Source organism: Paenibacillus sp. MAH-35, from assembly GCF_058135425.1.
Genome location: NZ_JBYUPU010000013.1, coordinates 81,367 through 139,037, shown reverse-complemented (window position 1 = coordinate 139,037; position 57,671 = coordinate 81,367). Strand labels below are relative to the sequence as shown.

Genomic DNA, 57,671 nt, shown 5'->3' with positions numbered 1-57,671 from the left:
CGTCAAAGGCTCGTATGGACGCCTAAGCTCATCAAGGGGGGGCGTGGCATGGTGGAGCGTGGCATGGCGGAGCGTGTCTCGTTATGTTTGAATATTCGTCACAGGAAGGGGAGGGCGTTAGGAGGAAAAGGCTACCTGTTGTCGAATCTTGGAAGTAACCGAGAGGCAAGTTGAAAAGAAATTGCCGATCCTTGATAATTCCGATTAACAATATAGGAATTATGTGATATTATGTGAGTAATGGATGGACACCCCGAACGAGGAGCTGAGAGAAATGGCAGTAGAAACATTTAAAGCGACCGCGCATCTGCAAGAAGGAGTAGTCGTAAAGGTACGCTCGAGAAATTTTGAATTGACGATTGACGAGCCGAAAAGCTTGGGTGGCACGGATACCGGCATGAATCCGGTGGAAGCGGTGCTTGGCGCACTGGGCGCATGCCAATCGATCGTGGCCCGCGTATACGCCAGAAAGTTTGATGTGAAGCTCGACGATTTCTGGGTGGAGCTGGAAGGCGATCTCGATTTGGACGGCTTTTTCAATAAATCCGATGTCCGCAAAGGATATTCGGATATCCGCTACACGTTCCACATCAAGACCGACGCCCCTCGCGAGCGAGTGGAGCAATTCGTTGAATTTTTGGAGAAGACATGCCCGGTTGGAGACACCATTGCCAACCCGGTTAATTTGAAATTAAGCGGCATCGTAATTGAAAATTGAGACGTACATACAGCCGGCCGATTTCCTGAGGGGGCCGGTCGTCCGTTGCAGGTTTCCTCGCATGCGCCTATTTGGCGCATTTTTTTCGAGTTACGGCATGGACTCCTTATGTAAACTTTTGTAAAAAATAAATTCGGCTGCACTTGTCACAAATCGGAATGCTCACTCGTCATGTGGATGAAACTAATATGACGGAGGGATTTGCGATGAATCAACGTATGAACATTCAACAACTGGAACCTAAAGGTTATGAGGCGATGAGCGGGCTGGAGCGTTATATCCGGTCGGGCTCGATTCCGGTGTCGCTGCTCGAACTGATCAAAATCCGCTCTTCGCAAATAAACGGCTGCGCGTTTTGCATCGATATGCACACGAAGGATGCCCGCAAATACGGCGAGACCGAACAGCGGATCTACGCCTTGAACGGTTGGCGGGAAACTCCGTTTTTCACCGCGGAGGAACGTGCGGCGCTAGCTTTGACCGAATCAGTCACATTGCTGGCCGATACCCATGTGCCGGATGACGTGTACGAGGAAGCGGCCCGGCATTTCGAGCCGAATCTGCTGGCGCAGATTATTATGGCGATTGTGACGATTAACGCCTGGAACCGGATCGCGGTCACGACCCGGATGATTCCTGGAACGTACAACCCGTAACGGCAGAGCACACAGCAAGAAGAGACTGGCCCGAAGTCATTTTGCGATTATTGAGCTCATTTAAACTGATTTTCCTCGAGAAAAAGACCTCAGCTTCCACCGTTACAGTGGATGTTGAGGTCCTTTCTATGGGGTTCGGGACGTTCCCGGTCGGTCATGTGAACATGTTGGGGACCGCCCGTTTTCCCCGCTTACGCAGGATTCGTTAAGCTTTTGTTTACTCCACAATATCCCCGATAAACGCTTCCTTCACCCGGTTCCAGAACGGAAAAGGGCGGTACCGCACGAAGCTGACCTTCCGGTCCGCAACCATGCAGCGGATCGAGACCAGGTCGGTTAGTTGCATGTTCAAATGGTCCAGCGAAAACAATATTTTTTGACCCGGTTTCGGATAAATGTCGCAATGATGATGCTTCGGCAAAACGATCGACGAGCCGAGCGAGCGATACACGCGGTTGTTCAGCGAAGCCATCTCGGCAATCTGCACCGCCTCCAGGGACGGATGCAGGATAGCTCCGTTCAAGCTCCGGTTGTAACCAGTACTTCCCGTGGGGGTGGAGATACAGATGCCGTCGCCGCGGAACATCTCGAACCGCTCGTCGTTAATGCGAAGCTCGGCGACAAGCGTTCCTTCTACACCTTTGAGCGTACATTCGTTAAGCGCCAAGTACGTCTCTGTTCCTTGTCCGGTCGTGATCTGGATTTCCACGATCGGGTATTTGACGGTACGGATCGGTTCAGAGGAATCAGCGGCCATATGCTGGATAAGCGTTTCAAATTCTTTAGGCTTCCAATCGGCGTAAAAACCGAGATGCCCGGTATGAATTCCGACGAAGGAGGTTTGATCCAGCCGGTCTGCGTATAAGTGAAACGCGTGCAGCATCGTACCGTCGCCGCCGATGGACACGACGATGTCCGGGCAGTCGGGATCGAGCGTCAGACCGGACGCTGCGGCCAGCTCGTGAAACCGGTCTTTGGTTCGGACGGACGTTTCGTCGCCGCGATTCACTACGTTGTACTTCACTCGTCATCCTCCTCAGAGCTTTGCCGAAGGCAAAGCTGGCATCGTAAGCAACTACAGAGCTTTGCCGAAGGCAAAGCTGGCATCGTAAGCAACTACAGAGCTTTGCCGAAGGCAAAGCTGGCATCGTAAGCAACTACAGAGCTTTGCCGAAGGCAAAGCCGGCACGTAAGCATGTCTTCTTCATCATAATCAATATCGGCATACAAAACAATGCCGGAAACAGAAGGCGCACAGCGGATCTAATGTCTTCCGCGAATGAGCGGACGAAAACAACGGTAGAGGAGGAACAAAATCCCGATGACACCCATGCACCCTGCAAACAGCAAGCCCGATATGGAATACAGAAAAGGTATAGCCGGGTAAAACCCGTCAGCGGGCGAGAATGCCGGAACGGCCGCTGCAAAGGCGGACCCGGCCGAGGACAGCGGTCTCCACAGGACGAATACGAGCGCGGCCGCCATCAGGCCGTGCAGCAGCCGGGCGATAACAAACGGGCCGTAGCGCAGGTCGGTCCGGCTCAGCAGACTGACGACTTGAGCGTGCACGGACAGTCCGCTCCAGGACAAGATAAAAGCGGCAATTGCCACTTTGCTCATAAGCGTGAGATGAACTCCGGCGCCGGCGGCGGATTTGGCGCCCAGCGTTACTTCGAACAAGCCGTTTACGATCGCCTGGGACAGCTCCGGAGGGAAGGCAACAAGCTGCAGAACGGCATCGATTCCAAGGTACAAGCCGTTCATAATATGCGACTTCGTTAACACTTCCAGAACGACGCAAAAAAATACGACGAGCCCGCCTACGACGAGAATCAGCTTCAGCGACGATTGCAGCGCATCCCGCAGCATCTCGCCGAAGGACCGTCCGTCACGCAGCCGCGCCTGATGCATCGCCTGCATGGCGCGCCATAACAAAAAGCGGCCGGACCCGATCTCAACGGCGGCCGTCTGCGTTTTGCCGCCGTGAAACCGCATCAGCAGGCCGAGTGCGATGCCCGAGCCGTAATGGGCGACCGCAAGGATAACCGCTAGTCCGACGTCGTGAAAAAAACCGACCGATACGGCTCCGATCAGAAAGATCGGATCGGAAGTCGTCGTAAAGGCGACGAGCCTTTCTCCCTCGTCCCGGTTAACAAACCGCTGCTCCCACAGCTGGGCCGTCAATTTAGCCCCGACCGGATAACCCGAAGCGAACCCCATCGCCATAACGAAGCCGCCGATACCCGGGACGCGGAACAGAGGGCGCATCATCGGATCGAGCAGCGCTCCGAAAAAATGCACGAGTCCGAAGCCGAGCATCAGCTCCGCAATAACGAAAAACGGCAGCAGAGCCGGAAACAAAATATCCCACCAGATCGACAACCCGCGAAGCGCGGCAGTTAGCGACGGACCCGGATACAAGGTCATCAGTAACGCTACCGTGCCTAAACAAGCCGCCATCCCCGCCGTCTTCCAGACTCGAGCCGATACCATATCCGCACACATCCCTTGCCATTCGCTGGTTTTAGATAAAAGGCGGCCAGGGACGAGAAGGGAAGAAGCATCCTGTCTTCACCGTCGTCTTACGCCGCGCTTCTACATACTTATGTTTCGAATCTTGAGGACATGCAGGGACAAATCGAGTTGAAAACGGATTCATTTTTTTAGGAAAGGGCTGATATTTCGGACCGGATATGGTAAACTAAAAAAAAATAAAGACGGAGTGATGCGATATGATGAGTGTTGTCACCGGATTAATTGTATGCGCCTTCGTTTTTGTCATCAAGGAGACGCTCATGAGCTCGGCCGAGGAAGACATTGACAATTAACGATCCGGTCTTAAGCCGGTTAAAACGCATGGCGCCGCTTAAAAATAAGTTGGCGCCATTTTGTTTGCTTGGTGTATAATTTAGAGGATAAACATAGGACAGGTGACGCATATGAATCCGCAGAATAGTGGGAGAAAATCCTTATACGAAGCGATTGGCGGAGCGGATACAGTCCGTCGGCTGGTCGAAGCGTTTTATCCGAAAGTACAAGCTCATCCCGATATCGGACCGCTTTTTCCGGAAGACATCACACCGGTCATGGAGAAGCAATATATGTTTTTGACGCAGTTTTTTGGCGGCCCCCAATTGTTTTCCGATGAGTACGGTCATCCGATGATGAGAGCCAGACATATGCACTTCGCCATTACGCCCGAGCGGGCCGACGCATGGCTGGGCTGCATGAAGCAGGCGCTTGCCGAGGTCGGCCTCGAGCCGGAGCTGCAGGAATTCGTTCTCGAACGGCTGAAGGCGCCGGCCTACCATTTCGTCAATTCATAAGCTGTGTAACAATCGTGTCGGTATCGGCCGAGAAAGGATGTCGGTTCAGTGTCGGAACTGGAGCCCCTGTTTTCCATAAATGTAACGTGCATGTGCTGCGAGCAGCCGTTCAATACGTCGAGAGTGCGTCCCAGTTTCAAGAAGGCGACCGTGACCGATAGCGACTTCTGCATTCACTACAAGGCGGTCAATCCGGATTATTATGTCGTCCGCGTATGCCCCTACTGCGGATTTTCTTTTTCGGAAAGTTTCTCGGAGAGTATGACCGCGAAGCACAAAAGCGACTATTACGAGAAGCTCGGACGCAACTGGAACGCGCTGGATCTGACCGGCGAACGCGACTGGAACGAAGCGCTGCAATCCTACAAGCTGGCACTCTTATGCGCGCAGATCAAAGGAGAGAAAGACCGGGTCATCGCCGGCCTGCTTCATCATATTGCGTGGATGTATCGCTATAAGGCGAATAAGGAGCAGGAAAGCCGCTTTTTGCAGTTTGCTCTGGATGCGTATGTGAGGGTGTACGAGGTCGAAGGCACGGATGTCAATAACGCGCGCCTGATGTATCTGATCGGGGAAATCAACCGGAGGCTCGGCAACTATCATAAGGCCGTCTTATGGTTCGGGCGAGTGATCAACGATAAAAGTATTATGGATGCGGCTATGATCCGCGCTTCCCGGGAGCAATGGGTGCAGACGCGGGAAGATATGCTGGCGGCCCAGATGGAGCTGCCGGAGGAAATGAAGCAGGGCAGCAGTTAAGCGGTCGCATTTTTACCGGGTAGCCGTCGGGCGGAATGTCTGAATGTGTACAAAGAAACCTCCTTTGCCGATCTAGTGGCGGGAGGTTTTCCTGTTTCTTGGAAAGTAAATATCTGGACGGCAGCATGCAAAATACCCTGCCGGTTCCGTTCTTTTCCGGACAGGGTTTATCAGTAGCGGACGGTAGCCTCGCGTCCTTCGTATAACGAGTAGCGGTTTTTTCCCTTTTTTTTGGATTCGTACAAAGCTTGGTCGGCTTCGGCGATCAGTTGGTACAGGTCGTCGCCCGCGCGGTCCGCTACGGCGATTCCGATCGAGATGGAGATCGCTTTGCCGGGCTGCACTTCCCGGCCGACGAATGGATACTCGGCTGTCGTGTGACACAGCTTGTGCGCCAAGTAACTGAGCAAGCCTCTGTCGATCGAATCGCACATGACGATGAATTCTTCCCCGCCGTACCGGGCGATGTAATCTTTCTCCCCGATCGCCGCCCTCAGCAGTTGTCCCGCTTCGCGGAGCAGCTTGTCTCCTTGCAAATGTCCGAGTGAGTCGTTGAAATTTTTGAAATTATCGATGTCGATCATCAAAATGCCGAGTCGTCTTTTGCGCAGCGTCCGGTCGGCGATCTCCAGAAAGCTTCGTAAGTTCGGCAAGCCGGTCAACCGGTCCTGGTTCGCTTCGAGCTCGAGCTGCCTTTGGATGAGCCAGCTTTTGTTCTCCTCGTTGTGCATGGCGATCAGTACGATCAGGCAAGCCAGCGTAACTGCGAACATGTACCCGTTCATCCATAAATAATCGGGGCGGAGCCCGGTCAGGACCAAATAACCTCCGACCGCTTTGACGGCAAACAGCAGCACCGCTAATTTGACCGCGACGGATAGCCGGATCCGCTCGAAACCTGCCCGGTACTCCTTCTGGTGCAGGAAGGAGCTGATGAGCGCCGGCAACAGCAGTCCGTGCAGAAGCTCGTACAGCACGTACGGCTCGTTTAAATACAACGTGAAGATCGCCGGGGGAATGACGGAAAGCAGCGCAAGCGGCAAGCCTAACCGCAAGCCTGCCATCATGATCGGAATATACCGGAGATCCTGGATGATCAGATCAGTCGGGATCGGAAGCAGCATCATGAGGATCGAGGAACACCCGGTGAACAGGGGAACGAGAATCATTTCGTTCATGCCGCCCAATACGCGGGTACGCAGCTTCAGCGCGACGTAGCTTAAAGCAATCAAGGTACAGGAGTTCGTTACCGGTATGAGGTATTCGTTCATGCTAATCGCTCCTGATGGGCTGCATACATGTACGGAAAAACGATAACGGCCCGATCGCCTTCAGGCCGGCAATTAGCGCCGCCGGATCGGACGGCTGGCCAGCAAGTAATCGCGATCGGCGTTTACGGCGGTTATCTGCTCCCGGCAGCAGGGAAAGACGATCAGCCGCTTGCGTCCTTCGCGGATCGTCTCCAGATGCTCCGCCTTAAGCGGGAGAAGCACGTTGCGCTCGCCGCAGTACGGGCATTCGATCAAGTAAACGTCCTGCTGAATCGTTTCGTAAGGCAGCGTATTCTCAAATGGAATCATTGGTCTTTATCGGATGTCCCGGACGCAGATTCGTCCGGGCTGCCGGTTTCACTGCGCGACAGCTCCGCGAGCTTTTGGATTAAGATGTGCTGGGGCATATGCATAAGCCTCTCTAGCGGCACGTTCAAAGCTTTCGCAAGCTTAACGGCGGTATCGGGCGATATTTGCAGCGGTCTCAAAGGTCATTCCTCCAGAGGTCTTTTGGCTTTTTTTTGCTGTGCTGTACCCATTATACATCAGATCGGGGCAGTTCTCGACTAGTTTTGCGTTTCATTATTTCAAGGAAGTATGGTTTAATGTTGTCATATCCGATGAAGAAAGGTGAGATCGCGATGGCACAACCGTACAGCTTGGTATGGGACTTGGATGTCTTTTTTCCGGGAGGAAGCGGCTCTCCCGAATTCGCGTCGTTCCTTGAGCGGATGGAGCGGAATGTAGAGGAGTTCCGTACGAAGGTACTTGCCGTATCCGGCCGTGAAGAAGCCCCTGATGCGGACACGCTGGCGGCTCTGGTCGAGCAGTTGCAGCAGGTGACGCTTATGCTCCGCGAAGCCGATTCGTTCGTCAGCTGTCTCGCCGCGGAGAACCAGTCCGACAAAAAAGCGGTGCAGTTGAACGGACGCATCACCTCGATCGGCGCTGCATATACTTCGGTGCTGACTCGGTTCGACGAGCTGCTTCAGCGCGTTCCGGACGAGAGCTGGGCCCGGCTGCTGCAATCGGAAACGTTCGCTGCGATCGCGTTCCCGCTGGACGAACGCCGCCAGAGCGCCAAGGAGAAGCTGCCGCCCGAGCAGGAGTCGCTGATCGCGGACTTGGCCGTGGATGGGTACCATGGATGGGGAGAGGCGTACAACACGGTCGTCAGCCATCTCAAAATCCCGTTCGAGGAAAAGGGAGAGACCGTTTATTTGTCCGCCGGCCAGGCGGCCAATAAGCTAAGCAGCGGCGACCGCGGAGTTCGTACCCGGATGTTCTCGCTGTGGGAGAACGCGTGGGGCGAATCGGCCGATTTCTCGGCGGACGCGCTGAACCGGCTTGCCGGCTTCCGCATCCAGACTTACAAGCACCGGGGATGGGAATCGATTCTGAAAGAACCGCTGGATATTAACCGGATGTCCGCGAAGACGCTTCAGGTCATGTGGGACGTGATCGACCGGAACAAATCCGTGTTCGTCGGCTATTTGAACCGCAAGGCAAAGCTGCTCGGCCTGGAAACGTTGTCCTGGCACGATGTAGACGCACCTGTCGGAGAAGCGGCCAATGAGATTACGTTCGAACAGGCGGCGAATCTGATCATCGAGCAGTTCCGTAAATTCAGCCCGAAGATGGCCGATTTTGCCGTGCAGGCGTTCGAGGAACGGTGGATTGAAGCGGAGGACCGGCCGGGGAAACGTCCGGGCGGATTTTGTACCGCATTTCCGATCAAGGGCCAGACCCGAATCTTCATGACGTATGCGAACAACGCTTCCAACATGTCGACGCTCGCTCACGAGCTCGGACACGCGTACCATCAGCACGTGATGAACGACATGCCGGCGCTTGCCCAGGAGTATGCGATGAACGTAGCGGAGACGGCATCCACATTTGCCGAAATGATCGTATCCGACGCCGCTGTCAAGCAGGCTTCGAGTGACGAGGAGCGGCTCGCTTTGCTGGAAGATAAGATTCAGCGCTCGGTGGCGTTTTTTATGAATATCCACGCCCGCTTTTTATTCGAGACGGAGTTTTATGAGGAACGTCAAAAAGGGCTGGTCAGCGTCGAGAAGTTGAACGAGATGATGGAAAGCGCGCAGCGCCGCGCCTACAAGGATGCGTTAGGGGAATACCACCCGCACTTCTGGGCGTCGAAGCTTCACTTCTACATAACGAGCGTCCCGTTCTACAATTTCCCCTATACGTTCGGCTACTTGTTCAGCTCCGGACTGTATGCAGCCGCTCAGCGCGAGGGTGCAGCGTTCGAGGACAAATACATCGCGCTGCTTCGCGATACTGGCAGCATGACTGTGGAGGAGCTTGCCTCCAAACATCTGGGCGTCGATCTGACGCAGCCGGACTTCTGGCAAAGCGCGGTTGATTTGGCGGTCGCTGATGTAGAACAGTTCCTGCGCATGACGGAGTAGCTCTTTGTCGTACGGAGCTCAGGATGAGGCGGAGCGGTACGAAGTAGATTCGAGCGGAAGAGAGTAGAGCAAGGCGGGGCAAGCCAGGGCAAGACAGAACAAGGCAGGCAAGACAGGGCAGGGCAAGGCAAGGCAGGCAAGACAGGCAAGCCAGGGCAAGACAGGCAAGCCAGGGCAAGCCAGGGCAAGCCAGGTAAGCCAGGGCAAGCCAGGCAAGCCAGGGCAAGACAGAACAAGGCAGGCAAGCCAGGGCAAGGCAGGCAAGACAGGCAAGCCAGGAGAAGGCAGTCAAGGCAGGGGTAAGACAAGCAGCAGTCGGACATAACCAGCAGGGCGGAGCCGTGGGAACGCAGACGGACCGCCCTGTGTTTTTAGATTGCGAAACTTGAATAGCGTTTTTGATCACAGATTGGGCATACTCAACGGTCGCCATCGAGTAGCGGAAGTGTGACTTCCGTTATTTCCACAAAGTACGTCATTCTCATGCTATAGCGGAAGGATCGTTTCCGTTATTTCGGTTTTCTGGGGTGAAATAGACGGTTTTGCTGAAAATAACGGAACTAAATGTTCCGCTATGCGCCGTTTTCCTGCATCGTCCTTCAGATAACGGAAATAAAACTTCCGGTAAGTAGAAGCTTTATAAGTGGCAGAAGTCTCCCGCGCTCGGTTCTAAGTGGGGTTCGAAAATTTGCAAGATTTGGAGACAGCCCCTTCTTTCCGGCCTGACATTTAAATTTTGAATATTTGAATCGTGCGCTGGAGCTGTCCGGCCGTCTGCATCAGTCGTTCGGATTGGGTGACCAGCGCGTCGACGACCGAGATCTGGTCGTTCATCGAGGCGGATACTTGTTCCGTGCCTGCTGCGGATTGCTCGGTGATTGCAGCGATGTTCTCCATCGTAGCCGACACGAGGCTGGCGCTTTCGAGCATCCGGTCGCTTTCCCGGGCGAACTGGGCGATCGTCTCCGCTATGTATTCAATGCTGACTACGATTTGCGCAAATATGGCTTCCGTCTCGTGGATCAAGGTCGTCTGCATCTGCACGATCTCCTGGTTGTCGGCCATCTGGCGGAGAGCGAGCTCGATGCCGTCGTCGATGCTGCGGACGAGTCCGAACACCTCCTTCGTCGAGGAGGTCGCTTCCTCCGCGAGCTGGCGCACCTCCTGGGCAACGACGGCAAAACCTTTGCCGTGCTCGCCGGCTCTGGCCGCTTCGATCGAAGCGTTCAGCGAGAGAAGGTTCGTCTGTTCGGCGATTTCCGAGATCGTTTTGGTAATCCGGGAGATGCCTTTCGCCTGCTCGGCGAGACGGTCCATCGTCTCGGATACGGTTGCCGTCGCCTCGACGTTGCGCTTCATCCCTTCGCCCTGGCTGACGACTGCCCGCTGGCCTTGCTCCACTAGACGAATCATCGCTTCGGACTTGTCGTTCATTTCTTTGGTAGAGCCGGTGTAAACGGTTACTTTAACTTCGATATCTTTGATTGCGGAAGAGATGTACGTAATCTCCTCGGAAATTTTGCTGGAGCCGGACGCAAGTTCGTTGGCCGATTGCGTGACCTGGGTCATAACATCCTTCAGTTGCCTGTTCTTATCGCTTCCTTCGCGGCTCGTATCGACTACAGAACGGGTGATGGTCGTCGTTTCGTTGAGGATGCCCCGCAGCTTGTCGATCATCTGGTTGAAGGTTTTGCCGAGCTCGCCGAGCGCGTCGTTGGAATCGACTTGAACTTTCATGGAAAAGTCGCCCTTGGCGATGTTGAGGGCTACCCGGGAGATGCTTTCGATCGGTCCTGTAAGCGCTCTCTCCAGAAAGCTGATGAAAGGAATGCTGGCGCCGATCAGTACGAGCAGGATCAGCAGCGAACTGACCAGCGAAACGTCCGACATCGAGGCGAACACGAGTGTCAGAAGCGAGAAAACCGCGACGATCGTATAGCAGCCGAGCTGCAGCTTCCTTTTGAATGATAAATTGTGGAAAACGTTCACGATGATTCGACCCCATTTCCCATATATTAGTACGGATGACTCTGATTATAGCATGACGGGTGTTTATCGGTCTATTGTCTTATTTCGAATGGGTAAAAGTACTCTACCCGGCGGAGCGGAGCGTACTATAATAATCATAAGGACCCCCGAATTTTAGCGAAATGCTGCGAAAGTTATACGTACCACGCGGGGAAATGAGGGAGACGCGAATGCCGCTCGACAACTGCAAAAGCTGCGGGAAGCTGTATATCCGACAACAACGGACCTATTGCGAGGCTTGCCAGCTTCAACATAACGAATACTATTTTACGATGCGCGACTATTTGAAATCGAATCCGCGAAGCACCGTCCTGGAAGTGCACGAGAAGACCGGAATCCCGATCTCCAAAGTGCTGGAGATGCACAAGGAAGCCTACACCCCGTTCGGCCGCTGAGTCCGGAACGCCATATATACACAGGAAGACCCGTCCTTTGCTGGAGCGGGTTTTTTGCGCGTTTCATCCGAGTATCCCGGTTCTTCGCCGCATCTTTGTGGTGGCGAAGCTACCGCGATTGCTTCTTTCGGAAAGGAGAGAGGATGGGCAATGATCGCGCCGGTAGGTACCTTTATGGGTAAGAGTGATTTGTACCCCTTATTTGTTTGAAAATCCGATCTGATGCTTGCAGCTTCTAATATCCTCAAGCCACGATATTCCACCGAACCGGCAGGAATAAGAGGTACAGACCGCTCTTCATCTCCAGCTTCAAGACGGAAGTGCTCTAATAAGGGGCCCAAACCGCTCTTAACTTCAAACGGGCAGGAGAGAGACGGAAGGGAGGAGCGAAGAAAGGCATGAAGAGAGGCATGAAGAGAGGCACGAAAAGAGGACTGACCTGACCCGGGAAGGTCAACGATCGGATCGCTATGTCTTCCACTAACCCATTTCTTACTGCAAGTTCCGATCGTTTGTTATAAGATTTTGTTACAAATTTCGCATCGTTAGGACCAATATACTAAATATCGTGGTTTATTTTGTAAATTGTTGTTGAAAAAGGAGAAGAAGGTGATTATAATGAGACGTAAGACCCACATAAATTACACCAAATGTCATATTATTGAAAGAAAGGAGGGAATTTATGATTTCGAATCAGCTGTCACTGTCCCGGCAGCTGGACATGGTGTTTAAAGAACTGCAGCCAGAGCTTTCCCAACTATGCTCCGGGACCATTTTCGTACAAATTCGCAATAACATTATCGGAAAATTTGGGATTCGTCATCTGCCTTTCGAAGGAGCGGACGGAAAGGTTGAACCGCAATCGTCCGGTCTGTCCGATATTCAGCAGCGTTCGCTGCAGAAAATGTCGATGGAGGCACTGAAGTACAAAACAAGCTGGACGCACGGTGAGATCAATTTCGACTTCACCGTCCGCCAGAACAAGCTTTGCGCAAGCGTACAATTCGAATCGAACTACAATATGTCGAATTTGCTGTACCGCCAGACGAACTAATTTCCGTTATTCCGATTAATCATATCTCAGAGTAAGAGTAAGCTGTGGAACTGTTCCAAAAGGGCGTCGGCGTGTTAGCCGGTCCCGCAGTTATGTGCAAAAGACGCTTCCCGAACCACTGTAGAGGTGGAGACGGAAGCGTCTTTTTGTGGTACATTTCTGGCCGCGCCGGGTGGAACACCAAAAAAATATGGGGCAGCCCCTTTTGGCGTCGTACCGCCCGATCCGCCAAGCAGCCCAACACGCTGTCGGCAAGACACCCGTGTTAACCCCGCCGTGAGAAAGTTGTCCGTGGCCTCTCCCCAATCCGCAGTAATACCGATTTAACCGCAGCCAGTCTTTACCGCGGCCCGGTAACCTCTTCGCGAATGCGGCGGCACAGCTCGTCCTCGCCGATCAGCCCGGACCAATACTTTTTGAGCAGCTGGCGCAGGGCGGTAAAGGCGGTGTAAGACAAATTCAGTCCGCTGTGGAGCCGGTACGATGCCATAATCTCGCGGAACAGAAAATATCGCGAGGGCCGATTCATCCCTTCGCCGGATTGCAGCGGAGCTTCGGCCGCCTCTTTCCTCACGGGCAAGCTGAGCGTCCCGGCCCGGATGAGGCGCTGGGCCCGCGGCGAGGCGAAATAATCGGCGAGCTGTCGAGCCGCTTCGACATGTCTGGAATGCTTGGATACGGCAACGCCGATGACGTTGACGAGCGAGCGCTGCTCGTACGAGTAGGGCAGCGGCGAGATATCGTAGTCGAGATTCGTATTTTTGAACTCGTTAATCGTCATATAGTTCGTCATGATCATCGATACTTTTCCTTGCTGAAACAGCTCATTGACGTCGTCGCTGTTCTCGGACAGATAACTCGGGAAAATCGAGCGGTCGGAGATGATCGTTTTGCACAAACGAATGCATTCCAGCATCGCCGTTCCTTCCAGGTCGTCCGAAGCTTCGCCGTTTTCCCCTTGCCCGAACTTCATGCCGCTTTGCAGCAAAAAGGCCGGCCATCGGTTGTCCGACAGCAAATAAAAGTACAGCCCGTGGCGAACTCCGGGCACGGTCAGCTCCGCCGCGCGCCGGATCGCTTCCGCCCACGTCCAGCCGCCGTCCGGTTCGGAAACTTGCGATTCCCGGAAATGAGCCCGGTTGTAAGCAAGGATGATCGGCGAAAAAATGATGGGACGCACGTAAAGTTCTCCGTTATAAGTGAACGCTTCCTGCGCAAACGGATACAACAACTCGTCGGCGGGCAGCTGTTCCAGCAGTTGCTCCTGGAGCCAGTTCCGGTCGATCATATTTTGAAAATCGAGATTATTGATCGTAAATACATCGAACATTCCGTTATCGACATATTCCTTCAACGTGTCCATATAGTCGGGGCTGGACTTGATAGGCAACGTCTTGACGCTGACAGACGGGTGGAGCGAGCGGAAATCGTCCAGCAAAGCGGCCAGTCCGATATCCCGTTCGATGGAACTGTGATAGCCGAGGGTCAGTGTGGCGGCGCCGGCAGGGACCTTCTCCGTAACTTTGCTCCCGATCCGGTCGAGCTTGACGATAAGGCCTTCCTCCACAAGGATGTCAAGCCCTTTGCGGACCGATTTGTTGCTTAACCCGTACTTCTCGGTCAACGCTTTTTCCGAAGGGAGGTAGTCTCCGGGGCCGTACGCGCCTCTTCCTATCTCCGAACGCAGGCTGTCGATCATGGATTTCAGACGGGTGCCGAACGTTTTGCGGCTTGGCTTGTCGGAATCGTTCATCAGCTCAAAACCTTTCCGTAGACAATTTCAAGTCCATCATACCGGAAGTAAAACAAAAAGTACAGCAGACTGATGTATATGGGGTAGAAATGAAGGGAATTTGGCACTGGAAAATAACAATTGACACATTCAAAGCTCGTAGTTATGATAAAAGCGAAAAATATACATCAAGTTGTACATCAGTTTTAACAAAATACAGTCGGTTCCGAAATAAGATGTACATCAGTTTGAGGTATATCACGGGCGAATCGGCAATCGAGGGGAGAAAAAACGGATGAAAACGGTTAAAGTCGGTATCATCGGCTGCGGAAATCTTGGGAAAACTCACGCCAAATGCATTGCGGAACTGGAGGGAATGGAGCTGACGGGGTACTGCGACGTCTATGAGGACAGCGCCAAGGCGATGCTGGAGCAATTCGGGGGCAAATTCGCTACGAGTGACACGGAGACATTTTTTAACGATCCGGAGCTGGATGCCGTCTACGTTACGACCCAGCACGATACCCATGCCGAATACTGCATCCGTGCGCTGAATGCCGGCAAGCACGTGCTTGTAGAGAAGCCGCTGGCGATGACGATGGAAGATTGCCTGCGGATCGGCGAAGCGGTGACGCGCAGCGGCAAGACGCTGTTTACGGCGTTTAAGATGAGATATTATGAGTTGCTCTGGAAAGCGAAAGAGCTGATCCCGCAGCCGGTCATGGTGACGATGCAAATGATGGACAACCGCTGGGGAGACGGGATCTGGGCGAATGATCCGGTGAAGGGCGGCGGCAACGTGCTCAGCCAAGGCTGCCACTCCGCCGATATCCTGCGCTTCGTCGCGGGCGGCGAGCCGGTTGAGGTGTATGCCGCTGGAGCGAACTATTATCAGAAGAGCGGCGTCGTCGATAACATGACGGCTGTCTTCCGCTTCGACAACGGCGCTGCCGGTTGTTTGGTGCAGGGGGACAGCGCCTGCCCGCCGCTGACGAGCAAGTTTTTTATGCAGCTGTTCGCCGAAGGCAAATCGATTACGATCAGCGATCGCCTGACTACGCTTACGTATACGGAAGCCGGCAAGGAAACGCAGGTGTTCCAGGGGACGGAGTCCGGATTTATGGAGGAGAACAAAGCGTTTCTCCGCTGTCTGCAGGACGGAACGCCGGCGCCGATCGACCACGTGGACGGTTTGTACGCCACGCTGATGATTCTTCAGGCGTTCGAGTCGCTGGGCAGCGGCAAGCCGGAGCCGATCAAGGAGGTTGTCGAGCGGGCGATTTCGAAGGATGGCGGGAAGGTGCTGCCGGCATGAAAATCGTTCAGACGAAGTATGCGGTTCAGAAAGAGCCGCTGCTGTCACCGTTCGGTTTTAAAGGAGCGTATTTGTCGGAGCTGTGGCAGTCGGTAACACGGCTTGAGGGCGACAACGGCGAAGCGGGGATTGGCGCGGGCGTCCAAAGCGTGCTCTGGTCGGATGCCCGGGTATTCGTCCAGTACGGGGAAGCGGCGGGGAATCAGATGATGGCGGACATGACCCGCCACGCTCTCTCCAAGCTGGCCGGGGTGTCCTACGACACTCCGTTCGAACTGCTGGACCAATTGCTCCCGGACGTGTACGAATACGGGAGAAGCTCGATCGGATTGAGCGATCTGAGAAGCACATTCGCCTTGAACGCGCTGGTTACGGTCGATCAGGCCGCCTGGGGGTTGTACAGCAGAGGGAAGAGCAGCCGTTTCGGGGAACTGGTGCCGGAAGAATACCGCTCTGCCCTCGCCGAGCCGCAGGACAATCTCGCAAGCATACCGCTCATCCCATACGGGATGTCGGACAGCGGGATTAAGCAGGTGCTGGACGAAGGATACTTTCTGCTCAAAATCAAGGTCGGTGCCGATCCGGATCAGGACGGCTGCCAGGATAAGATGCTCGAGTGGGACTGCAACAGGCTGACGGCGATTCATGAGTTGGCCTCGGCCTACGGAACCGAGTATACCCGCAATGGCAAAATCGCTTATTATTTGGACGCCAACGGCCGGTACGACGGCAAAGAGCGGCTGAAGAGGCTGCTTGATCACGCTTCGCGAATCGGTGCGCTGGAGCAGATCGTTCTCTTCGAAGAGCCGTTCGCGGAGGAGAACAAGGAAGACGTCTCCGATCTGCCGGTCCGGCTGGCGGCGGACGAAAGCGTTCATGACGAGCACGACGCGCTGGAGCGGATCGGACTCGGATACGGGGCGCTGGCTTTGAAGCCGGTCGCCAAAACGATGAGCATGAGCCTCAAGGTGGCGAAGCTGGCGCGGGAGCGCAATGTGCCGTGCTTTTGCGCGGATTTGACCGCGAACCCGTTCCTGGCCGATTGGAACAAAAACTTGGCGACCCGGCTCGCTCCGCTGCCTGAGCTGAAGGTCGGCGTCATCGAGACCAACGGTCACCAAAATTACCGTGACTGGGAACGGATGTTAAGCTGGCATCCGCGTGCGGGGGCCGGGTGGATCGAGGCGCAGAGAGGCATGTACCGGCTCGGTCCGGACTTCTACGAGACGGCGGGTGGAGCGCTCGATATCGGGGCGCATTATGAAGCGTTATTTCAAGGAGGAGCAGAGCAATGACTGTACTGAAAATCGGACTCGTCGATCTGGATACGTCCCATCCGGGCAGCTTTGTCCCGATTCTGCGCAAGCTCGGACACGAAGTTGCGGCCGTATATGACGGAGGCATCATCAACCCGGAAGGGTATGCGGCCAAGTTCGCTCAGGATCACGGGATCGCCACAGTGTGCGAATCGGTAGCCGATATGGTCGACCGGGTGGACATAGCGCTGATTCACAGCTGCGACTGGGATATTCATATCGAACGCGCGCGGCCGTTCGTGGAAGCGGGCAAAGCGGTGTTCCTCGATAAGCCGATCGCCGGCAATGTACGCGACCTGAACCAGATCGTCCAGTGGGTTAAGGGCGGCGCACGCATCACCGGCGGCTCTTCGCTGCGGAGCTGCAATGAGGTGCGGGAGTGGCGCGAGCAAGGCGTCCCTAGGGAAGAGTGGGTATACGCGCTCGCCGGCTGTGCCGTCGACGAATTCAACTACGGCATCCATGCGTATTCGATGCTGCACGGGCTCATGGGACCGGGCGTGCGCCAAGTCCGGTATATCGGCGGTTCGGCTGAAAGCCAGCGCCAATACGAGCTGATGTGGGAAGACGGCCGCCGGGGAGTCGTCAGCGTAGGAAAAACTTCGGGTTACTTGCCGTTTTATGCGAATGTCGTCACCCAGAAACGGGTGGATTACATTAAGGTGAACAACGGCAATCTGTACCAGTCTTTATTAGAAACGGTTCTGCCCTTTTTGGCGGGTTCCGCTCCGGCCGACATCGCCATCGAACAGCTGGTGGAAGTGGAGCTGGCCGCGATCGCAGCCAAGCTGTCGTTCGAGCAGGGCGGCGCTGCGGTCGCGCTGAGCGAAATTCCGGAGAGCTACGCGGGATATGACGGGGCAGTTTTTGCAAAATCGTACAAGGAATTAAAGTACCCTTCAGCGAAGTAATGGTCGTTGCAGATCTGGAAATTGAAGGGGATGGAAGACCGATGGAGTTAATCACGCTGTATCACGACGATCCGATCGTGGTCAAACGGGCTACGGACATTGTGAAACCCAAAGGAGCGGTAAAGGACACGGCGCTGTTTTACGTGCACGGCGGCGGCTGGAGTGCGGGAGCCCGGGATGCGTTTCACCCGCATCTGGAGCACTTCTCCAAGCTCGGCTACTGGTGCGCGAGCGCAGGCTACCGGCTCGCTCCGGGCGCCAAATGGCACGAGCAGCTGGCGGACATTATGGACGGCTACGACCGGTTCATCCGTTATCTGGAGCAGTCTGGCGCGGACATCCGGAAGATCGTCGTGCTGGGCAGTTCCGCAGGCGCTCATCTGGCATCGCTGCTCGCTCAGATGGAGCCGGAAGAGGCGGTAAGTGCAGGAGCGTCGCTTCGCCTGCAGGGGCCTTGGCGGAAGCCGGATGCGTGCGTATCGATCAACGGTCCCGGGACGCTGGAGTTATGGCCGGATATGAACGAGGAGATCAAGACGAGCATCGAGAAAGTGATCGGCGCTTCCTATGGCGATGCGACCGACAAGTTCGCCCTCGCTTCGCCGGACCGGTACGTGAAGACGGGCGGGCCGGACTTCCTGTTCCTAGTCGTCGAGCACGAGAAATATTTCCCTCACGAGTATGTGTACCGGATGAGCAAGCGGATTCAGGAGCTCGGCGGATCGTCCGAGGTCGTTTATTTTGCAGACGCCCAGCACGGTTTCTTCTATGGAGTATCGAGCGCGATGCAGAAAAAAGCGATGGCGGTTTTGGAGCCTTTCGTAGCCGGGCTGTAAGGCGGACCCGGATTTTCGGATCGGAGAGGAGTCGTTCGCATGTTGCTGCGGCCGTATGAATTGCTTATGCCGCCGGTTATTCCGGCTGTCGTCGGTCATGAAGTGAACGTGTATTTCGATAATTTGATTTGCGGGGAAGCGACCCGGTACGATTTTGACGTGAATGCCCCGATCGGCCGCCACCGGAATGAAGGGTGGACGTGCGTGCCGGAGCAGCCGGGAGATTATTCGCTTACAGTGGAAGTGTACTCGGAGGAAGGCGAGAGGCTTGATAGGGGAAGCACGATCGTCCGGGTGAAAGCGGCCGATGCGGGAGCCGGGAGCCATCGGCGTATTATGTTTATCGGTGACAGCACGACGGGGGCTGGTCAATATACGGCGGAGCTGCTGCGTTTATTCTCGGGAGACCCGGCTGATCTGACGCTGGTCGGCACCCGGGGTACGGCGCCTAATGTCCATGAGGGCCGGGGCGGCTGGAAGGTGAAGGATTATTGGGAGCATCCGGAGAGCCCGTTCCTCTTTGACGGGGGGACCTTCGACTTCACCCGGTATATGGAGACGAACGGCCGGCCGGGTCTGGACGACGTCTGCATCCATTTGGGGATCAACGATGTGTTTCACTTTCAGGAAGAAGGGCCGATGGAGCCGTTTCTGCTGAAGAACATGACGCTGCTGGAAGCGATCATCGCGGATATAGGGAAGTATGATCCGGGCATCCGCATCGGCATGATGCTCGTCATCCCGCCGTCGCGCACGCAGGACAGTTTCGGCAGAAGCTACGGCGCGATTCATAGCCGCCGGAAGTATAAACGCAAATGGTTCCAGTGGAACCGGGAGCTGCTGGCACGTTTCTCCGGCCGCGACGGGATCGAACTCATCCCAATGCATGTAAACCTGGACGGCGTCCGCAATATGCCGACCGAAGCGGTCCGGGGCAATGCGCGCAATCCCCGCAGCGAGATCATTCAATCCAACGGCGTTCATCCGGCGGTTGAAGGGTATCAGCAGATGGCGGATATGCTGTATGCTTGGTTGAAGGCTTAAGCTTGCGCGTGCAAGCTTAAGCGCCTGCTGCAAATCCGAAATAGAGCTGTTCCAGCGACCGCCCCGGCGGCGGGGAGCGGCTTTATTTCAATTGCCGGTGCACAGCCGAATTTTGCTCAAAAGTACAAATTTCCTGTCCATTCGGCTAAAGCTTTTTGGTATCGGCTGTGTATATGATAGGGCTGAAATCTAATGTTTATTGAAATGGGGAGTGAACGCTGTGCTGCTGTGCGGAGTGAGTGAAGCAGACATTACACCGGCGCTTGGAAGTACGATTCCCGGCTATTTTGCCGACCGGAAGTCGACGGGGATTCTGGACAGGCTGTACGCGAAGGCGATCGTCGCCGAAGCGGATGGAAGCGCTGTCGCATTTGTGGGGCTGGACACCATTTTGGTGCCGACGGGGGTAGTCAGACGAATTCGGGAGAGAGTTGCCCAATTTACGGCTATACCGCCTGATCGCGTAATGGTTTCGGCGACGCATACACATACCGGACCGGCTGTCGTGTCGACAACGTTTCTGGAGGCGGATGAATCTTACCTGGAATGGCTGGCGGACAAAGCGGCCGATACGGTCATACTCGCGTATAACAGCCGGCGTGAAGCGCGAATCGGCTTCGGGTCGGGGCATGAGGCGGATATCGCCTTCCATCGGCGGTTCTTTATGAAGGACGGCACGCTCAGGACCAATCCGGGCTTGCGCAATCCGGAAGTGGACCGCCCCGCAGGACCGATCGATCCCGAGGTCGGTGTCATCCGGATCGACGACGCGCAAGGACGGGCGATGGCGGTCATTACCAATTATGCCGTCCATACCGACACGGTCGGGGGGACCGATTATTGCGCCGACTTCCCGGGCGAGCTCTCGGTTATGCTGAAGAAAGCGCTGGGCGAGCAGACGGTCAGCCTGTTTATGATGGGAACGAGCGGTAATATTAATCATTACAACGTGATGAACGGCCGGATTGAGGATTATGCCAAGCCGTCGCGGCATTATATCAAGATGGGGCGCATTTTGGCGGGCGAAGTGCTGAAGGTCCGGGAGAAAATCGGTACCTCCGGCGAAATCAAAATCGACGAACGGCATTCGGCCGTTACGCTGCAATACCGTCAACCGACGGAAGAGCAGATTCGAGCTGCGCATGAGGCGCTCGACCGGCTGCCCGAAGGACATGTGGAGCGGAATTTCGCCAAGGAGCTGCTGGAGGCGGCCAGACGCGGGGAAGGTTCCACGGAAGCGGAAATACAGGCGATTACGATCGGCGAGCTGGCGATCGTCGGCCTGCCTGCGGAAATTTTCGTCGAGTTCGGGCTGGAGATCAAGGCTCGCTCTCCATACGGGCAGACGCTCATTAACGAGCTGTGCAACGGGTTTGCCGGAACGTATGTGTGCACGCCAGAGTCTTACCGGCTCGGAGGGTATGAACCGCGGATCACCTCGATGAACCGGCTGCAGGAGGAGACCGGGGATCTGTTCGTTCAAAGGGCGCTTGAGCATCTGGAGGAGCTGAGATCGGCCACTTAGTGCGGCGGCCGAGCGAAGCGGGAAGAGAGCAGAATAGGCCAACCGAGGATACAAATAATCGGGTAGAGCAGGCAGAGTCTTCCGTGCGAGGACGTGCCTGTTCTTTTTTGCATAAACTCGAACTCGCGGCCTAATGGGGTGTCTATCGTGATATAATGGAACAAAACGCCGGCTGACTCGGACTCGACCGGAACCCGGAAATAAATAAAACCCGGCATCAGCTGGTTGTCCAGCGAATAACCGGGTGTTCGGTACGAATGCGATTAACGGGAGAACCCGCCGCTCAATTGCTGCTCAGCGATTTGAACCAGACGACGAGTGATATTGCCTCCGATTGCTCCTGCATCACGGGTAGCCATGTACCCCATGTATCCGTCTTGCGGGATTTGAATGCCGAGTTCTTGAGCCACTTCGTATTTCATTTGGTCCAGAGCCGCATTCGCTTGAGGGACTACCAGCGAGTTGCTGGAACGGTTTTGTCCTTGTGCCATCTATATCACCTCCGTTGATAGCTAGTACAATTTCAGAGCTGTCCGATTAGGATGAAAATGCGCCGCCAGGCGGCCAATTCCTGTTTTCAAGCCATATCTTCGCTCTAAATTTGTACTAGTAGTATGAGCAGAAAAATAAGGAATACTCATGCCTGTTACTGGAAAATCGGACCAATTCATCCGCGTTCTACAAATCCGCGATGCCGGACAAGGAAAAGGATTCCGAGAAAAATGGCGAAAAGGGGGAATAGCCGTGTTCGAACTGAAGGTGGGCCGGATGTCGTTCGATAAAGGGCTGCAAATTATTCAAGCGGACGTGAGGCTGTCGATCGACGGGGAACTGCTGATTGAGGAGCCGCTTTGTCTGGATGTAGGACTTCCCGCGCTTCTGTTAAGCGGCTTTGAGAGTACGGAACCGAACCGTTTCGCTTCGGCGCAGGAGTGGAAACGGATGCCGTTTTTCGTATGCGGCTGCGGCGACCCTGAATGCAGAGCGCATTCGTTCCGGGTGAACCATCTCGGCAATGGGATGGCGGAGTGGACGCTGCTTGAAGAATCGCAGGACGGAACTTGCCGCGAGCAGGAATCGTTCGTCGTAGCGGCGGCGCAGTGCCGCGAGCAATTGCTCGAGCTGGGGGAGCGGTTCCTTGCGTATACGAGCGAGCTGGATTACCGGCCGTATTTCCCCGATACGCTGCCGGTCGTACGCGAACTGGTGGAACGTTTGAAAAGCACGGAGGATTATAGGGAGATGAAAGCCTAGGCAGAACATCCGCCACAATGAAGAAGAAGAACGCCCGGTCCTTTGACCTGCGGCGCTCTTGGAAGGGTTGACGGCATTTGCCGGATATTCAATTCCGGGCCTGCAAGCTTGCGCGGGCTTATCCGGATTACTTAACCAGCAGCGACTGAATGATCTCGTCCTTCTGCATCAGCGAATCGAGCTGCAGGCAGTTGTTCTCCGGCGATTCGATCGTCCAGCCGGCCACCTTCGTGCCGCATACGACCGCGTCTTTCAGAGCCAGCCCGCGCATTAGTCCCATCGCCGTTCCGGAGAAGAAGGCGTCACCCGCGCCGCTCGTATCCTGCACGTTCACCGGAAACGCAGACTGCTTCCCGAACTCGCCGCTTTCGGCAACCGCATACAGCGAGCCTTCCGCACCGAGCGTGACGACGAGCGAAGCGAGACCGCTTTGCCGCATATAGCCGAGCATCGCATCGCGCTGACCGCTTTCGTCGAGCTCATGAACCGGGGTTCCGAGCAGACGCTCCGCCTCCACATGGTTGCAGATAAAGCAGGCGAGCCCGCTCATCAGCTCGGGATGGCTCATCACAACGTCGAGGTTGCCGGGAATGCCGTACACGGGCTTCCCATGCTCCTTGGCGAGCTTGAGGACGGTTCTGGAAATGTTCGCGTTCAAATCCAGTTCGAGCATAATATGCGAGGACGCGCGCACGATCTCGTCTCCGCGCTGCGATATCATCTGTTCCATCGCCGACAAATCGGGCATTTGCGAGATGGAGCCGGCGAGATCTCCCGCCTGATCCAGAACGGCGAGCCACATGCCCATGCCTTCGCGTTCCGCTTCCGCTACATATTGCGTGTCCGTATTCGTGCGACGAAGGCGCAGCAGCACCTCCTGGCCGAGACCGGCCGCGTCGACCGACGATACGAAACGGGTCGGTACGCCCATTCTCGCCAAGTTCTCGGCTACGTTTCTTCCGACGCCGCCGTGTACGAATTGAATCGAGCCGAGGTTTCTTCCAGTCGGAATGTACGAATCCCGGGCAAATCCTTTGCAATCGATAAAGACGGTGCCAATCACCGCTGCTGACAAGCTCATCTCCTGATCTCTCTCCTTAACCTCGTTCTATTTCCAATACGACTACAAGTTCCAGCGTCTGTCCCGGCTCAACAGCGCGCATGCCCGTAAGCTCCGGACCGGCTTCCAGATTCGGCGAATCCGGCGTCCAGGTAAGCGGCTCCAGGCAAATGATCTCTTTGGTTTCGCCCATCGTATAGACGACCCATTGGGTGAACGGTTCGTTGCCGCTATAACGGATCGTATAGCCGGGCTTCGACAATACGGCGGCCGAAGGCTTGTCGCCGATCCGGAACGCCATGTCCATATCCTGCCCCTGCAAATTCATCCCGTCGTTCAGCGTTTCGTACCGGCCGAGCGGCAGGCGGTTCCCTGTGGCGAGCAGCTTCTCGTTCAGCTCCCAGATGTCCGTCACCGGCATTTTCAGCGTCCAGGCCTCAGGCTGACCGTCAAGCAAAAACCACGTATGCAGTCCAAAGCCGAATGGAGCGGGCTCCGTGCTGTCGTTGCGGAACGAGAACGTTTGCGTAAGGGTCGAACCGTTAATCTCCGTCCGCAGGTTCACCGTCATATCGTGAGGATACTGCGAAGCCAGCTCGGGGAAATCGGACGTCCGGAATTCGGTTGTGACCGAAGCGGCATCCCCCTCGGCGTGCGTGTCCACGACCCGCCAAGGCCGGTGCCGCGCCATGCCGTGGATATGGTGACCGTCCGGCGTATTTACTTCCAGCTCGTACGTTTTGCCGTTAAACGGAAACGTCGCGTTGCGTACCCGGCTCGGCGGAAACAGGACCGGGATGCCGTAGTGAACCGATTTCTCGCGGAGGCGGGCTGCGCTTTCCGGTACGCGCACGATGTCGCGTTCTGCAATGCGGTCCCACAGCCGGTAAGCGTTGCTGCCGATTTCGGGGATGATCGATAACGAAAAATTACTGTTTTCCAGTACATATACCTCTGTCTGGTCCCACTGCTTTTGCTCGACTGTAGCCATTGTTCAATGCTCCTTTGCGGATCGGAATTCACGCTTTCCATTGTAGCAAACGGAACCTGCGCTGTCATTCGTCATTTCCCCGGGCCGGCTGATGCGCAAAAGAAAAACTACGACCAGAAGTCGTAGTTGCGGGGGCCAGCGTGTGGCTAAGGTGTGGCTATCAGTGGCTATCACTGGATGCATGTCCCCGGGCGTGTCACGTTCCCGGAAAAAGCGAACCTGCGTGCTGCGGGGGGCGGGGAGCCATACTGCCTGCGGCTACGCACCGAAGTCGTAGTTGGGGTAGACGTACTGCTCCTTGGGCGCCTCGATTTTCGACAGCTGGGCCGCTTGGATCACCATCAGCTCGGAGCCGCCGAACGTGGTTTTGCCGATCGTGCCGGTCAGCTCGACCCATTGGTCGGCCGCATACAGGTTCGCTTTGTCGGACTCGACCAGGACGCCGAACGGTGCGGCATCCGCCGAGCAGCACTGGATGGAGAACCGCGCGATGACGAATTGCCGTTCATTCATCGTCTCGTCCCGGTAGACGAACCCGCTCAGCTTCACCTTTTTGTCGGTAAATTGGTCGGCGTACAGGTCCAGTGTCGTCAGCGTCTCGATGTACAGCTCCTCGGGCACGGTGATCAGGCCGGACGGGTACAGCTTGCGCGCATGTTTCGCGAACGCTTCCGTAAACATGTCGAACGGAAACAGCTTCTCGAGCTCAGCGTCCGTAAGGGACGGTTTCGAGCCGGCTTGGGTACGGTTGTCGGATAAGGCGGCCTCCTCCGCGGGAGCGGGCTTTGGCGGCGGAACGGACTCGGTCTTGGACGGCTCGACCACCGGCGAAGCTATGGTAGATGTGGGGCCGGGCTGCGCCCCAGACGGCGGAGAAGCGGTTTTGATGCTCGCCGCGCTGTTCAGATTCATCCCTTTTTTGGCTGCCAGGGAGCTTCCCATCGTCGTGTCCGGCATCAGAAAGCCGAGCAGCAAGGGGAAGGCGAACATCCCGTACACGACAGCGGATTTCCAGGGAGAACCGGGGTTGTGATCGTGTCCGCAGCTGCAGCTGGCGCGCCGTTTCCAATAGGCGGACAAGGCGGTGTACAACTGATGCGCGCCGACGGCGTACAGCCCCAGGGCGGACAGCTTCACGTACAGTACCATGCGCGGAGAGATGTAGTACAAGATCCGATCGGTTTTGACCAAATAAGCGATATAAGCGGCAAAGCCGAACAGCAGCAGCGCTTTAATCGTCGGATGAACCCAGGCGCGGGTGTTGCTCATAAGTCATAATCAGCTCCAATCGGCAAAATGACGGTACGTCCTTAAACGTAAGATAAGGCCCTTACAAGACGAGCAGCTCCAGCGCGCGTGCGCCGATCAGGACGACGACAGCTACTAACGCGGTCAGCATCAGGATAAACCGGATGCGGAAGACGGACATCAGCATCAGCGTATTTTTCAAATCGATCATCGGTCCGAACACGAGGAACGTCAGCAGCGAGCCGGACGTGAAGGTCGTGGCGAACGAGGAGGCGACGAAGGCGTCGGAGGTCGAGCACAACGACAGCACGTAGGCGAAGCCCATCATAAACAGGTGGGAGCTCCAATCGCCCTGTCCGACGGCCACCAGGCTCTCCCTAGCGACGACGGCCTGGATAATGCCGGTCAGCATCGCTCCGAATATTAAATATTTGCCCATCTCGAAAAACTCGTCGGAGGCGTGGCTGAGCGTCGACAGCAGCCGGTTCGTTTTGCGCGGAGCTCCAGCATGGCTGTGGTCATGATGGTGGTGATCGTGATGATCGTGATGATCGTGATGTTCATGCTGGTGACCATGGTGATGTTGATGATGAGGGCCGTCTGGATGTTCATGACGCGGCGTCCGGATCAGAGGGAGAAGACGACCGGAGTTTCCACTTCCCGGTTGCAAGGTAGCGGAAGGTGCCGCATGAAGCCCGGGTTCCCCGCGAAGCGGATTCCGCTTGACGAACGCATAGATGTACAGGCCGATCGCGGCCGCTACGACAAAGGCGAGCCCCATTCGGGAATAGGCCATCTCGGGCCTGGAGCGGAAAGCCATGTAGGTGGAAGCGTACACGACCGGATTCAGGACCGGTCCGGCCAAGATGAACGTAACGGCTATGTAGACGGGCATTCCTTTGCGCATCAGCCTGCGCACGATCGGGATCATGCCGCATTCGCAAAGCGGAAAGATCAGGCCGAGCGTGCAGGCGAAGACGACGCCAAGCACCGGATTGCGCGGGGTCCAGCGCCGGATCGTCTGTTCGGAGACGAACACCTGGAGAAGCGCCGAGAACAAGACGCCCAGCAGGACGAACGGGATCGCTTCCAGAAGGATGCTGATAAAAATCGTTTTGAAGTTGGCCCACGGAAAAGCGGTAAGGACCGACAAATCGGGCAGCGGTTTGCGGGTTACGATCAGCGTTAACAGGACGAGGCAAGCCAGTCCGGCCAGGAGCGGTCCTCTGCGCAGCAGCGTTTGCAATGGGAATTCCTCCTCAGAGTTTTACGAAGTAAAACTTAACTTCGAAAGCATGGGCTGAGTTTTGCGAAGCAAAACTGCTTCGAAAGCATAGGCAGAGTTTTACGAAGTAAAACTTAACTTCGAAAGCGTGGGCTGGGTTTTGCGAAGTAAAACTTGCTTCGAAAGCATGTGCATGAGTTTTACGAAATCAAAAATTGCTTTCGAAAGGCAGCTTTGCGTGCAAGGGATTCGCCTGCAAAGCGTGCTTCCATTTCGTCTTATTGACTGCGGCAGAAACAGTATAAACGTATGCGGACGAGCGGCCGGTTAGGACATGTTTTTTCCAGTATAGCATGATTTATTCGTAAATGTTACTGTTTAAATAAATGAAATCGGGTAAACCGCTAAGCGGAAAAACTTTTCGTTTCCTAATGAGGGAGGCGAGACGGGTCAGCTTGGTCCGAATAGCAAAGAACCCCGAAACCGCAAAAGCGGTCAGGAGGTTCAAGGCACTTGCGGCTATGGGTACAAGGGCGTGAGTTGTACTGGCGGTTAACCGGCTGGACCTAGTGCCAGACCTCGAAATTAGACCAACAGATAAATCTGCCAGCGTATGGGCAGCGGAGATCGGTGTCCGGATCCGGCGGCGAATGAATTTACGCCTACACGCTGAAAAAGGATAGCAAGGGGTTGTGCAGGGTGAAGCGATTAGCGGAAGAAAAACTTCCGCTAATGCCCTGAAACCGTCCAGAAAGGTGGATAGCGGAACGATTACTTCCGTTATTTATGAAAATTTGCTTGAAATACAGAGGAAACCTCTGTTTAGAGGAAATAAAACTTCCGCTAACGACCATAAAAGAGTTTGATCGACGAATTAGCGGAAGTAAAGTTTCCTCTATCTTCATTTGCAGGGAGAGCAAAACAAGGTTGAACCGTATTCTATGCCAAACGACCATTGCTCGCCTGTTATATGAGGCTGTCGATTCAATGTGGACAACCAAGTGCCGACTAGCACATCCAACCGCCCCGTCTGCGCAAACTCGCCGCTTCGGTACAATCTGCTCGTACAAGTGTTGGGATTTTTACGTAGCGTTGCACTAGATGCAGCGGCACGCAGTTCTGGCACGTTGCAGAGCTTGCCCGGCAACTGCGATGGGCGCAGCTCCCTGCGCGCATGACGGTGGTCAACTGCGATCGCCTGCCGGCCCGTCTGCGGTCTGAACAGCTGAAGCCGGGTTTACTTGCGGTCCTTGTAAATTTCCCGCATCACATGTCCCAGCTCGGGAACGACGATTCGGGTCATCGCGAGCCGTACCGCGCCGGAAGAGCCCGGCATCGAGAAGACGGCAGTGTTGCCGCAAACGCCGGCCACGGCCCGGCTTAAAATCGCGGCAGGTCCGATATCCTCCGCATAGCTCAAATACCGGAATATTTCGCCGAAGCCCGGCATCTCCTTATCCAGCGTATCCCGGACCGCCTCGTAGGTCGTGTCCCGCATTGCGATTCCGGTGCCGCCGTTAAGTAGAACCGCCTCGACGTTAACGTCTTCCGCAGCTTGGCGCACAAGCTCGCGGATCGGTTCGTATTCGTCCTTAACGATCCGATAGCCGACGACCTCGTATCCTCCTTCTTCCAGCAGCGAACGCATCAGTTGTCCGCTTGTGTCCGTGTCCGCGGTGCGCGTATCCGATACGGTGACGATCAAACAGCGGACGATGGACGGCGCTTCCTTGCGGTGCTCTTCGACAGAGCGGGTTTCGTTGTGCATGGCAACATGCCTGCCTTTCTTTTCAATCATGCTTCGACTATACGTTTTTTTGAGCTGCCGGACAAGGGGAAAGAAGGCGAGCGGGCGCAGCGTTCCGGGCTTTTCCGTAATTGACTGGGAGTGGCTTTGCTGGTATTATAGATGTTATGCTGTCATAGTTGAAAATTAGCGGACCTTTCCGCATGATTTGCGGGCTATTTGGCGTTCGATAGAAAAGGAGGTGCGTAAGATGCGCGTTATCGTTACTTTGGCGTGCACCGAATCCGGTGATCGCAATTACACGACTTCGAAGAACAAGAAGACTCATCCGCAACGGATCGAGATGAAAAAATATTGCCCTCGCCTGAAGAAGTACACTCTTCACCGCGAAACCCGCTAATCCGCAGGCAATAAGCAAGAAGCAAGCGATGACAGGAGCAAGTAGGATGACGATTTCCCGCTGCAGAGAGCCGGTTGGTGCTGCAAAACCGGTGCGGAGCGTCGTCCGAATGGGTCCTGGAGCATGAAGCCGAAACAGACGCTGCCTTTAAGGCGGCGCTTGGAGTAGGCGGAACGGCAGTTCCCCGTTACCGGAACGTCTAAGGTTTTACGTATGAAGGCGACTTGTGCCCGGACGTAAAACGAATTAGGGTGGTACCACGACCTCTCGTCCCTTGCGGCGGGGGTTTTTTGTTTTTTCAGACGAAAAGGAGGAGCTCGAAATGAAACGCGTATTGTCCGGCATTCAGCCGAGCGGTAATTTGACGCTTGGCAATTATATTGGCGCGATGAAAAACTTTGTAAAGCTGCAGCATGATCATCAATGTTATTTTATGGTCGTAGATCTGCATGCGATCACGGTTCCTCAGGAACCGGCCGCTCTGCACGAGCAAACCGAAACGGTAGCGGCTCTGTTCCTGGCAGCAGGGATCGATCCCGCGAAGGCGAGCGTGTTCTTGCAATCCCATGTCTCCGCCCATGCCGAGCTTGGCTGGCTGATGACGACGCTTGTGTATATGGGCGAGCTTGAGCGGATGACCCAGTTCAAGGACAAGTCGGAAGGCAAAGAATCGGTAGGGGCCGGCCTGTTCACCTATCCTGCGCTGATGGCCGCCGACATCTTGCTGTACAACGCGGATCTCGTACCGGTAGGAGACGACCAGAAGCAGCATCTCGAGATTACGCGGGACCTGGCCCACCGGTTCAACAACCGTTTCGGCGAGCAGTTCATCGTACCGGAGCCGTACATTCCGCAGGTGGGCGCCCGCATCATGTCGCTGGACGATGCGTCCAAGAAGATGAGCAAGAGCAACCCGAATCCGGGAAGCTCAATCGCCCTGCTCGACGAACCGGACGTGATCCGCAAAAAAATCAGCCGGGCCGTAACCGACTCCGGGCGGGAAATCAAGTACAATCCGGCGAATAAGCCGGAAGTGAGCAACTTGATGAGCATCTATTCGCATTGTGCCGATCTGAGTATCGCCGAGATTGAAGCGAAATACGACGGACTCGGATACGGACCGTTCAAAAAAGATTTGGCCGAGGCGGTCGTAGGCGCACTCGAGCCGCTGCAGCAGCGTTATCGCGACATCCGCAGCTCCGGCGAGCTGCGAACGATTTTGCGTCAAGGCGCCGAGCAGGCATCGGTTATCGCGAACGAGACGTTAAGAGGCGTTAAAGAGAAGATGGGCTTCGTGAAGCCGTAAACGGTAAGCGATGCTGGATTCAACTAAATAGGTTCTGGGCGGCTAAACGAAACCTTTTCCATAACGAATGTCCTTGCATAAACGGTAGTTTTGCTTGGGGACGGAAAAGGTTGAGCTTGGCCCGACATGTATACTGGACTTAAAAAAAACCGTAGCCGATCTTTCATCGGTTACGGTTTTTTAGGTTCCGCGCTTGAATCCGCCCGGGCTTCGTTTTTGCGGCGAAGTTTGGCTTTGAGGACGAAGCCCCAGCCGATAAAGGCGACGGAGACAACAGCCAGGAGCAGCGCGCCGAGCAGGCTGCGATAGCTGAGAGCGGCGCCTATGCCGACCAGCAGGAGCGTACCGACAAAAGCGAACAGCAAAGCGAGTGTGCGACTCATGCTTTCACCCCGTTTCTTCTTTAAGAGGTTGTTCAAAAAGTCCACTTTTGATCACGAAGTAGATACAGGAAGCCTACTCGACATCGAATATGGAATTCAACCGGAACTTCCGGTGCTCACGTAGCTTTCACTACGCTCCGCTCCTCATTTCCTAGCTTCATCCCATCTTCTCGGTGCTGAAAACCGGACTTTTTGAACTCGAACTTTAAGTGTACAGCCTTTGCGCTCCAACGAAAAGGAGTATGGATTACAGCGGCAAAGGATTAAAGTAAAGGGACGCTTTACCGGCGGCCCGGGCGGAAGCTTATAAGCTTTCGAACTGCGAAACCGTACAGCGGTACATATAAACCTACGAATCCGAAGCCGGACAAGCGATCGGATTACGGGGGGATTCCGCACCGGAAAAACTTCGAAAGTTTTTTATAAACCTCGCGCATATATTTCGTTCTACGTAACATAATAAGTTTGCAAGCTTGCAAACCACCTTTACAAACATGAACGCAGATTGAAAGGAGCGCATCATTATTATGGCAAAAGGTCAATCTCGCAGCAGCAACTCTCTGGTAGTCCCTCAAGCAAACGCAGCTCTGGACCAAATGAAGTATGAAGTGGCTCAAGAGCTCGGCATTCAAATTCCGCAAGACGGTTACATGGGTTACATGGCTACTCGCGACGCAGGTGCGATCGGAGGACATATTACCCGCCGTCTGGTGCAAATCGCCGAGCAACAACTGTCCGGCGGCGCACGCTAATCGCCGGATCAGCCTCGCATAAGCGTTGAACAAGCTCAAGGGACCGGGTCCCTTGAGCTTTCCTATTTTAGGGAATTGATGCCGGACACGACGTCGCACGCGTGTATGCCCGAAAATATCGCCAATCAAGAAAAAGAAGCGCTGCGCGCGCTTTTTTTCCTGAAACGATACAACTTCGCAGTTCTTCTGGAGCCCGGGCCGGAACTTCTTTTTCCAGCATAGGATAGGGGGCCGACATGCCCGATATTCCGGGCCGGTGTGTGCTTAAGGGTTATACGTGCTGATCTTCAGCTTCTTCTCGACACGTCCTTCGCTGCGCCACCCTACATACGAGTCGATCGCGCGAAGCTCTTTATCCATTAATACGACGGCTACGAACGGGTACTGCTTGCGGTGACGGTAGCGGACGTCGGTCCAGCGGACCTCATAACCCCAGGAATGTTCCTTCACTTCGGCGCATGCCGTAGAGGTGAAGTACAGAAACGCGGCTACGTCCGGATGGCTCTTGGTTGCGTCGATCGCTGCATGATCGTGACAGCGGACTTTGTCGACCCAGCGAAGCTTGTTGTTGCGGAATTCGCCGATCGTGTAATGATTCGGCTCCGTCTCTTTCACCACGTTCCATGCGTACAGATGGATCGTCGGTATTAAAATGTACCGGTGCGTCGGAGCGTACTGAGGGTCCTGCAGCTTAAGCCGCCTGGCCACGCCGAAATGTACGATCGTCCTCCATACATAATACAGAGCCAGCAGTCCGTAAAGTACCGTAAAAATTTGAGCGGGCGGGGCCATATGAACCGACCACATAAATATCGCGATCAAATGGGACGAGAAGATGACCGGATCGAAAATGTGAATAATGTTCCATGAAATCCACTTTTCCGTAATGGGCCGGAATGCTTGTGTACCGTAAGTGTTGAACAAATCGCTGAACACATGAAACGCTACGGCGATAAACACCCAAAGAGCGAGGTGCGGTACGGAAACGCCCCTAAACAAGACGGCTAGCATAAGCGTAATCAAGGCGGTCCAGATGGCGACGGCGGGCAGACTGTGTGATTTTCCGCGATGGTTGCGAATGTACGACGCGTTGCTGCGGAAGCGCAGCAGCCCGTCCAGGTCGGGTGCCTGAGAGCCAAGCACGGTTCCGATCAATACGGCGGTAGCCAAAGCGGAGTCAGATGCGACTGCGGGATCCACATAGGCCAATCCGGCCAAACCGAGTCCGACTACCAGATGCGTTCCAGTATCCAAAAGATGTCTCCTCCTCATCGGTCTTCCTTGTTATCATAACACGACTGGCGTTAAAATAAAAAATATAAAACGAATTGGGCGGGATTTTATGGATATTATTTTTATTGAATATAAAGTGTTCCCGGATAAGCGGGACGCATACATGAGCTGGATCAAGTCGGCTGCAGACGGAGACGTCCGGTTCGAGCTTTATGAAGGGTCGGATCAGCCCGGACTGTTCGTCGAGCAGTGGCGCGGTTTCGATGAGGACGGGTACCGGTCGTTCAAGATCAGGCGGCTGGAGACGGGCGATCCGTCATGGTCCGGTTTGGCCGACTTCGTGCCCGGAGGTTTGGCCAAGGTGCATATTTGGCATTTTCGACGGACGATCTGATATAGAGGCAACCAAGTTGAAACGGACGTTTGCGGGAGGTTTGGATGTCCGCTCGTATTGTATGGCGGGTGCCGGGAAGGCGACACGGCGAATGGACCGGCAGGCTCGAACGCCTCAGTTTGTATTCCCCCTCCCAATGCCCTCTCTCGAAATGCCCCTCGAAATGTCCCCGCCAAAGCTGCTGCCCAAAGCTCCCGCCCAAAGCTCCCCGCCACAAGCAGCCCGCCCAAAGCTCACCGTCAAAAGCTCTTCACCAAAGTACTCGTCAAAAGCAGCCGCCAATAGCACCCCGCCCAAAGCACCCTGCCAAAGCACCCGCCATAGCTCTCATCAAGAGCCCCACCAAGAGCCCCACCAAAAGCCCCACCAAAAGCTCTCCCTAAATCCCTTCTCCAAATGTCCCCACCCAATGCCACTTTTGGTTCTTCTCCACGGTCACTTCCCCATCGGCACAAGATAGCGCCCCGTTAAGAGCGATTTATCCCCCTTATTTAGTCGCAAAACGGGTTTAAAGCAAATATAAGAGCGGTTTGTAGCTCCTAATTTCCCCCAAACGCCGGATTATAAGCATAGAAGCTGAAATAAGGGGTGCAAACAAACCGCTCTTATCTACCCGCTATTGGGGTAACGTCAGCAAATAAGAGTTGCAAACCGCTCTTATCCGCTCGGTATTGGGCGGTTTCGGCGAACAAGAGGTAGCAAATCGCTCTTGTCTACCCGCTATTTAGGTCACGTCGGCAATATGAGTTGCAACTCCCCACTTTTATCTACTCACTATTTGGGCAGCATCGGTCCAGATGAATCACAAATTTGCAAACTAGTCCTATTTTGCCCGGCTGCTAAGAGTTGATAACCCATAAAATGGGGAAATTATCGGTCGTATCCCCTCATAAATAAATGTGCCCGCCCCGTTTAACGATGATTGGCCCTGCAAGTAGCCAAACCCGCCCTTCTTACTTCATCCTAGCGAAGGTTGCTTCAATATGAGGGCCAAATTCAAATCTGCTCTTATCACGAAAGTTCGCTTCGCACAATCCGGTTTGACGTGAGCGCTCCATACTTGATTTGCCCGTTATCTTCGTTATGATCGGATAGTCCATTATTTAAAGCATGGATATCCATGGTCTCCTTCTTGAAGATTTTGTTAAGCTTACTATAAAGATCCGCATGAACCGCTGGAGTAGAGGAAAAACAAGGGGGACCAAGGATGGGCAGGAAGCATATTATTTGGAAGCACATCAGCGAGCACCGTTTTCCGTATGTATTCGGCTTTGCATTATTGTCCATTTCTTGCGCGATGCAGCTCGTCATCCCGATGCTGCTGGGTACGTTCACAGACCAGCTGGAGCGGTCGGAACTAACCTACGAGCATGCGCTGACGATCGCCATGTGGATGGCGCTGGCGGGTCTGGGAGTTGCTATTCTCCGCTCTTCCTCGCGTATTTATTTGTTCCGGCTGTCGCGCCTGCTGGATATGCGCATCCGCAACGACTTATTCAAGCATTGGGAGACGCTGTCTACCCAATATTTCAAAAACCGCCGGGTCGGAGACCTGATGTCGCACGCGATCAGCGACGTCAGCGTCATCCGCGAGGTCACCCAATCCGGCGTCTTTCAGACGATGGAGGCGGGCGTCCTGATCTCCATCACGGTCGTTACGATGGCCACGTCGATCGATCCGCTGCTGACGCTGTTCACGTTGCTGCCTCTGCCGCTGCTGAGCGTCCTCGCTTACCGCTTCAGACAGCGGATTCAGAAGGAATCGGCTAACGTTCAGGAAGCTATCGGCGATCTGACGAGCCGGGTGCAGGAGTTCGTAGCCGGCATCCGCGTGGTGAAGGCGTTCGTCCAGGAGCGGGAGCAGAACCGGTTGTTCCGCAAAGACAATGAGAACGCCGTCACCATGAACCGCAAGCTGGTCCGCTCGAATTCGATGTTCGGCGCGCTCAGCGCGGCCGTAGTCGGAATCAGCTTCCTCGTATCCGTTGTACTGGGCGGCATCATGGTGCTGCGCGGCCGGATTACGCTGGGGGATTTTGTTGCGTTTAACTCGTATTTGTCCCTGCTGATGGGACCGATCGAGAATTTGGGCAAAGTCGTCAATACGATGCAGCGGGGCAAAGCGTCTGAGAACCGGCTGCTTGCGATTCTGAACACCCGGCCGGACGTAGCGGACGATTCCGCTGCCGATCGTTCGATCACCGCGATCGCAGGCGATATCGAAATCCGCAACTTGTCGTTCCGGTACCCGGAAGCCCATGAAGCTACGCTGCGCGACATCTCGCTCAACGTGCCGAAAGGAAGCAGCCTTGCGATCGTAGGCCGGGTCGGGAGCGGCAAAAGTACGCTCGTCCATCTGCTCGTCCGGCTGTACAATCCGCCGAAAGGAACGGTATTCATCGACGGCCGGGATATTCACGAAATCCCGCTTCAGGTGCTCCGGGCCAATGTCGGAATCGTGCCGCAGGACCAGTTTTTGTTCTCGACCACGATCAAGGACAACATCGGTTTCGACCCGAAGCCTTACCGCGACGAAGAGATTGAGCAGGCGGCCAAGGTGGCGCAAGTGTACGACAATATTATCGAATTTCCGAATCAGTTCCAGACGGCGCTCGGCGAGCGCGGCATCTCGCTGTCCGGGGGGCAGCGGCAGCGTGTCAGCATCGCGAGGGCGATCATCAAGAAGCCGTCGATTCTCATCTTCGACGACAGCTTGTCCGCAGTCGACACGGAGACGGAAGACCGCATTTTGTCGGGACTGAACGGAGTTATGGAGGAGCGGACGACGATTATTATCGGACACCGCATCTCGTCGGTTCAGGCGGCCGACCAGATCGTCGTACTGGATGAAGGCGCCATCGTCGAGCGCGGGACGCACGAATCGCTGCTGGAACGCAACGGCTTGTATGCCGATCTCTATCATAAGCAGCTGCTGGACGAGGCAGTCGAACTGCATAAGCATGAATGGGAATCGGAGCAGCCGGAGCAGGGCGAAGTCCGGAGCGCTACTTCAGGAGGGAAAGCCGGATGAGCATTCATGCGGAGAAAACGTCAGTCGATATTAAGGACGGGCAGCTTCTTAAGAAAATGCTCGCTTATGCGATTCCGCACTGGAAGATGATTACGCTGTGCATAACACTTGCTTTTCTGATCGTCGTTACCGACCTGGCCCGTCCTTACATTATTAAAGTGGCGATCGACGACCATATTAACGGGCTTCATAAGCCGATGTACGCTGTAGAAGCGGAACGGGCGGACCGGTTGAAAAGCTACGGCAAGCCGATCGTCATCGGCGGGACGGCCTACGTCCGCCTCGATGCAGCTGCAGCCGAGGCCGGGGCGTCATCCGCCGGCGGTGAGGCGCTCCGGAAGGTCCAGATCGTGGAGGTCGGAGAAGGGTCGTACTTGGCCGAAGGCTGGGTGGCTCCGAATGCGAAGCTGACGGCCGAGGGCGGCGGAAGCGAGGTACGTCTCACTGGCGAAGGGGTGCAGCTGCCAGCCGTGTTACTGGACGACGCGACGATCTCCGGGTTCCGCGACCGCGACTTTACCGGCTTCCTGATGCTGGGCGCTTTGTTTCTGATCGCCGTGATCGGGGGAGCCGTGCTCAGCTACGTGCAGACGAACCTGCTTCAATATACCGGACAGCATATCATTTACCGCATCCGCGGCGAGCTGTTCGAGCATTTGGGCAAAATGTCGGCTTCGTTTTTTGACCGAAACCCGGTAGGGCGGCTCGTCGTCCGCGTCACGCAGGATACGGAATCGCTCAACCAGCTGTATTCGCAGGTGATCGTCAATCTGGTGAAAGATTTTATCGTACTGATCGGGATATTAATTATTATGCTGCAGATGAGCGTAAAGCTGACGGGTCTTATGCTTGTCGTCATCCCGCTCCTGGCCGCCCTGACCGTCTGGTACCGCATCGTCGTTCGCGAGGCGCAGCGGAAAATGCGCATTCTGCTCGCCCGGCTGAACTCCTTCCTTGCCGAAAATTTGTCCGGAATCCGGATTACGCAGCTGTTCGTCCGGGAGGAGCGGCAGCTCGAGCAGTTCCGCGAGCTGAACGGGGAGCATTACAAGGCGGGCATGCGCAATACCGTCATCAACTCCGTCTTCCAGCCGGCGGTCGGCTTTGTCGGCAACCTCGCGATCGCTTTGCTGATCTGGTACGGGGGCGGCTCGGTGCTGGACGGGGCGATTACGTTCGGGATCGTTTATGCCTTTACTCACTATGTCCGGCAATTTTTCAACCCGCTGATGAGCCTCGCGGAGAAATACAATCAGATTCAGACGGCGATGGTCGGAGCGGAGCGTATATTCGAGCTGCTCGGAGAGAAGCCGTCGATCGTGGACAAAGAGGAGCCGAAGCCTTTGCCGAAGCAGGTGCGCGGCGAGATCGAGTTCGATCATGTCTGGTTTGCCTACAACGAGGGCGAATGGGTGCTGCGGGACGTATCGTTTAAGATCGGGCCGGGGCAGACGGTGGCGTTCGTCGGGGCGACCGGGGCCGGCAAAAGCTCGATCATTCAGCTGATCAACCGTTTCTACGACATTCAGAAAGGAACGATCCGGCTGGACGGCGTCGATATTCGCGACCTCCCGCTTGACCAGCTGCGCCGGGCGATCAGCGTCGTTCAGCAGGACGTCTTCCTGTTCAACGGCGATATCGCCTCGAACATCCGGTTGAACGAGGCGGGAATTACCGACGAAGAGGTAAAGGAAGCCGCACGGATGGTGCATATGGATGACTTCATCCGCAAACAGCCGCTCGGCTACGCGACCCCTCTGGGCGAGCGGGGCGTCAACCTGTCGCTTGGCCAGCGCCAGCTGCTGTCCTTTGCCCGCGCCATCGTATTCCGGCCGCAAATTCTCATTCTCGACGAGGCGACCTCGAATATCGATACCGAGACCGAGCTGGTCGTGCAGGACGCGCTCAAGACGATCTCCAAAAACCGCACGACGCTGATCGTAGCGCACCGGCTGTCTACGATTCAGCATGCCGATCAGATCATCGTTATGCACAAAGGCAAAGTGCGCGAGACCGGAAACCATTATCAGCTGCTCGCCCTGAAAGGGTACTATTACAAACTGTTCGAGCTGCAGTACAAAGACCAGAAGCGGGAAATGCAGATGCAGCACGCACGGTAGCGTAGTGTGTAGCCAAAACGTAACAAAAAGGACCCCGTTACCCGGCTTCGGTTAGCGCGGTCCTTTTTGTCGGGAGCGACGCGAGCTAGCTGCCAACGGTGCGCAGTAAGCTGGAGTCGGCATTCCGCCGGGGCATGTAAAATTCCGCATATGAGGCTAAATGATCATCATTTACACGCCCCGCAGCATTGGTGAGCAACAATTACAGGGCGCTGTTCAACTCGTTCGGCGTGCTTAATCCGGACGGCAACCGGATGGCTGTCATCGGCGGACAGGTCCGGTTCGAGCCCGTACAGCCAGAATATAAGGAAGCCGTCAAATATATCCGCAGCTTGTATGCGGGAGGGCTAAGGGTATACGTAACGAAAGTGGAAAAAACTCGCGTTATGGCGAGTGTGGCGAGGATCAAGCTATTCGCCTTGGCGGGGCTTGCGGCGACGATCCTGATCGGGGGTCTTGCAATCTTCATTTTGATGCATATCAACTACAAGCCGATCCGGCGGCTGAAAGACGCCGCTGCCGATCTGATCGAGCGGGCGAACCGGATGCCGGACGGCGAGCCTCTGTACGTTGCGGTGATCGGGGCTCCGACTAATGTGGCGTCGGCTATATGGATGGACCCGGGTATCGTCCGGAAGATCGTAATCAGGTCTTAACATTGCCGGCGGGGGATGTTATTGTAATGGAAACGGGGAAGCTTCAACGGCGGATTAGCCTGGACGAAGCTGAAGTCCTAACAGGCAGCGCCGCAGCTTCCCTACCGTCCTTTCGAAAGTCGGGTGATCCAGTCTGCTGCAGTTCATCGCTATGATAACCATGCTTGTGGATCATGTCGGCATCGTGTTTTATCCGGATATTGCGGCGTTTCGGGTCATCGGAAGGATCGCGTTTCCGCTGTATGGCTGGTTTTTAGTTCAAGGGTATTTGCACACGGGAAATTTAAAAAGGTACGCGTTCAGATTGCTCGGACTCGCCGTTTTGTCACAGCTTCCGTTCACGCTCTCGCTGCAGCTGTGGCAGCTTAACGTTATTTTTACGCTATTGTTGGCTCTGGGGGTGCTGTACACGCTCGACTCCGGGGCAAAAGGCATCTTCAAGCTGCTTCTGGTTGGCGGAGCTGTCGGCATCGCTCTATGGGTTCCGATGAGCTACGGACTTTACGGAGTGATGATTGCCTTGCTGTTCCGTTATTTCAGGCAATGGCAGCTGGTGCATTATCATTTCTTGCTGGACGCCGCCCATGTACTCGTATACGGATTCGGTTATGCGATCCAGTTGTTCAGCGTATTCGGCACTTTCCTGATCGTGTGCGCCCAGGAGCTGAATAGCCGGGTACAGCTGAACAAATGGATCTATCGCGGATTTTACCCCGGCCATTTGGCGGTCCTGTACGGGCTTCGGTTATGGATCGGGACTTAGCGGTCCTGGCGTTTCTTTTCAATATTTTGTCGAATGGCAGCGCATCACGCTACGGGAAGTGTCCCCGAACTATGATATAATAGACCTGCTTACACTTCGACAGAGCGGTGAATGTTATGATCCGGGGTATGCTTGTAGACGACGAGAGACTGGCTCTCGTCTATTTGGAGCAGTTGCTGAAAGAATTGATGGACATCGAAATAATCGCTGCCTTAACGGACCCCGTGGAGGCGGTTCAAGCTGCTCCGGAGCTGAAGCCGGACGTCATTTTTATGGATATCGACATGCCGGAAATGGACGGATTAACGGCTGCGGAAATTATAACGGACAGCTGTCCGGATACGAATATCGTATTCGTGACGGCTTATAATCAGTTTGCGCTGGAAGCGTTCGAGCTTCATGCGATGGATTACATCGTCAAGCCGGTTCAAAGCCGGAGGCTGATGAAGACGGTAAGGAGACTGGAGAAAAAATGGTCCCAACTGGCCGAGCAGACGGCAATGCGTGAGAACAAGGCTGGCTATATCCGCTGCTTCGGTATGCTCCAGTTCGAGCAGGAGGGGCATGCTGCCCAGCCGTTCCGGTGGAGAACTACGAAGACGGAGGAGTTATTCTGTTATCTGCTCCACCATCGCGGCAGCGTGGTATACAAAGAAACGCTGATCGATCTGTTCTGGCCCGATACGGACCCTGAGAAGGCTCTGGCCCACCTGTATACGATCATTTACCATATCCGCAAAACGTTGAAGGAATCGCATGTCGATGTACAGATCAGCCGGATCAGCGGCCGGGTCGGCTACCGGCTGGACTTGCATCAGGTGGCGCTTGATGTGGAGGAGTGGGAGAACGGCATCCGTAATCTAGGACCCGTTCAGCCGGATCACCTGGAGGAACACCGGAGATGGGTGCAGGAGTACTCGGGCGATTATTTCGGGGATAAAGGGTACGCTTGGGCGGAAAGCGAGCGGCAGCGCCTTCGGATGATGTGGCTGCACCACACGGTACAGGTCGCCGAGTGTTATACCGAGACGGGGATGCTTCCGGCGGCATTATCGCTCTATCAGAGGATCGTGCAGCTGCAGCCCTACTCTGAAGAGGGTCATCTGGGAATGATGCAGGTGTACGACAAAATGGGGGAACGTTCCGCTGTGGAAGGGCAATTCCGGATCGTTCGGGAGATGCTGGAGGGTGAACTCGGGATCGGGCTGTCGGAAACGACCCTGAATTGGTTTGAGCAGTGGAAGCAGCGAGATTAATAAATAATAGGCGTGAGAAGGCCGTCCCAGACACGAGGGGCGGTCTTTTTGTTGCGGGTTGGGCGAGGAGAGGGGGCGGGCTGCCTGTAAGGTTACGTTCAAGCTTCTTTGCCGCAAAAAGATAAAATAAAGTCACGAATCTCTCGTCGAAGCCGTTCCGTCGCCCTTCCTCGGGAGTAGAGCGTTTAGAAGCTGTTGAGAATTTGTAGAGAAATTTGTTATACGGTGATCATTGAAAATAAACAAGCACCTATAGAGAGGAGGGGAGATATGAAAATAGCGAAGCAGGCAAGAGCAAGTGAAGTTCATAACGTTAATTCAACAGAGATGGAGGCCCATAAGAAACATGCGAAGGAAAGTATCGGTTCTCGCTATCGCGCTTCTGCTATTTGCCCAAACCTTTACGGGTCTGTTTAATACGGCACATGCCGCAGCGATTACGGACAGTATTCTTTCGAAGGTAATCTTGAAGGATGGCCAGGGAAAGATCATTGATGCGGCTCTAAACCCCGATTATCGGGTCACGCCGGCTTCAGCCGTCAAGCTAAACTACGAGTGGGAGCTCGAGAACGGACACGGGTACAAGTCCGGCGATACGTTCACATTCCAAATTCACAACTTGTTTGAAGTTTACAACGATGTGACCGGCGATTTAATGATCGCTGGAAATGTGAAAGTCGGTACGTTCAAGCTGCTGGAAAGCAAGCGCGAAGTAACCATGACCTTTAACGATGAGATCCAAAAACGATCCGGTGTGAAGGGCACGCTTACGTTCGACACGTGGTTCAGCGAGAGCACCAAAACATCCGAATCGGAAGTCACCATTTCGATCCCGATCAAGGATAACCAGACGCAGGATCTTACGGTTTTGTTTCAACCGAACGTGACGGAAACGATCAAAAAATCGGGTTCTCCCAATCGGAACAAACAAACGCAGTGGATCAACTGGACGATCGATGTGAACAAGAAGCTCGAGCGAATAAGCAATGCGGCCGTAATTGACGAGCTTCCGCCGGGGCTTGCCAAGCCCGCTAATGTGGAAGTTTATGAGCTGATTGTTAAAAACAACGGTACTACCGTGCGTGGAAACAAATTGAATGCTGCGGATTATACATATGATCCCAATGCAGCAGCGAACAAATTTGCCGTAAATTTGGGCAATATCGATTCAGCCTACCAGATTGTGTTTACAACCGGATTTACGGATGACAAAAAGTCATTTGTGAATAAGGCTACTCTGACAGGCGGCACGACGGAGCCTCTTGCAACATCACCGACCGTAACGGTCGACCGCGGGACGCTGCTAGAGAAGAAGACCAGCGGTTATGACTCGAGTACTCAATCGGTAAGCTGGGAGATCGACTACAACTATTCGTTGAACCAGATTCCTGCTGCACAAGCGGTGCTTGTAGACATGTTTGACAATACGCATGTATTGGACGGACCAGTTGAGGTCTATGAGGTAAGCTTTGATTCGAATGGCAACGCAGTTGTTGGAGACAAGCTGACAAGCGGGTATACAGTAACTCCAGCTACGGCCACAGGGAAAAACGGCTTTGAATTGAAATTTACTAGCGGAGCCAGCCAAGCCTACAAAATCAAGTACAAAACCAAGGCAGCAGGGAATGTGTATGAAGACCATACCCTGAGTAACAACGTAACGACGGGTACTACCACGAAGTCGGCTACACAGAGCATCAGCCAGAAATTTCTCGATAAAGGGTCGAGCAATCCAAACTATAACGACAAAACGATAGATTGGACTGTACGGATCAACGAGATCGGGTATACGGATGTTCAAAATCTCGTCTTTACAGATACATTCCCGTTTGGCGGATTGCAGTTGCATGGGCCGATTAGAGTTCAAAGAGGCTCGACGACGTTGACCCAGGGCACGGACTATACGATTACTCAAGATCCGACTACTGGCTTTACGATCACATTTTTAAAACCGGTAACGACCGAACATCGAATCACGTACACGACTAAGTTCGATAATGAATGGAAGCCGCCGCACGATAATTCATTCGGTATTTCTCAAGGGGAGCACAAGGATAATTTTTACAACCGGGGCAAGCTGGACTGGAAAGCAGTTGAAAACAGCGTTACGGTGGACAAATCGAAAACGATCACAGCCCCGTTTATCCCGGATACGTTCACCAAAGCCAACGGATTTAAAGAAGGTTCCTACGATGCGGTAACGAAGGAACTGACCTGGAAAATCGGTATCAACTACAACAACAGACCGATTACGGATGCGGTTGTGAAGGATATTCTCGGACAAGGTCAGAAGTATGTGTCCGGTTCTTTGAACGTACACCATATGACTTTATCGGGAACGGAGAACGGAATAGTCGTTGGAGCCGGGGTGAATAGCAGCGAGTATACATTCACGGAACCGAATGCGGCGAACAACAACACGCTGAGCGTAGCATTCGACAAACCGCCGGGCACAGTGATTAACACCCCCTATTACATCACGTTTAAGACTAGTCTTGACGGTGTGAAAATTGATGAAAAGACGATCTCGAATACAGCTGATTTGTACGAAAACATCAGCACTCCGCTTACTAGTTTCGGAACAACCGTACCGATTAAGCATGGCGGCGAATTCGTCTCCAAAACCGGTGCGCTTCACTCAGCCAACAAGGTCCTTATGGATTGGACGCTGCCGATTAATAGAGGACAGTCGTTGGTAGAGAACGCAGTAGTGAAAGACGAGCCCAGCGCAAATCAAATCTTGGTGGAAAGTTCTTTCAAGCTGTATCCTACAAAGGTTAGTTCGGGTGGAACGGTAACGAAAGACTTGACGAAACCTTTACTGGTAAAAGATGTAGACTACACCTTGGACTTTGCAACGGATGACAACGGCAAGCAGTCGTTTGTGCTGAAGTTCAAAAATTCAAATCCGAATCATGCGATCAAGGATGCCTACATTTTGGAGTATCAGACATTCATTAACGCGTCCGGCCAAGTATCGGTAAGCAATTCGGTTACCTTTACCGGAGATCAGATTACAAAAGGCGAAAAGACTACGAACGAAAGCAAGACGGTTATGAAGACTGCCGGCTCTGGTACCGGAAGCGGCGTTACCGGCACGTTGATCATTAAAAAAACTGATCTGGATACGGGGGCCGTTCTGAAAGACGCGCAGTTCAAGCTCGAGCGGGAGTCGAACGGGAAGCGGATTCCGATCAGCCAAGCGATTAACAAGACCGATGCAGATGGCCTGCTGAAATACGAAGATTTGTTGTTCGGCACATATATATTGACCGAGACTGCGGCCCCGCGCTCGTACGAGCTGGATTCGACAGAAAAAACGATCATTTTGGACGCCGCTACGGCCGGTAGTGCACCTTATGAGTTCGAAGTCAAAAATAAGCGAGCCATAGGCGATCTGATCGTCAAAAAAGTCAAAGAAGGCACGAATACCGTTCTGCAAGGCGCAACATTCAAGCTGGAGCGGGTCAATTCGGACAGCACACGGACCACGGTCTCCAATTCAACCTATGTGACCGGCAGCAACGGATTATTGAAGTATGCGGATTTGCCGTTGGGGAATTACATTTTGACGGAGATTATAGCGCCGTACGGGTACGCTCTTGATCCGAAGGAACATTCCATCGAACTGACCCCACACCATGTCGGTACGACAGGCTATGAGTTCAAAGTCGAAAATAAAGTAAGAACAACAGGCGGTCTGGTTATCAAGAAAGTCAAAGACGGCACGAATACGGTCCTGGAAGGGGCACAATTCAAGCTGGAGCATCAGGCGTCTAACGGCACCCGGACTACGGTCGCCCATGCAACGAATACGACAGACATCCATGGGTTGCTGAAATACGAAGATTTGGCGTTCGGCACTTACATTTTGACAGAGACCCAACCACCGGCCGGGTACGAGCCGGATTCGGCGGAACGGGAGATCGTTCTGACTGTAGCCAATACCGAAACTACGGGTTACCATGAGTTCGAAGTCAAAAATAAGGCGAGAACGACAGGCAATCTGATCATCAAGAAAGTAGATTCCGACACGCCGACTAAAGTTCTGCCTGGAGCACAATTCAAGCTGGAGCGAGAGGCGTCTAACGGCACTCGGACGACGGTCACAGGTGCAACGTATACGACAGACATTCAAGGATTGTTGAAATACGAAGATTTGCCGTTCGGCACTTACATGTTGACGGAGATCGCGGCGCCGTCCGGGTATGTACTGGATACGACTGAACATACATTTAGTTTGGACGCAGCCAATACCGAGACGAAAGCTTTCGAATTCGAAGTCAAAAATAAGGCCAGAACGATAGGCAGTCTGCACATTAAGAAACTAATAGACGGCACGAATACGGTGCTGCCCGGGGCGCATTTCAAGCTGGAGCGAGAGGCGTCTAACGGCACACGGACCACGGTCGCAAGTGCAACGAATGCCACAGACATCGATGGATTGCTCAAGTACGAGGATTTGGAACTGGGAACTTATATCTTGACGGAGACCCAAGCACCCTACGGGTATGTGCTGGATACGACAGAACATAGAATCATGCTGAGCGTGGCCAATACCGAAACTTTGGGTTACTACGAGTATATAGTTACTAATAAGATCAGAACGACAAGTGATCTGATCATCAAAAAAGTGGATGCCGATACGCCGGCCAAAGTTCTGCAAGGGGCACAATTCAAGCTGGAGCATAAGGCGTCCAGCGGCACCCGGACTACGGTCACCCATGCAACGTATACGACAGACATCCATGGATTGCTGAAATACGAAAATTTGGCGTTTGGCACTTACATTTTGACGGAGATCGCGGCGCCGTCCGGTTATGAGCTTGATCCGGCGGAACGGGAGATCGTTCTGACGGTAGCCAATACCGAAGCTACGGGTTACCATGAGATCGAAGTCAAAAATAAGCTGCAAGTCATATTGCCGAAAACAGGAAATTTCTTCATCAAGAAAGTGGACGACCTCACGGGAATGCCGCTGCAGGGAGCCATCTTCAAGTTGGAGCAGTTAACTACGGTAACGGGCTCGACATACGGTGCAGGAACTACGGTAACGGGTTCGACTTATGGAGCGGGAATCACGGTAACGGGTTCGACTTACGGGACCGGGATTACAGTCACAGGCTCGACCTATGGCAAAGTGATCATGGGGACGTATACGACTGGCCCGGACGGATTGCTCCCGTTTATCGACATGCCATTCGGCACTTATATGTTGACCGAGATTACAGCACCGGACGGTTATGTGCTTGATTCGAAGGAATTGACCATTATTTTGGACGCAGCAAGTGCGGGCACGATCGGGGTTATCGAGGTCAAAAATAAGAAGCAAGGCAAGCCTGTCGATCCGGTAAATCCGGTCGATCCAGTCGATCCTGAGGAGCCGACCGATCCGGTAGATCCAGGCAAACCAACGGCCCCTACTGATCCGGGCAAGCCGACGAACCCTGTCGATCCGGGTAAACCGACGAACCCGGTAGATCCAGGAAAGCCGACCGATCCAATAGATCCGGGCAAACCGACGGACCCGACAGATACGGAGAAACCGACGGACCCTGGTGCCGTAACGCCAGGGGATTCGGATAACGCAGGGGCAGGCCGCAATCAGGAGAACAGCGAAGAACCGACAGAGCCTAACCGGGACAACTCCGATACGAGCGGAAATCATTCAGCTCTGGCCAACTCGGACGACAACAAGTCGAACGGCGCGGGGGTAAAAGAACTTCCCAAAACCGGAGAAGACAGTGATTTGCCGCTTCAAGTGGCCGGTTTGACACTGGTTGCCGCAGGTATTGCCGGTCTTCTGTACAGAAGACGGGGGCGCGGCCTTTAATCGTTTTTTAATGTTAGAATAGTTGTACGGGAGAAGCCTGAGTACCTTGACGGTATTCGGGCTTTCCTCTTCCGAATTAGATCGAACGCTAGAACGAAGAAAAGGAGCTGACCGTCGCCGGCCGCTCCTTTTGTAGTTGTGCAAGTATGATCACATTACATCACATTTTTCAATTTTCTCACATAACTCGTCTTGATGAAAAGGAAGTAGACGATCTGGATCGCCAGGAACGTGCCCAGCACAAGCGCCGAAGGCTTTACCAGATTGGCGTTAAACGTATTTTGCAGCGTATTGAGCGCGACCGCCCCGTGGACAAGCGCGACGACTATCGGCACGAAAAACAGCAGCGCGATTTGCGTCGAGACGATCTTCGACAGCTCGGCTTCCGTCAGACCCAGCTTGGAGATCGCCCGGTACTGCACCCGGTCGTTGTCCAGGTCGGCGTATAAGCGGAAGTACAGGAAGCTGCCCGCCGCGACGAAAAAGACGGCGCCGATGAACAGTCCGGTCAGCAATATTTGCCCGAAGCTTTGGTTCATCTCGTTGATCTCGTAAGCCCGGGACGTAAAGCTGAACTGCTTCTGCTCGCCCTGAAGCTCACCGTTGAGCTTTTTGGCCGTACCCAGCGTCTGCTCCCACTTCTTCACCTCGTACACGTAAGTGACCGAGCCCCGCTCCGATTCGGGAAGCAACCGGTAAGCCGCGTCGGAGACGATGACGATGCTCCCGTAGTCGAACTGCTTCAGCGGGGCCGGGATCGCTTCGTTTTTCGTCACCGTAAACGAAGAATTCCCTTCCTTCACATTCAGTTGCTTGGCTTGATCGCCTTCCTCCCGTTTCCCGAAGCCCATATCGTCCGGGAAATACAGATAAGCTTCGCGATCGCCGAGCTGGACCTGCCCGTTCATCAGACGGTTGTAGTCGCCGGCCGGGATGAAGAGGTGTTGTCTGCCCGATTCGGCCACTTGCAGCCTTTTAATATTCACGACGAATTTCTCATACTCGACACCTTCCTGCTGCAGCCGCTGCTCGATCAGGGACGTATGCTCGTCTGCGCGGGCGTTGCCGGCAAACGATTCGTATTTGAAAGCCGGAGTCGATTCCGACATCATGCTTACGAACATCGATTTCATCCCGACCAGCGTCCCGATCGAGCAGAATGCGACCGTCGAGATGATCGACACCAGGAAAAACATCCGTGCGTTATCTTTCATCCGGTAAGCCAGATCGGACAATGTAATCATATTCGTATTGCTGCGGTACAGCTTTTGCTTGCGTTTCAGCTTGTTGATGATATACACGCTCAACTGGGTGAACAGGAAGTACGTACCCACGCTAACGATTACCACGACGGGAAGCAGCGCCAGCAGGACGAGCATTCCTTTCACGATAAATGCGACGGCGTAACCGACGGCGAGCAGTACGGCGGCGAGTATAGCCAGCCAGGTGGACGCCTTCGGCTCCGGCTTCGGCTTCGCGGTTCCTTTCAGCAAATCGATCAGCGAGCTGCTTCGCAGGATGATGGCCGTAAAGAGCGAAATCACTACGAAGAGCAGCGTGAAAGCGGCCAGCGTTAACCATCCCGCCGTGACGGGCCAATAAAAGGAAAGCGGCTTCTCCAGCGCCAGCACGGACGTTCCCAGCATCAGCATCCCTTTCGACAAGAGCAGTCCGGCCGCGATGCCGGAAGCGGTAGCAGTCAGCCCGATGATCACATTTTCGAGAAAGACGAGCTTCCGGAGCTGCAGATCGGACATGCCCTGCATGATGCAGATGCCGAATTCCTTTTTGCGCGACTTCAGAAAGACGCTCATCGAGTACAAAATAAAAAGAAACGTAAATACGTAAATGATATACTGCGACACGTCCATACTTGTCTGAGCGCCCTTGCCGTAGCTGCCGTGGGTCGAGAAATTCAGCTCCGGGTGGAAGACGAACATCGAATAGGCGAAAAAGATCATGACCGAGAAGGCGCAGCTGAAAAAGTAGCCGGCATACAGACGCTTGTTGCGGAAAACGTTCTTAAACGCGAACTGACGAAAATTCATCCGACGATCCTCCTATGGAAGACAATACGTTCATGATGTTTTGGAAAAAAGCTTCGCGTCCGTCCGTACGGTGCAGCTCCCGGTACAGTGTTCCGTCCTTGATGAAGATGACGCGGTCGCAGTAACTGGCCGCCTGCGGATCGTGGCTCACCATCATCATCGTGGCGCCTTCGTCGCGATTCAGCCTCTGAAGCGTCTCGAGCACGTCTTTGGCCGACTTCGAATCGAGGTTGCCCGTAGGCTCGTCCGCGAGAATCAGCTTCGGATCGTGGATGATCGCCCGCGCGATGGCGGTGCGCTGGCACTGGCCGCCCGAAATTTCATATGTGCGCTTGTTCAGGATGCCCGCGATGCCGAGCTTGTCCGCGATTTGCTGCACCCGCTTGTCCTGTTCGGCGATCGGGACGTTTTCCAGCGTCAGCGGAAAGATAATGTTCTCTTTTACAGTCAACGTTTGCAGCAGATTAAAATCCTGAAAGACGAAGCCGAGCTCCTGACGGCGGAACAGCGCCAACTGGCGCTTGTTTAACCGGTGGGTGTCGACGCCGTCGATAAGCACCTCGCCCGACGAAGGCTTGTCGATCGTCGAGACGACATTCAGCAGCGTCGTTTTGCCGCTGCCGGACGGTCCCATGACGCCGACGAATTCTCCCTTTTGAATCGTAAAGTTTAAACCTGACAACGCTTGATAGGCTACTTTGCCTTCATATACTTTGGATACGTTTCTGACTTCCAGCATGTACGGTACACTCCTTCAACGTTTTGCGAAGCAATATTGGCTTCGAAACCATCAGCTTCGGCGAATTCTCTATGGATATCATCGCATCCGGCCGCCCGGAGCGCCATGGATCTAACTTACGGAAAACTTTCAATGTTGTAAGCTTCGAATGCGAAAACGGAGTTGCAGCCGCAGCCGAAGCAGGTTGCTGATGAAGACCGCGGCCGCTTGAAAGGATGTCTATTACATGATATTTTAATAAAAATAGAACCTCGTTCCTTATTGATGAACAAAAAGTTCTTGTCTTTTTTCCATTTAGTACCTACAATTGAACCTGTATTGGCTATCGCCAAACGTCCTTGTTTACAGGGAGGGGGGATCTTTCGTGATCGGTTACAGGCAATCGGCTTTCAATCGAATTGCACTTGGTGCGCTTCTTGCCCTGCTCCCGGCGGTCTCCGGCTGCAGTTATATGAAAGCGCAAACATCGGAGCCTTTTACGCTTGAGTTAATAAGGAGCGACCATCCGGCACAGGTTCTCAGGACGGACACGCCTGTTCTAAAGGAGATTCGGCGCATAACCGGCATTACGTTAAACCTGGTCCCGGTTCCGCTCAGCAGCTATTCGGACAAGAAGAGATCGCTGATGACGACCGGCCATATGCCGGATATTTTGCTGATCAATCCGAATGAGATGACTGAGTTTGCAAGAACGGGGATTTTTTTGCCCGTATCCGACTATTTGGAACAGATGCCCCATTTCCGGAGCATCCTCAAGGAAAATCCGCTGATGCAGCGATTGTACGTAGACGGCAAACTGTACGGATTTCCTGTAACGGCTGAGCATTACATACAAAATGCGAAAGCGCCGATGATTCGCACCGACATCTTGATGAAGCATCAGCTCGAGGTCCCCCGTACGTTTGACGAGTTGTATACCGTGCTGCAAAAGCTGAAGGAGCTGTATCCGGATTCGATTCCATGGACGGCGCGAGGAATCGGATCGTTTCTGAATGCGGTCGCCTTCGGACTCGGCTCGGGAGCGGGGATGTACTTCGATCCGGATCTGGGAGGCGGGCGGTACTTGTACGGGACGAACAAGCGGGAATTCAAAGAAGTGCTGATGTACCTGAACAGGCTGTACCGCGAGGAGCTGATCGATTCCGACTTCGATGTCAACAGTCAGCAGCGCTGGAGCGATAACCTCGGCACGGGGAAATCCTTTTTTTATTACGACAATTATACGTTTGCGCTTAATTTCAACGAGGCGTTAAAGCGGGATCATCCGGACTATCGTCTGGAGCTGATTCCTTACCTTGCAAATGCTAAAGGCAGCACAAGAGGATTTCTGTATCCGAAAGGTTGGCTATCCGATATTTATGCGATCAGTTCCAATGTGGAGGACCCTCTCCGGGTTATCAAACTCTTCGACTGGCTGTACAGTCCCGAAGGGGCGATGGTATCGAATTTCGGCATCCGTGGGGAAACGTACGAGATCCTGGACGGAGAGCCCCGAGTAAGCGCCCGTCTCGCCGAAACCTACAAACAAACGGCCGATCCGATTCGCATGATGCAGTCGGAAGTCGGGGCTGGTCTGCTGGCCATTTCTCCGCTTGTCGATGAAAGACCGGCCATGGAGCTGTCAAGTCCCGACTTGTTGCGCTGGAGCGAGCAGCTGAAGCGCGATCCGGGGGCGATTGTCATCGACAACTTGGCTCCAAGCTTTACGAAGGAGGAGCGGGACCGGTTGACCCATATCCGTTCCAGGCTGGCCCCACTCGAGCAGGAGCTGCTCAAGTTTATAATAGGTACAAGGCCGTTAAGCGAATACGAGGCTTATGCCGAGCAATTGACTGGGGCCGGCGTACCCGAGATGGAGACGATCTATAACGACGCATTGGCGCGTGTACGGCCATAAAGCGGTATGGGGGAAGTTTGCAATGAACTTATGGAGGAAGTATTTTCGGGTCAACCGCCTTTTCATTCAAATTTTGCTATATTTCTTATCGCTGCTGCTTCCGATCGCACTGATCGGTACGTTCACCTACGACCGCTTCGTCGATCAATTCAAGCGGGAGTTTACAGAGAAAATAACGATGAACATGCGGTCTTCAGCCCTAGCGATAGATAACGATCTGCGGATGGTCCAGGAATCGATTGTCGGCCTGTTCGGCGACACGTCCGTCATCCGGCTCATGAAGCCTTTCGCCGCTTATTCGCTGGAAGAACGGACGGAGGTTCATCAGCTGCTGAACGGCTTGAGGCGAATCCGTTCGATCGCAAACACGACGACGGACGAAATTTTCGTGTATGTCGATAACGATAAAGTTTACACCAGCGGAGGAGTGGAAGATTTCGGTTCCTTTTTTAACGGGTTTTATCGGTTCGCTGAGTATGACCGGAGCTTCTGGGAACGGAAACGAACCGACGCGCCGCAGGTAGAAATATTGGACCGCTCCATGGTCCAAACTCCGTTTTACGAAAGGGAGGTTGTTCCGCTCCTGACCTCGGGCGTCATTCAGGGAAACAAAGCCGTCATCGTGGCCTCCGTATCGCTTGACGCGATCCGAAAAACGTTGGCGGGAAACGTCGCATACCCGAACACCCGCTTCATCGTAACTAGCGGTGACGGTCGTTTTATTCTAGCTTCGGATCAGGCGTTTCCCAATAGCGAAACCGCCGGAGAGATCGACCGGATAGCCGGCAAGCCGGCCGCCTTGTCCGAGCCGATATCCATTGAGGGGAAAAAGTATTTGGCGGCCATCGTCCAATCCGACATATACGGATGGAAGTACTACGCGCTCACCCCTGCCACCGAATTCAATAAGCAGGCTGGGGGCATCGTCAACATGCTGCTCCTTATTTGTGCCGTATTGGGCGTAATCAGCATTGCGTTTTCATTCGTATTTACTTTTCGGATCTACAATCCGATCCGGCGCATCTCGGACATCCTCAATCAAGGAGAAAACGGGGCAGAGCCGGCGCCCGGCCGTGTAACGCCATCAGACGAGTTTGAAAGGATCGGTCAAGGCATCGACCAACTGCTTCGGTACAACCGGCAGTTCGAGGAGAAGCTGCGCAACGTGTCTACGGAATATTTGGACGTTGCCTTGCTTCAATTGCTGCAGGGCGGCAAGCTGTCCCGGGAACAGCAAAGCCTGCTGCTCGATCAGATGGGATATTCGAAAAGCGGCTTTGCGTGCTGTACGATCCTGTTCGAGTTTAAGATGACATTTTATTCCGGGGTGCAGGATGTCGACCGGATGCTCATTCATAGCAAGCTCAAGAAACTGATCTGGGGAACGCTTCAGGATTATGCCGACCTGTACGTTCTTGAGTGCAGGCAGCATCAATATATTTGCGTCGTTAATTTGGACGACGAGGAGGAGTTCGCCGGCATCCGTTCAGGGCTGGAGCAGTTGGCGGAAACGTTCCGGTATGATGCGATCTATTGCAGCGTCCATATCGAGACCGGCCGTTTATACCCGGGGCTGGACGGCATCCCGCGTTCTTACCGGGAGGCAATGGACCAGTTGCGAAGGAAAACGTCCTCTCCGGATTTTGTCATTCTGAGGGAGGACAAGCCTGATAGGAGGGTAGACGCTTCCTATTTGTTCTCTGACGAAAACAAGCTGCTGAATCTGCTGAAGCTGGGGGACGAAGGGGGCTTGTCGGAGGCGGTCGATCACCTTTTGAGGTCATGCGAGCTCAAGGGCGGTTCCGCCGAACAGCTTCACTCGCTCATCTCGGATATGGCCTATACCGGGCTGAGATTTGTGTCCGAGAAGGGCATTGGCGTCGCTGCGGTATTAACGGAGCGAGAAGAGGAACAGCTATTCCACTTCCAGGCTAGCGCCGCCGACCCGGAGGAGAGGCGGCAGCTGCTGCACAGGTTGTATAGCGGGATCGCGGAGACGATGGTTCGTCAGCAGCATGCTTACAGGTCGGGAGCGCTTCTATCCGCCATCATGAGCTACATCGACGAGCATTACAACGAAGATTTATATCTGGACAAGATCGCGGATAAAATGAACGTTTCCGTCAAGTACGTCTCCCGCGTATTCAAAGAGAAAACCGGAATGAATATTACCGATTACATCAGCCAAGTGCGAATCTCCAAAGCGAAAGAGCTGCTCCTCCATTCCGATCTGCCGATCGGCGCGATTGCAGAGAAGGTAGGAATTCATAACCGGACGACGTTTCTGCGCACGTTTAAAAAGGTGGAGGGTTTGTCCCCGAACGATTTTCGCAAATCGATCGCAGCCGACGCGAACAGAGAGGCGGCTGGAATACCGGATTGAACGCATTACGAAACAGCCAAGCCCGAAGCCGAGAGGTTTCGGGCTTGGTTGTTGTGCGTTTCTTCGAGTAGGAAAAATGCAGCCAGGTAGATAAATGCATCATCGGTCGCCGAAGTGCGAAAATTGATGCACGGGGCGCCCGTTTTGCTTCTTGGAAACGGGTTCGTACGGGGATATAGTGATACCAGATTGCGGCCGCAGTCGGAAACGATCAAGTGTTGCGGGATGGGAGTGAGTCGTGTTGAGGTACAGCTTAACGGAAAAAGAATATATTTTTGGTGACCGCCGGCCGTTTGCCAGCTGTCATGCTTCCACCTTGGACGTATTGCCGGACGGGAGTATTCGGGCCGCCTGGTTCGGAGGCACGAAGGAAGGAATGGGCGATGTAGCGATCTGGAGCTCGAAACGGGCGAAGGGGAAATGGTCGGAACCGCAAAAGATTGCGGACCGTGAGGGGATGCCGCACTGGAATCCGGTTCTGTTCCGTACGAACGAGGGGAAGCTCCGCCTGTATTATAAGGTCGGCCATACGATTCCTCATTGGCATACGCTGACGTGCATATCTACGGACGACGGCGCAAGCTGGTCGGAGCCGGTCCCGCTTGTTCAGAACGATACGGGGGGACGCGGGCCGGTACGGAATAAGCCGATTTCTTTGCGCAACGGGATGCTGCTGGCTCCGGCTTCGCTCGAAACGCTGCAGCAGTGGGATGCTTTTGTCGATATCTCCTGCGATAACGGCGGTTCGTGGAAGGCCAGTAGTCTCGTCCCGATCGATCATGCAACGTTCCCAGGGAAAGGAATCATTCAGCCGACGCTATGGGAATCGGACGAGGGCGTTCATATGCTGCTGCGCAGCACCGCAGGGGCGATATACCGAAGCGACAGCACGGACCAAGGGGAAACCTGGTCACCCGCTTATGCGACGCCGCTGCCCAACAACAACAGCGGCATCGATCTCGCCCGGATGCAGAGCGGAACGCTGGCCCTCGTATACAATCCGGTCGGGGAGGACCGGGGGGCGAGAACGCCGCTCGTCGTCCGTCTCTCGCACGACAACGGGAATACGTGGGGGGACGAGTTTGTGCTGGAAGACGAGCCGGGGGAATTTTCGTATCCGGCTATCGTAACGCAGGGCGACCACCTATATATCACATATACGTGGAACCGGGTAAAAATCGTTTATTGGCGCTTGACGCTGCAATAAAGGTGCGCTCTGCTCGGGCGGACATCCGGGCTATCATTGGGCGCGCGTTAAGGGGTTAAGGGAGACTGTCGATTCATTATGAACAACCGAGTGGAAAGTGAAAAGATTGCCTTCTGGCGAGTTTTGTCTGGAATCCCAAACCTTAAAATCCTTTAAAATCAAGGGATTCCGGACAACCTGTCTGAGCAGAAGAAGGCAACTTTTCACTTGGAACGGCCAGCTAACACTTCTACACATTTAATCGACAGTTTCTAAGGGGGCTATACAAGTGAAGGCAGGGAAAGCTGCAATAATGAAGTCGTTCTTGGCCGGTGTCTGCATACTTCCCGCCTTGGCGGGCTGCGGACCTGCTAAGGAGGCCGCGGAGAAGGCGGAGGCATTCGATGCGTCGCCGGTCAAGCTGAGCTTGTTTCCGGCGGTAGGCATTGAGGAGAAGGACGTCAGCCGGTTGTTTATCGAGCCGGTCAAGAAGAAATACCCGCATATCGACATCGAGTTGCTAAAGCCCGGCAAAGGTACGATGATTCAAGATTTGGTGGCCGCCGGCCAGCCTCCGGATTTGCTGTATACGTGGAATGGCGGGTTGTCTACTTTTCAGGCTTACGATTTATTGTACGACATGACGCCGCTTGCCGCCCGGCACGGCGCAGATCTGTCCCGGTTCGAGCCGGTCGTCCTGGATTCCATCCGCGTATTGTCGGGGCAGCGGGAGCTGTACGCCCTTCCGTTTACCGTCCAGTTTAATGCGATTTACTATAACAAAGATCTTTTCGACCGGTTCGGCGTCCCGTACCCGTCAGACGGCATGACGTGGGAAGAGACGATCGAGCTGGCAAAAAGAGTTACCCGCAGCGAGGGAGGGGTCTCGTACCGGGGTCTCGATCCGGAGGCGGTATCCCGGTTGTCCAAGCCGCTCGGGATCACGTACGTCAACAGCGGGAATGAAAGGTCCGCGATCGACACGGACGAATGGAGGAGGGTGTTCGAGCTTGCCCGCTCCATCTATTCGATACCGGGCAATAAGCCGGGGAATTTCCTGAACGCCAATGCCAAACCCGCTTTCCTGAAGGACCAGAATCTGGCGATGATTACGACGATCAACCTGCTGAATCTGGCATTGGAGGAAGCGACCACCGGCGGCTTGAATTGGGACGTGGCCCAGTATCCGAGCTATAAGGAGAAGCCGAATGTGTACGGCCATGTCGATGCGCACGTGCTTGCGATTACGAAGACAAGCAAGCATAAGGATCAAGCGATGCAGGTGCTTCAGGTCGTTACCTCCGACGAGGTTCAACTGCTGAGCGCGCGAACGACAGCCAGGCTGTCTCCGCTGCGAAACCCGGAGATGAAAAAACAGCTGGGCGCCGACATGCCTTTCCTGAAAGGCAAACGGCTGGAGTCGATCTTCAAAAGCTCTCCCGTCCCGGCACCGGCCTATTCGCGCTATGAAGACAGCGCAGTCAATCAAATCGTGCTGAAAAGCTTCGAGGACTATTTCAACGGCCAGGATTTGAACAGCGCACTGCGCGATGCGGATCAAAAAATCAACCGTCACATCGAGGACAGCAAGAGCAAGTAAGGAAGTCCGTTGTAGCTGATGAAAATATGAGGGGAGTCGGTATTCATATGCTGGGGAAAAAAAGAACGGTCGCTTTATCCGCCATTGCGGCGATGACGGCGTCATTGCTGGCCGGATGCGGAGGGAAAGAAGCTTCAGAGGGAGGTTCGGGTCAAGGGGCCGATGCCGCGTCCGGCACACAGCCGGCTGCCGTGCAGCCTGCGAAGCAGGAGCCGGTAACGATCACTTTCGGTTATCGGCCCGGTTATTTTACAGAAAAAGAGATGGAGCGGTACGTGATCGAGCCGGTGAAAAAGAAATATCCGCATATCACGGTCAAGCCGCTGCTGATCGATAACAAAACGGTGACGCTGCCGAACTTGATCGCTGCGAAAGAAGTGCCGGATATCATTACGACGAATTCGCTCACCCTGCAGGATTTCAAGCAGTGGGATCTGCAATTCGATATGACGGAGCTGGTGCAAAGCCAAAAAACCGATCTTAGCGGGTTTAAGGCGGATGCGCTCGAATCGATCAAAATCACGAATCAGACCCCCTATCTGGTCGGATTGCCGTATACACTGCAGTTTAACGCGTTGTACTACAACAAGGATATATTCAACAAATTCGGAGTCGAGTACCCGAAGGACGGCATGACTTGGGGAGAGGTGACGGAGCTTGCCAAAAAGTTGACGCGGGTGGCGGACAACGTGCAGTATCGGGGATTGGAGCCCGACTCGGTATTCCGTCCCGGCTCCCAGCTGGAGCTGCCTCTCATCGATCCGGCCACTTACAAATCGATTGCCAATACGGATGCGTGGAAACGCGTGTTCCAGATGGTCAGAGACATCTACGAGATTCCGGGCAAC

Annotated in this window: 46 protein-coding genes and 1 other annotated feature (1 of these 47 running past the window's edge); of the genes, 29 read left to right on the top strand and 17 right to left on the bottom strand. The window is 54.4% G+C overall.

From position 1 onward, the window contains the following. The first annotated feature begins 274 nt into the window (after positions 1–274). Together AC3Y2E_RS16485 and AC3Y2E_RS16480 are read left to right on the top strand one after the other, a co-directional pair. A complete protein-coding gene (locus AC3Y2E_RS16485; RefSeq protein WP_190925841.1) occupies positions 275–718 on the top strand; it encodes an OsmC family protein in 444 nt (147 codons plus the stop codon). A gap of 206 nt (positions 719–924) precedes the next feature. Further along, positions 925–1,374, top strand: coding sequence for a carboxymuconolactone decarboxylase family protein (locus AC3Y2E_RS16480; protein WP_190925839.1), 450 nt, complete (start codon positions 925–927; stop codon positions 1,372–1,374). A 217-nt stretch (positions 1,375–1,591) separates the two neighbouring features. On the opposite strand, the gene AC3Y2E_RS16475 is transcribed toward AC3Y2E_RS16480, so the two are convergent. Together AC3Y2E_RS16475 and ylbJ are read right to left on the bottom strand one after the other, a co-directional pair. Next, positions 1,592–2,398, bottom strand: coding sequence for an NAD kinase (locus AC3Y2E_RS16475; protein ID WP_190925837.1), 807 nt, complete (start codon positions 2,396–2,398; stop codon positions 1,592–1,594). A 239-nt stretch (positions 2,399–2,637) separates the two neighbouring features. Further along, on the bottom strand, positions 2,638–3,867 hold the full coding sequence (gene ylbJ, locus AC3Y2E_RS16470) for a sporulation integral membrane protein YlbJ (RefSeq protein WP_379212165.1): 1,230 nt from the start codon (positions 3,865–3,867) through the stop codon (positions 2,638–2,640). A gap of 446 nt (positions 3,868–4,313) precedes the next feature. Between ylbJ and AC3Y2E_RS16465 the strand changes: the two genes are divergently transcribed. After that, a complete protein-coding gene (locus AC3Y2E_RS16465; protein ID WP_332071889.1) occupies positions 4,314–4,700 on the top strand; it encodes a globin domain-containing protein in 387 nt (128 codons plus the stop codon). Positions 4,701–4,790: 90 nt separating this feature from the next. Beyond that, the gene (locus tag AC3Y2E_RS16460) at positions 4,791–5,459 is read left to right on the top strand and encodes a DUF2225 domain-containing protein (protein WP_379212245.1); all 669 of its coding nucleotides are present in this window, start codon (positions 4,791–4,793) and stop codon (positions 5,457–5,459) included. A 170-nt stretch (positions 5,460–5,629) separates the two neighbouring features. Here the strand turns inward: AC3Y2E_RS16460 and AC3Y2E_RS16455 are convergent, their stop codons facing one another. The 3 genes from AC3Y2E_RS16455 to AC3Y2E_RS16445 all read right to left on the bottom strand — a co-directional run bounded on the left by AC3Y2E_RS16455 (position 5,630) and on the right by AC3Y2E_RS16445 (position 7,218). After that, positions 5,630–6,730, bottom strand: a complete 1,101-nt coding sequence (locus tag AC3Y2E_RS16455) for a GGDEF domain-containing protein (RefSeq protein WP_379212163.1) — start codon at positions 6,728–6,730, stop codon at positions 5,630–5,632. Between the two features lie 72 nt (positions 6,731–6,802). Next, on the bottom strand, positions 6,803–7,039 hold the full coding sequence (locus AC3Y2E_RS16450; protein WP_332071892.1) for a hypothetical protein: 237 nt from the start codon (positions 7,037–7,039) through the stop codon (positions 6,803–6,805). Next, entirely contained in the window at positions 7,036–7,218 is a 183-nt protein-coding gene (locus tag AC3Y2E_RS16445) for a YycC family protein (protein WP_190925818.1), read from the bottom strand. Before AC3Y2E_RS16445 ends, AC3Y2E_RS16450 begins: the two co-directional genes overlap by 4 nt. A gap of 153 nt (positions 7,219–7,371) precedes the next feature. Between AC3Y2E_RS16445 and AC3Y2E_RS16440 the strand changes: the two genes are divergently transcribed. Next, positions 7,372–9,162 carry a M3 family oligoendopeptidase gene (locus AC3Y2E_RS16440; protein WP_379212160.1) on the top strand — a complete coding sequence of 597 codons (1,791 nt, stop codon included), beginning with the start codon at positions 7,372–7,374 and terminating at the stop codon, positions 9,160–9,162. A gap of 729 nt (positions 9,163–9,891) precedes the next feature. Here the strand turns inward: AC3Y2E_RS16440 and AC3Y2E_RS16435 are convergent. Then, a complete protein-coding gene (locus tag AC3Y2E_RS16435; protein WP_379212158.1) occupies positions 9,892–11,151 on the bottom strand; it encodes a methyl-accepting chemotaxis protein in 1,260 nt (419 codons plus the stop codon). A 209-nt stretch (positions 11,152–11,360) separates the two neighbouring features. Here AC3Y2E_RS16435 and AC3Y2E_RS16430 point away from each other — a divergent pair, with 209 nt between their 5' ends. Continuing rightward, positions 11,361–11,585, top strand: a complete 225-nt coding sequence (locus AC3Y2E_RS16430; RefSeq protein ID WP_379212156.1) for a hypothetical protein — start codon at positions 11,361–11,363, stop codon at positions 11,583–11,585. A gap of 682 nt (positions 11,586–12,267) precedes the next feature. Beyond that, positions 12,268–12,639, top strand: a complete 372-nt coding sequence (locus tag AC3Y2E_RS16425) for an O-methyltransferase (RefSeq protein ID WP_332071897.1) — start codon at positions 12,268–12,270, stop codon at positions 12,637–12,639. Positions 12,640–12,979: 340 nt separating this feature from the next. Here AC3Y2E_RS16425 and AC3Y2E_RS16420 read toward each other — a convergent pair whose 3' ends face one another. Further along, a complete protein-coding gene (locus AC3Y2E_RS16420; RefSeq protein ID WP_379212154.1) occupies positions 12,980–14,392 on the bottom strand; it encodes an extracellular solute-binding protein in 1,413 nt (470 codons plus the stop codon). A 274-nt stretch (positions 14,393–14,666) separates the two neighbouring features. Between AC3Y2E_RS16420 and AC3Y2E_RS16415 the strand changes: the two genes are divergently transcribed. The 6 genes from AC3Y2E_RS16415 to AC3Y2E_RS16390 all read left to right on the top strand — a co-directional run bounded on the left by AC3Y2E_RS16415 (position 14,667) and on the right by AC3Y2E_RS16390 (position 21,318). Next, complete coding sequence (locus tag AC3Y2E_RS16415; RefSeq protein ID WP_379212152.1) at positions 14,667–15,686, top strand: Gfo/Idh/MocA family protein; 1,020 nt, start codon at positions 14,667–14,669, stop codon at positions 15,684–15,686. After that, on the top strand, positions 15,683–16,981 hold the full coding sequence (locus AC3Y2E_RS16410) for an enolase C-terminal domain-like protein (RefSeq protein WP_379212150.1): 1,299 nt from the start codon (positions 15,683–15,685) through the stop codon (positions 16,979–16,981). The genes AC3Y2E_RS16415 and AC3Y2E_RS16410 overlap by 4 nt, the downstream gene beginning before the upstream one ends. Next, positions 16,978–17,913: a Gfo/Idh/MocA family oxidoreductase gene (locus AC3Y2E_RS16405; RefSeq protein ID WP_379212147.1), complete on the top strand. Its 936-nt coding sequence runs from the start codon at positions 16,978–16,980 to the stop codon at positions 17,911–17,913. Before AC3Y2E_RS16410 ends, AC3Y2E_RS16405 begins: the two co-directional genes overlap by 4 nt. Positions 17,914–17,954: 41 nt before the next feature. Next, positions 17,955–18,749 carry an alpha/beta hydrolase gene (locus AC3Y2E_RS16400; protein ID WP_379212145.1) on the top strand — a complete coding sequence of 265 codons (795 nt, stop codon included), beginning with the start codon at positions 17,955–17,957 and terminating at the stop codon, positions 18,747–18,749. A gap of 39 nt (positions 18,750–18,788) precedes the next feature. Next, positions 18,789–19,793, top strand: a complete 1,005-nt coding sequence (locus tag AC3Y2E_RS16395; protein WP_379212143.1) for an SGNH/GDSL hydrolase family protein — start codon at positions 18,789–18,791, stop codon at positions 19,791–19,793. Positions 19,794–20,013: 220 nt separating this feature from the next. Beyond that, the gene (locus tag AC3Y2E_RS16390; RefSeq protein ID WP_379212140.1) at positions 20,014–21,318 is read left to right on the top strand and encodes a neutral/alkaline non-lysosomal ceramidase N-terminal domain-containing protein; all 1,305 of its coding nucleotides are present in this window, start codon (positions 20,014–20,016) and stop codon (positions 21,316–21,318) included. 263 nt (positions 21,319–21,581) lie between these two features. On the opposite strand, the gene AC3Y2E_RS16385 is transcribed toward AC3Y2E_RS16390, so the two are convergent. Then, positions 21,582–21,809: an alpha/beta-type small acid-soluble spore protein gene (locus AC3Y2E_RS16385; RefSeq protein WP_332071905.1), complete on the bottom strand. Its 228-nt coding sequence runs from the start codon at positions 21,807–21,809 to the stop codon at positions 21,582–21,584. A 253-nt stretch (positions 21,810–22,062) separates the two neighbouring features. On the opposite strand from AC3Y2E_RS16385, the gene AC3Y2E_RS16380 reads away from it, so the two are divergent. Further along, positions 22,063–22,572: a hypothetical protein gene (locus AC3Y2E_RS16380; RefSeq protein ID WP_379212137.1), complete on the top strand. Its 510-nt coding sequence runs from the start codon at positions 22,063–22,065 to the stop codon at positions 22,570–22,572. Between the two features lie 127 nt (positions 22,573–22,699). Here the strand turns inward: AC3Y2E_RS16380 and AC3Y2E_RS16375 are convergent, their stop codons facing one another. From AC3Y2E_RS16375 to AC3Y2E_RS16355, 5 genes are all read right to left on the bottom strand, one after another. Then, positions 22,700–23,653, bottom strand: coding sequence for a carbohydrate kinase family protein (locus AC3Y2E_RS16375; RefSeq protein WP_379212135.1), 954 nt, complete (start codon positions 23,651–23,653; stop codon positions 22,700–22,702). A gap of 16 nt (positions 23,654–23,669) precedes the next feature. After that, entirely contained in the window at positions 23,670–24,623 is a 954-nt protein-coding gene (locus AC3Y2E_RS16370) for an aldose 1-epimerase (RefSeq protein ID WP_379212133.1), read from the bottom strand. A 258-nt stretch (positions 24,624–24,881) separates the two neighbouring features. Next, the gene (locus AC3Y2E_RS16365; RefSeq protein WP_379212131.1) at positions 24,882–25,892 is read right to left on the bottom strand and encodes a TIGR03943 family putative permease subunit; all 1,011 of its coding nucleotides are present in this window, start codon (positions 25,890–25,892) and stop codon (positions 24,882–24,884) included. A gap of 61 nt (positions 25,893–25,953) precedes the next feature. After that, positions 25,954–27,117 carry a permease gene (locus tag AC3Y2E_RS16360; RefSeq protein WP_379212129.1) on the bottom strand — a complete coding sequence of 388 codons (1,164 nt, stop codon included), beginning with the start codon at positions 27,115–27,117 and terminating at the stop codon, positions 25,954–25,956. Positions 27,118–28,333: 1,216 nt separating this feature from the next. Further along, the gene (locus AC3Y2E_RS16355; protein WP_379212126.1) at positions 28,334–28,864 is read right to left on the bottom strand and encodes a MogA/MoaB family molybdenum cofactor biosynthesis protein; all 531 of its coding nucleotides are present in this window, start codon (positions 28,862–28,864) and stop codon (positions 28,334–28,336) included. A gap of 229 nt (positions 28,865–29,093) precedes the next feature. Here AC3Y2E_RS16355 and rpmG point away from each other — a divergent pair, with 229 nt between their 5' ends. Together rpmG and trpS are read left to right on the top strand one after the other, a co-directional pair. Continuing rightward, entirely contained in the window at positions 29,094–29,243 is a 150-nt protein-coding gene (rpmG, locus tag AC3Y2E_RS16350; protein WP_120751850.1) for a 50S ribosomal protein L33, read from the top strand. Positions 29,244–29,262: 19 nt separating this feature from the next. Continuing rightward, positions 29,263–29,521, top strand: a binding site (T-box leader). A 44-nt stretch (positions 29,522–29,565) separates the two neighbouring features. Further along, positions 29,566–30,549 carry a tryptophan--tRNA ligase gene (trpS, locus tag AC3Y2E_RS16345; protein ID WP_379212123.1) on the top strand — a complete coding sequence of 328 codons (984 nt, stop codon included), beginning with the start codon at positions 29,566–29,568 and terminating at the stop codon, positions 30,547–30,549. Positions 30,550–30,719: 170 nt separating this feature from the next. Here the strand turns inward: trpS and AC3Y2E_RS16340 are convergent, their stop codons facing one another. Continuing rightward, positions 30,720–30,932, bottom strand: a complete 213-nt coding sequence (locus AC3Y2E_RS16340) for a DUF5325 family protein (RefSeq protein WP_332071913.1) — start codon at positions 30,930–30,932, stop codon at positions 30,720–30,722. 527 nt (positions 30,933–31,459) lie between these two features. Between AC3Y2E_RS16340 and AC3Y2E_RS16335 the strand changes: the two genes are divergently transcribed. Beyond that, on the top strand, positions 31,460–31,684 hold the full coding sequence (locus AC3Y2E_RS16335; RefSeq protein ID WP_190925705.1) for an alpha/beta-type small acid-soluble spore protein: 225 nt from the start codon (positions 31,460–31,462) through the stop codon (positions 31,682–31,684). A gap of 264 nt (positions 31,685–31,948) precedes the next feature. Here the strand turns inward: AC3Y2E_RS16335 and AC3Y2E_RS16330 are convergent, their stop codons facing one another. Further along, positions 31,949–32,938, bottom strand: coding sequence for a metal-dependent hydrolase (locus tag AC3Y2E_RS16330; RefSeq protein ID WP_190925703.1), 990 nt, complete (start codon positions 32,936–32,938; stop codon positions 31,949–31,951). 88 nt (positions 32,939–33,026) lie between these two features. Between AC3Y2E_RS16330 and AC3Y2E_RS16325 the strand changes: the two genes are divergently transcribed. The 7 genes from AC3Y2E_RS16325 to AC3Y2E_RS16295 all read left to right on the top strand — a co-directional run bounded on the left by AC3Y2E_RS16325 (position 33,027) and on the right by AC3Y2E_RS16295 (position 46,970). Continuing rightward, a complete protein-coding gene (locus AC3Y2E_RS16325; protein ID WP_379212118.1) occupies positions 33,027–33,311 on the top strand; it encodes a hypothetical protein in 285 nt (94 codons plus the stop codon). A 1,207-nt stretch (positions 33,312–34,518) separates the two neighbouring features. Next, on the top strand, positions 34,519–36,342 hold the full coding sequence (locus AC3Y2E_RS16320) for an ABC transporter ATP-binding protein (protein WP_379212116.1): 1,824 nt from the start codon (positions 34,519–34,521) through the stop codon (positions 36,340–36,342). Further along, complete coding sequence (locus AC3Y2E_RS16315; protein ID WP_379212113.1) at positions 36,339–38,462, top strand: ABC transporter ATP-binding protein; 2,124 nt, start codon at positions 36,339–36,341, stop codon at positions 38,460–38,462. The genes AC3Y2E_RS16320 and AC3Y2E_RS16315 overlap by 4 nt, the downstream gene beginning before the upstream one ends. A 191-nt stretch (positions 38,463–38,653) precedes the next feature. Further along, entirely contained in the window at positions 38,654–39,118 is a 465-nt protein-coding gene (locus AC3Y2E_RS16310) for a hypothetical protein (RefSeq protein WP_379212111.1), read from the top strand. 133 nt (positions 39,119–39,251) lie between these two features. After that, positions 39,252–39,881 (top strand): TraX family protein, encoded by a 630-nt coding sequence (locus AC3Y2E_RS16305; RefSeq protein WP_379212243.1) that lies wholly within the window; start codon positions 39,252–39,254, stop codon positions 39,879–39,881. 116 nt (positions 39,882–39,997) lie between these two features. Then, the gene (locus AC3Y2E_RS16300; RefSeq protein ID WP_379212108.1) at positions 39,998–41,137 is read left to right on the top strand and encodes a response regulator; all 1,140 of its coding nucleotides are present in this window, start codon (positions 39,998–40,000) and stop codon (positions 41,135–41,137) included. A 346-nt stretch (positions 41,138–41,483) separates the two neighbouring features. Beyond that, positions 41,484–46,970, top strand: coding sequence for a SpaA isopeptide-forming pilin-related protein (locus AC3Y2E_RS16295; RefSeq protein WP_379212106.1), 5,487 nt, complete (start codon positions 41,484–41,486; stop codon positions 46,968–46,970). A gap of 155 nt (positions 46,971–47,125) precedes the next feature. Here AC3Y2E_RS16295 and AC3Y2E_RS16290 read toward each other — a convergent pair whose 3' ends face one another. Then, positions 47,126–49,018 carry an FtsX-like permease family protein gene (locus tag AC3Y2E_RS16290; RefSeq protein WP_379212104.1) on the bottom strand — a complete coding sequence of 631 codons (1,893 nt, stop codon included), beginning with the start codon at positions 49,016–49,018 and terminating at the stop codon, positions 47,126–47,128. Further along, positions 48,993–49,757, bottom strand: a complete 765-nt coding sequence (locus AC3Y2E_RS16285) for an ABC transporter ATP-binding protein (protein ID WP_379212102.1) — start codon at positions 49,755–49,757, stop codon at positions 48,993–48,995. Before AC3Y2E_RS16285 ends, AC3Y2E_RS16290 begins: the two co-directional genes overlap by 26 nt. Positions 49,758–50,121: 364 nt before the next feature. Between AC3Y2E_RS16285 and AC3Y2E_RS16280 the strand changes: the two genes are divergently transcribed. The 5 genes from AC3Y2E_RS16280 to AC3Y2E_RS16260 form a co-directional block, all read left to right on the top strand. Next, positions 50,122–51,654, top strand: coding sequence for an extracellular solute-binding protein (locus tag AC3Y2E_RS16280; protein WP_379212099.1), 1,533 nt, complete (start codon positions 50,122–50,124; stop codon positions 51,652–51,654). 22 nt (positions 51,655–51,676) lie between these two features. Next, positions 51,677–54,037: a helix-turn-helix domain-containing protein gene (locus AC3Y2E_RS16275; protein ID WP_379212097.1), complete on the top strand. Its 2,361-nt coding sequence runs from the start codon at positions 51,677–51,679 to the stop codon at positions 54,035–54,037. Positions 54,038–54,275: 238 nt separating this feature from the next. Beyond that, positions 54,276–55,244, top strand: a complete 969-nt coding sequence (locus AC3Y2E_RS16270; RefSeq protein WP_379212095.1) for a sialidase family protein — start codon at positions 54,276–54,278, stop codon at positions 55,242–55,244. Between the two features lie 268 nt (positions 55,245–55,512). Continuing rightward, a complete protein-coding gene (locus AC3Y2E_RS16265; protein ID WP_379212092.1) occupies positions 55,513–56,823 on the top strand; it encodes an ABC transporter substrate-binding protein in 1,311 nt (436 codons plus the stop codon). A gap of 47 nt (positions 56,824–56,870) precedes the next feature. Next, positions 56,871–57,671: the 5' portion of an ABC transporter substrate-binding protein gene (locus AC3Y2E_RS16260; protein WP_379212090.1), read on the top strand. Its footprint extends 552 nt past the window's final position; the window shows 801 of its 1,353 coding nt (coding positions 1–801); its start codon is at positions 56,871–56,873; the stop codon falls past the right edge of the window.

Coding starts and splice junctions, on each gene's coding strand:
- AC3Y2E_RS16400 (WP_379212145.1), top strand. CDS start 17,955: ATGGAGTTAATCACGCTGTATCACGACGATCCGATCGTGGTCAAACGG.
- AC3Y2E_RS16480 (WP_190925839.1), top strand. CDS start 925: ATGAATCAACGTATGAACATTCAACAACTGGAACCTAAAGGTTATGAG.
- AC3Y2E_RS16370 (WP_379212133.1), bottom strand. CDS start 24,623: ATGGCTACAGTCGAGCAAAAGCAGTGGGACCAGACAGAGGTATATGTA.
- AC3Y2E_RS16355 (WP_379212126.1), bottom strand. CDS start 28,864: ATGCACAACGAAACCCGCTCTGTCGAAGAGCACCGCAAGGAAGCGCCG.
- AC3Y2E_RS16290 (WP_379212104.1), bottom strand. CDS start 49,018: ATGAATTTTCGTCAGTTCGCGTTTAAGAACGTTTTCCGCAACAAGCGT.
- AC3Y2E_RS16285 (WP_379212102.1), bottom strand. CDS start 49,757: ATGCTGGAAGTCAGAAACGTATCCAAAGTATATGAAGGCAAAGTAGCC.
- AC3Y2E_RS16325 (WP_379212118.1), top strand. CDS start 33,027: ATGGATATTATTTTTATTGAATATAAAGTGTTCCCGGATAAGCGGGAC.
- AC3Y2E_RS16415 (WP_379212152.1), top strand. CDS start 14,667: ATGAAAACGGTTAAAGTCGGTATCATCGGCTGCGGAAATCTTGGGAAA.
- ylbJ (WP_379212165.1), bottom strand. CDS start 3,867: ATGGTATCGGCTCGAGTCTGGAAGACGGCGGGGATGGCGGCTTGTTTA.
- AC3Y2E_RS16375 (WP_379212135.1), bottom strand. CDS start 23,653: ATGAGCTTGTCAGCAGCGGTGATTGGCACCGTCTTTATCGATTGCAAA.
- AC3Y2E_RS16275 (WP_379212097.1), top strand. CDS start 51,677: ATGAACTTATGGAGGAAGTATTTTCGGGTCAACCGCCTTTTCATTCAA.
- trpS (WP_379212123.1), top strand. CDS start 29,566: ATGAAACGCGTATTGTCCGGCATTCAGCCGAGCGGTAATTTGACGCTT.
- AC3Y2E_RS16300 (WP_379212108.1), top strand. CDS start 39,998: ATGATCCGGGGTATGCTTGTAGACGACGAGAGACTGGCTCTCGTCTAT.
- AC3Y2E_RS16425 (WP_332071897.1), top strand. CDS start 12,268: ATGATTTCGAATCAGCTGTCACTGTCCCGGCAGCTGGACATGGTGTTT.
- AC3Y2E_RS16485 (WP_190925841.1), top strand. CDS start 275: ATGGCAGTAGAAACATTTAAAGCGACCGCGCATCTGCAAGAAGGAGTA.
- AC3Y2E_RS16430 (WP_379212156.1), top strand. CDS start 11,361: ATGCCGCTCGACAACTGCAAAAGCTGCGGGAAGCTGTATATCCGACAA.
- AC3Y2E_RS16455 (WP_379212163.1), bottom strand. CDS start 6,730: ATGAACGAATACCTCATACCGGTAACGAACTCCTGTACCTTGATTGCT.
- AC3Y2E_RS16295 (WP_379212106.1), top strand. CDS start 41,484: ATGCGAAGGAAAGTATCGGTTCTCGCTATCGCGCTTCTGCTATTTGCC.
- AC3Y2E_RS16395 (WP_379212143.1), top strand. CDS start 18,789: ATGTTGCTGCGGCCGTATGAATTGCTTATGCCGCCGGTTATTCCGGCT.
- AC3Y2E_RS16460 (WP_379212245.1), top strand. CDS start 4,791: ATGTGCTGCGAGCAGCCGTTCAATACGTCGAGAGTGCGTCCCAGTTTC.
- AC3Y2E_RS16365 (WP_379212131.1), bottom strand. CDS start 25,892: ATGAGCAACACCCGCGCCTGGGTTCATCCGACGATTAAAGCGCTGCTG.
- AC3Y2E_RS16465 (WP_332071889.1), top strand. CDS start 4,314: ATGAATCCGCAGAATAGTGGGAGAAAATCCTTATACGAAGCGATTGGC.
- AC3Y2E_RS16405 (WP_379212147.1), top strand. CDS start 16,978: ATGACTGTACTGAAAATCGGACTCGTCGATCTGGATACGTCCCATCCG.
- rpmG (WP_120751850.1), top strand. CDS start 29,094: ATGCGCGTTATCGTTACTTTGGCGTGCACCGAATCCGGTGATCGCAAT.
- AC3Y2E_RS16335 (WP_190925705.1), top strand. CDS start 31,460: ATGGCAAAAGGTCAATCTCGCAGCAGCAACTCTCTGGTAGTCCCTCAA.
- AC3Y2E_RS16440 (WP_379212160.1), top strand. CDS start 7,372: ATGGCACAACCGTACAGCTTGGTATGGGACTTGGATGTCTTTTTTCCG.
- AC3Y2E_RS16420 (WP_379212154.1), bottom strand. CDS start 14,392: ATGAACGATTCCGACAAGCCAAGCCGCAAAACGTTCGGCACCCGTCTG.
- AC3Y2E_RS16320 (WP_379212116.1), top strand. CDS start 34,519: ATGGGCAGGAAGCATATTATTTGGAAGCACATCAGCGAGCACCGTTTT.
- AC3Y2E_RS16410 (WP_379212150.1), top strand. CDS start 15,683: ATGAAAATCGTTCAGACGAAGTATGCGGTTCAGAAAGAGCCGCTGCTG.
- AC3Y2E_RS16450 (WP_332071892.1), bottom strand. CDS start 7,039: ATGATTCCATTTGAGAATACGCTGCCTTACGAAACGATTCAGCAGGAC.
- AC3Y2E_RS16340 (WP_332071913.1), bottom strand. CDS start 30,932: ATGAGTCGCACACTCGCTTTGCTGTTCGCTTTTGTCGGTACGCTCCTG.
- AC3Y2E_RS16315 (WP_379212113.1), top strand. CDS start 36,339: ATGAGCATTCATGCGGAGAAAACGTCAGTCGATATTAAGGACGGGCAG.
- AC3Y2E_RS16385 (WP_332071905.1), bottom strand. CDS start 21,809: ATGGCACAAGGACAAAACCGTTCCAGCAACTCGCTGGTAGTCCCTCAA.